The following is a 57,671-nucleotide window of genomic DNA, read 5'->3' as shown; positions in this document are numbered from 1 at the left end:
TCCACCACGGGATGCGGGCTCGGCTGCGTACCCGGCATTTGATGGTAGTGGACCACCGACCTCAGCTCCGCATTCCCAGCCAGCTCACTTGATTCCATCTCCCCATAAAAAGACGCGCTTTTTGAAACACAATCCTACTTTTTTGATGTCCTATCGAATTGCTGCCTCCCTCTACTTCCCCAAACCTACAACACAACCCCCTTTCTGAAAACACCCTCAAAATATGAAAGAAGTACGATTCGGATTCATCGGTTCAGGTAAGATCTCCCATTTCAGCGCGGAGTCCCTCCTCAAGCACGAGCACGCGCGGCTCGTCGCGACACAGGACCTCAACAAAGCCCGGGCGGACGAGCTAGCAGACAAATTTGACATCACGCACCGCTACACCGAATCGAGCGAGCTTTTCGCCCGCCCCGACATCGACGCCGTCTACATCGCGGTTCCCAACAAGTTTCACGCCGCCCTCGCCATCGACGCCATGAGGGCCGGCAAGCACGTCCTGCTCGAAAAGCCCTTCGCGATGAGCGCCGCGGAAGCGGAGGAGGTCATCCGCGTATCCAAGGAAACGGGACGGGTCTTCACGGTGGGCATGAACCAGCGATTCAACGAAGACTCGCAAAAGATCAAGGCCATCGCCAAAACCGGCGCCCTCGGCGAAATCTATTACGCCAAGGCCTATTGGTTCCGCCGCGAAGGCATTCCCAAGCTCGGAACCTGGTTTGGCAACAAGGCCCTCGCCGGAGCCGGAGCCATCAACGACATCGGCGTGCACCTGCTCGACCTTTGCCTGCACGCCATGGACAACTTCGAGCCCGTATCCGTATTTGGCACGACCTACACCAAGTTCGGCAATCGAGGGCTGGGCGAAGGAGGCTGGGGCATCTCGGACGCCACGGAATCCACCTTCGACGTCGACGACCTCGCCTCCGCCATGATCAAGATGCGCAACGGCGCCACCGTCTGCCTCGAGGTTTCCTGGGCGGCCCATATCGCCGACGCCAACCGAATGGATGTCGAGCTGTTCGGCACCGAAATGGGAGCCAGCCTGTATCCAGCGAAGCTCTACAAACGCAGCGACCCGCACAATGCCGACTACCAGGTCATCGAAAACGTCGCCGCCAAGCCTGCCTTGGAACACTGCGACCGATTCCACAATTTCGTGAACCACCTCCTCCACGACGAACCCCTTCTGGTCACCGCGCAAGAAGCGCTCGTCGTGCAGAAGATCCTCGACGCCGTGGCGGAGTCCACCCGCACCGGCAAGTCCGTAGACCTTTAAACCCGCAAAACCAAACCCAGCACCACCCGAAATGAGCATCCTAAACAACCTCGCCGTTCAGAGCTATTGCTTCCGCGAATTCAAGGACAACGCCGACGTCGCCTCCAAGGTTCGCGACATCGGCCTCGACAAGATCGAAGTCTGTGCCGTGCACGCCAACTTCGACGACGTCGCCAGCTGGAAGGAAGACATCAAGATCTACGACGACGCCGGCATCTCCATCGTATCCATCGGCGTGCAAACCTTCACCGGCAACCCCGACCAAGAGTCCTACTTCGAGTGCGCCGCAGCCGCCGGAGCCAAGCACATTTCCGCCCACTTCCAAGTCGGCACCTTCAACCAAGCCATCAGCCAAGTGAAGTCCTGGAGCGACAAGTACGGCATCAAGGTCGGCATCCACTGCCACGGCGGCTACATGTTCGGCGGCCAGCCCGACGTGCTGGAGCTGCTCATCGGCCTCGGCACTCCGCAAATCGGTCTCTGCATGGATACCGCATGGGCCATGCAAATCGGCCCCAAGGACGGAAAGCCGATCGAATGGGCCCAGAAATACGCCGGACAGCTCTACGGCATCCACTTCAAGGACTTCGTCTTCGAACGGAACGGCCAGTGGAAGGATACCGTTGTAGGCGATGGCAACCTAGACTTGAAAGGCCTGCTAGCGGAGCTCGAAAGGCAACAGTACTCCGGTGTCAGCATTCTTGAATACGAAGCCGATCCCGAAAATCCAGTTCCCGCCCTCAAGGAATGCGTCGAAAAGATGCGCTCGCTCGCATAGCTCGGACAAGCCAAAGCAATTCAAAAGTCAAAAGCCGCGATCCTAGGATTCGCGGCTTTTTAAATCGAAACCCGACTACTCGAAGTCGTAGGCAAAATCTGGAGACAGGCCGAGCCTCACGGCTAAGTCCTCATTGAGCCTGTCCCCACAATAGCAGGACACGCCCTGGTTCGAATGGGCAGCGTAGTTGGCGAAGTGCAGCAGGGACGTCGCGCAAAAATCCTTCTCGCCCACCTTCTCCGGCTGATGGTGCCAGGTCACCGCCCGCACGATCACCTCCGGCAAGCCCCACATGGCGAAGAGAAAGCCTCCCACCGCCGCATGGTCGCACTTGTACGCCTCGCGCTCCAGCTTCCAGCACGGCGTATTCGAATCCACCGACTGCCCCATCAGGTCCGCATAGTCGTTCCCCTTGGCAGCCAGCAGCACCAGCTTACCGAGATCGTGCAGGAGCGCGATGCTGCTGATCTGCTGGATCAACCGCAGGTTCTTCACGTACTGACGCATCCGCAGGCCGTACTGGCTGGTTTCGATCGAATGCTGGAGGATAGAGTTGGCAAGCTCGTGCAGGCCGGGACGCAGACGCAGCTGCTTCTTGGCCAGCTCCGTGATCGCCAGATTGCGCACGAAGTCCATGCCCAGAATCTGCAAGGCCTCCTCGATGGTCTCCACATCGCCCGGAGTGCCGTAAAATGCCGTATTCACTACCTGCAAAATAGTGGCCACCGCCGTCGGATGCTGCCTGATGATGCGAGCCAAGTCCTCCAGCTCGCACTCGGGATTGTCAGCCGTCTTGAGCAACTCCTGCATTGGCTGCGTATTGACGTGCAGCTCCTTGGTGTCGCGAACGATGCCAGCGACCTCCGGCTTGCGAATCCGCAAATGAGTCACCAGCACTTGCCGAACCGCTAGGTTCAAGGCAGCCGGTGTGACCGGCTTCTCCACGCGGCGATGCGTCAAGCCCACCGTCTTGCCCAGCAAATCCTTCTCCGCTTCGGTATAGACAAAGAAGCGCAGCGAATTCGGCGACAGCTCCTTCGACTTCTGCAAGGCCTCGATCGGGCCGCAGTCCGAGAGACCGCCACCGATCACGAAAATATCCGCTCGAGCTTCCCCAATGGCGCGCACCATCTCTTCCCGGCTCGTCGCCACTCGTACCACCCACCCCGGAAGGTTAAAGCTAGGGTCCGCACGCACAGCCTCGAGGAAAGGGCGATCGCCATCCACCACGAGTACACTCACTATCTTTTTACCGGCTGTGCTCATTAAGTTTATTTCATCCATCCCCCAAAGGCTCTTCTGGATTGCGGCTTCTACCTCGCCACCGTGCGTAATCATCGGGTCAGGAATGAATTAAATAGGGGGTTTGATAAGCAATAAGCGCCTATCGTTGAGAATTTGAAACCTTATTAACGGCCGTATCCAGCCCTCAAACACACAAACTAGCAAAATAACCTAGAACTTTAAAGCCGTCGCCTCAGTAAGGTCCGCAAAAAGCCCCCAAGCCTCTACCCGAACTCCGAGAAACGAGACTCCCTAAGCGTTATTTCAGGCCCACCCGAAACCTCGATTTCGCGCGGAAAACGCCTCTCCCGGCCGCGGCGCAATTCTTTATCAAGAGCAACAAAGGCCAAACGCCGCCTGCATTTGACTCGAATCCAAATCCCCCTCGTCTACGTATTGCCCCACGCGCGGCAGTCGCGCCCGTTACCCATGAAAAGACCCCTCGCATACGCCCTTTTCGCATTCATCGCCCAAACCTTGACCGCGTTCGAACCCGCCGAAGACGGAATATACGCGGTCTTCGACACCTCTATGGGCGAGTTCGCCGTGAAGCTCGCCTACGACGGCGTCCCGCTCACCACCGCCAACTTCGTCGGACTCGCGGAGGGACGCATCCCACAGTTCGACGAAAACGGCGAAGCCACCGAGCTAGCCCCCTACTACGACGGGACGATCTTCCACCGCGTCGTCAAAAGCGGCCTCATCCAGTCCGGCGACCCCGATCCGGACGACGACCAAGTCAACGGACCGGGCTACCGCATCCCCGACGAGATGCATCCCAACCTGACCCACAACATTCCCTACGTCATCGCCATGGCCAACAACTACTGCTTCGAGTGCGAGGAAGCGGGCCAATTCTTCGGCATCGGAGAAAATACCGGCGGATCCCAATTCTACCTCACCGTGGAGCCACCCGCGAATTCAAGCGGACTCGGGTTCCTCGACGGGCATTTCACCATTTTCGGAGTCGTCGAATCCGGCTCCGAAGTCCTGGAAGCCATCAGCTCCGTCGCTGTCGACGCCAACGAAAAGCCCCTCGAGGACGTCGTGATCCACACCGTCTCCATCGTGCGCAAAGGAGCCGCCGCCCAAGCTTGGGCCATCGAAAACTACGAGCTCCCCGTGGTAACTTCCGCCAACCAACGCATCCAGCTCGCCGACGACCAAGACGGCCCCGCCCTCCAGTTCCCCACCCAAAGCGGCGAAAAGCTCCTCCTGCGCCAAAGCGCAGACCTCGCCGCCTGGTCCGAAACGTTTATCAACGCCAGCGAAACCGGCGACCACGCAATAGACCTCGGCCCACAGGATAAGCTCTTCCTCGAACTCCTCGCCCTGAAGGCCCCCGCCACCCACGAGGAGCGGCTACCCAACGCCGTGTTCAAAGCCACCCTGCCAAACCACCCCCTCAGCGGCGAAACCTGGACCTTCAGCTTCAACGAAAACCTCGACGACATAGACGACCCCAACGGCTTCGGCGTCGTAAGCGTGCCCGACCTGCCAGACGCAGTTATCTTCGGCTACGAATACCACCGGCTGCCCAACGGAGGCCGAATCCGCGTCGTCACCCAAAGCTACCAGGTCATCACCTACTACCTGCGATACACCGACGGAAACAAGGGAAGCGTCTTCGCATGGGTCGACGACTACCTGCACGGCACCGGCTCCGCTCCCCTGCGCTTCCCCGCCACTGGCTCCTTCGAGCTCGTCCGGCCCTAGGAAGGGCAAAAACGCCTAGGACTGCCGCGTCTGCTCGAAAACCTTGGTCAAACCGGCAACCGTTCCGGATATGTCGGCCAAGTTCGAAGGGATGATCATGGTGTTGTTCTCCTTGGCCAAGTTTCCAAATTCCTTCACCCACTGCTCCGCCACCCGCAAGCTCACCGCGTCCTTGCCGCCCGGCAAGCTGATCGCCTCCGCCACCTTCTTCAGTCCTTCCGCCGTCGCGTTCGCCACCAGCTCGATCTCGCGAGCCTTACCTTCCGCCTCGTTGATGCGCTTCATCTTCTCGCCTTCCGACCAGTTGATCGCCTCCTGCTTCTCGCCCATCGATACGTTAACCTTCGCCTCGCGATCACCCTCCGACTTGGCAACCACCGCCCGACGCTCGCACTCCGCCCGCATCTGCTTCTCCAGAGCGTCCTTCACGCTCTGCGGCGGCTCGATGTTGCGGATTTCGTAGCGCGTGATCTTCAAGCCCCACGGCTCCGAGGCCTTGTCGATGGCTTCGTTCCGCAAAGCGCCAGATTTATTTGCCCAAGCCGCAAAAATCGGAATTGTCCTGCCCTAGTGATTACAGTCCAGGAAGCCGAAAAACTCATCCTCGATAGCATCGGGGAAACCGAAACAGAAAACGTGCCCCTCGAGGCTGCGCTCGGACGCTGCCTTCGCGAGCCCGTCCTCGCCGACCGGGCCCTCCCCCCCTTCGATCGGGCCACCCTTGACGGCATCGCCATCAACAGCTCCTCCTACAACACCGGACAACGAAAGTTCAAGATCGCCGGCACCGCCGCCGCCGGAGCGCCCCAGCAAGAGCTGCCCGACGTCAAAAGCGCCCTCGAGATCATGACCGGCGCCCCCCTGCCCCGCCTCGCCGACTGCGTCGTCAAAATCGAAGACATCGAGATCAAGAAAGACACCGCCCTCCTTCCAGACGGCCTGCAGCTCGACTACCACACCGCCGTCCATCCCCAAGGCAGCGACTGCAGCCAAGGCAAGGAGCTCCTCTCGCCCCAGCGACTCGTCACCGCCAAGGAAATCGCCATCGCCGCCTCCGTCGGCAAGTCGGAGATCCTCGTATCCAAGATTCCACACATCGCCATCGTCCCGACCGGCGACGAACTCGTATCCATCGACCAAATACCCGAGCCGCACCAAATCCGTCGCTCGAACGACATCACCCTAGCCGCCGCCCTCAAGTCCTCCGGCTTCACCAGCGTCGAGCTCGTCCACATCCCCGACAACCCCGAGCAAATCGAAACGCAGCTACGCGAGCTCATGACCCGCTGCGACTCCATCATCCTCGCAGGCGGCGTATCCAAAGGAAAATACGACTACATCCCCGAAACCCTCGCCAAGCTCGGCGTCTCCATCCGCTTCCAATGGGTCAGCCAACGCCCCGGCAAACCGATGTGGTACGGGCAATTCTCCCGCGACGGAAAACGCCTGCCCGTCTTCGCCCTACCCGGCAACCCCGTCTCCTGCTTCACCTGCCTGCGCCGCTACGCCATCCCCGCCCTCGAGAAGTGGATAGGCCTGCCCGTCAACCAGCCCGCCTACGCCAAGCTCGAGCACGACCTCACCTTCAAGCCCGAGCTCACCCTCTTCCTCCCCGCCATCGCCGAACACCGCCCCAGCGGCGAGCTCTGGGTCAAGCCCGCACTCTTCAACACCTCCGGCGACTTCGTCTCCGTCGCCCAAACCGACGGCTTCATCGAGCTCCCCAAATCCCGCAAAGTCTTCCCCGAAGGCGAAGCCTTCCAGTTCTACCCCTGGCCCCGCTAAGTCCAAAACCCAGACACCCAGAACCTAGAACCCAGAATCCAAAACCCAGTGAGCGCCGCGAACCCCTTCACCCACCTCGACGACCAAAACCAGCCGCACATGGTGGACGTGACCGAAAAGTCCGTCACCCGCCGCTCCGCCACCGCCCGAGCCCTCGTCAAGCTCACGCCTGAAATTATGGCCCAGTTCGACGGCCGGGAACTGCAGAGCAAGAAAGGCCCCGTCTTCCACACCGCCATCCTCGCCGGCATCCAAGCCGCCAAGAAGACCAGCGAGCTCATCCCCCTCTGCCATCCCCTTCCCCTCACCAAGTGCTCCGTCACCATCACTCCCATCGACGAACTCCGCGTCGAAGTCCGAGCCACCGCCGTGACCGACGCCAAGACCGGCGTCGAGATGGAAGCCCTCACCGCAGCCAGCGGCGCCGCCCTCACCCTCTACGACATGTGCAAAGCCCTCTCCAAAGCCATCGTCATCGAAGACATCCGCCTCCTCGAAAAGACAGGCGGCAAAAGCGGCGACTACCAAGCGACTGAAAGCTAACTCCCCACCAGCAGTGCCGAAAAAACTCACCATCCAATACTTCGCCCTCCTGCGCGAGCAGCGCGGCCTCGACCAGGAAACCGTCCAAAGCGACGCCGCCACCGCCGCGTCCCTCTACGCCGACCTCGCCCAGGAGCACGGCTTCACCCTGCCCACCACCGCCTTGAAGGTCGCCCTCAACGACGACTTCGCCGACTGGCAGTCTCCCCTCTCCGACGGCGACACCGTCGTCTTCATTCCCCCCGTCGCCGGCGGCTGAAAACCAAATCCCCCTCCCCCGCGCCACCCGCGCCACCCAACAGATGACACCTCCCTCCCAGCCGCCACCCTCCTTCGCCATTTCCGCAGAGCCCCTGCAGCCCGAAGCGCTCAAGCAGCAGCTCCTCGACGGCCACGCCGGCGCCCTCGCCACCTTCGAAGGCTGGGTACGCAACCACAACGAAGGCCAAGCCGTCGAACGCCTCGAATACTCCTCCTACCCGGCCCTCGCCAACAAGGAAGGCCAGCGCATCCTCGCCGAAGCCTTCCAAAAGTTCGCCATCGACGCCGCCATCGCCCAGCACCGCGTCGGATTGCTGGAGATTGGAGGAATCGCCGTTTGGGTAGGCGTTTCCGCGGCCCATCGTGGAGCCGCCTTCGACGCCTGCCGGTACATTATCGAAGAGATCAAGGGGCGTGTCCCTATCTGGAAGAAGGAATACTACTCAGACGGGGCAACTGATTGGGTGAATTGCCACCAAGAGACTTAATCCGCCCCCTCTAGGGACGATAGTCACTCACAGTCAGATGCGTTTCTAACACATGCACTACGTGGAAAAACTATTTCAGTCCCTTCAACCTCTCTACAACCAAGCGTGGTTTCCCTACGCTATCGGTGTACTGGGCCTGATTTTCGCGTACTCGGTTTGGCAAACCCTCAAGTCCCTGCCCAAGCTCGTCATGTACCCGATCATCGCCGCCACCGCTATGATCATCTTCATGAACTGGGTCTACTACCGCAACGAACCGGAAATCCTGACCCCCATGGTCAATATGATCGCCCAGTTCCTGCCCGCCTCCGGAGCCTAGCTCCCGCCTCGCAAACCGCGGCCGAAAAGCGACCGCCACTGCGGCAATAGACCGCATAGCGGACAGCCTTGGTCCGCGATTTTTACAAGCGGCCCAGAGAGCGGCCCGCGATTCGAAATCATTCTCATGTTTCCAGCCAGTCCGGCTCATGAGAACGCCGATTTGTTGCGATTGCCCTACACGAATCGCTTTTTAGCGCTTGCTGGCTTCATTTCGCAGAGCTTTACTTTCCGACCTTTCTAATAAGTATCACTATGTCGACAGCAACTTCAGACATCGGACTCATCGGCCTCGCCGTCATGGGTCAAAACCTGGCCCTGAACATCGCCGACCACGGCTTCAAGATCTCGGTCTACAACCGCACGACGTCCAAGACGGACGAGTTCGTCGCCAAAAACCCAGACACTCCAGGCGGCCTCTTCGGAGCCAAGACCCTCGAAGAGTTTGTCCAGTCCCTCAAGCGCCCGCGCAAGATCATCATCCTCGTGCAAGCGGGCAAGGCCACCGACGCCGTCATCAGCAGCCTCACTCCCCTCCTCGAAAAGGACGACATCATCATCGACGGAGGCAACGCCCTCTGGACCGATACCATCCGTCGCGAAAAGGAGCTCAACGACGCAGGCTTCCGCTTCATCGGCTCCGGCGTTTCCGGCGGCGAAGAAGGCGCCCGCTTCGGCCCCTCCCTCATGCCCGGCGGCAAGGAGTCCGCATGGAACGAGCTCAAGCCTATCTGGGAAGCCATCGCCGCTAAGGTCGACGCCGAAACCGGCAAGCCCATCGAAGGCGCCAAGCCAGGCAAGCCCGTCGAAGGCGGCGTGACCTGCACCACCTACATCGGCGAAAACGGAGCCGGCCACTACGTCAAGATGGTCCACAACGGCATCGAGTACGGCGACATGCAGATGATCTGCGAAGCCTACGCCATCATGTCCAAGCTGCTCGGCATGGAGCCCAAGGAAATGTCCAAGGTCTTCGGCGAGTGGAACCAGGGCGTGCTCGACTCCTTCCTCATCGAAATCACCACCGACATCCTCCAGCAGGACGACCCCGTCACCGGCAAGCCTTTCGTCGACATCGTGCTCGACTCCGCCGGCCAGAAGGGCACCGGCAAGTGGACCTCCGTCAACGCCCTCGACATGGGCGTCGCCGCTCCCTCCATCGCCGAAGCCGTATTCGCCCGCTGCATCTCCGCCGTCAAGGAAGAGCGCGTAGCCGCTTCCAAGATCATCAACCCGATCTTCGACGCTTTCGAAGGCGACAAGGAAGAGTTCATCCAAGCCATCCACGACGCCCTCTACTGCTCCAAGATCTGCTCCTACGCCCAAGGCTTCCAGCTCATGCGCGCCGCTCAGGAAGAGTACGACTGGAAACTCAACTTCGGCGAGATCTCCATGATCTTCCGCGGCGGCTGCATCATCCGCGCCGCCTTCCTCCAGAAGATCTACGAAGCCTACCAGCGCGACGAAAACCTCGCCAACCTCCTCCTCGACCCCTACTTCAAGGGCGAAGTCGAGCGCTGCGAGAAGAACTGGCGCAAGGTTGTCGCCGCTGCCGCTACCAGCGGCGTAGCGATCCCGACCTTCATGTCCGCCCTGTCCTACTACGACAGCTACCGCAGCGAGCGCCTCCCAGCGAACCTCCTGCAAGCCCAGCGCGACTACTTCGGAGCCCACACCTACGAGCGCGTAGACCAGCCACGCGGCAAGTTCTACCACATCGACTGGCCAGACAGCACCCGTCCGCAAATCGAAGCCTAAACCGCTTTCCGGACAGGTCCGAACAAAACTTCCCAAGCCCGCACAGCCTTCGCTGCTGCGGGCTTTTTCGTGGCTAAGGCGTATCCATATCGCGAACACACCCGTCCTCACCCACTTCGAGAAGCAGAACCCTCTCCCCCTCCGCTTTTAAGACCTCGCGGGCGCCCCAATCCCCCGCCAAGCTTCGCAACTGCTCGAAACAGCGGCTGGGAAAACACACCGGATGACCACGCCGCCCTAGATAAGTGGGTTGCACGACTCGCCTCCCGAGCGCTGCCTCGAAGCCCGCCACCACCTGCCGTACAAGGCCCCCATTCATCCCGGGAAGATCACCCAAGCAAACCAACACTCCATCCAACTCGCTCCCGTCCAGCGAACGAACCCCGCACGCCAAACTGCCCCCCATCCCTTCCGCGTATTCAGGATTGAATACAGAACGAGCGCCACAGTCTCTGATCAGCGGTTCGATACGCTCGCGCTCATGCCCGGTCACCACCACGAGATCGCAAAGCCCTATCCCTTCGAAAGCCCCAAGCACGCGACCTAGTAAAGGCTCTCCCCCAACCGAATGCATCAGCTTGTTCTCTCGCCCGAACCGCTTGGATTGCCCAGCGGCAAGTATGATCGCTGCCAGCTTCACGGCTTCGCGCGGTTACGCTCCTGGATCAGCTGAGCCACGATGCTCACCGCGATTTCCGCCGGCGTCCTGCTGCCGATATCGATCCCGACCGGACCGAAGATGCGAGCCAGCTCCTCCTGCGAAAAGCCGAGCTTCGACAAGCGCTTCAAGCGCGCCGCATGGCTTCGCTTGCTTCCAAGGGCTCCCAAGTAGCCGCAAGGAGTTCGCAACGCTGCCGCCAAAGCATTGTCGTCGATCTTCGGATCATGCGTGATCGCCACCAACGCATCGGCCGCTCCCAAGTTGAAACGCCCCAAGGCCGGATCCGGCCACTCCACGCAAAGCTGGTCCGGCCGCGCCTGGAAACGATCCTCCCTCGCGTAGCTTTCCCGCGGGTCGATCACCACCACCTCATACTGCAACATCTTCGCCGCCGAGGCGAGGTGCAGGGCGATATGGGAAGCGCCGATCACGAACAAGCGCTTCCGCCGCCCCAGAAAACGGTAGAGAACACGATCATCCCCCTCCATCACTTCGCAGGTATCCCGCAAGCCCGCCGCCTCAAAGTCCAGCGAATCGCCACGCCCATCCGATCTCCAAACGCAAGGTATGTGACGATCCAGCGCGTCGACGATGCGATCAACCAGCGTATCGGCTACGCCACTACGCAGATGAGGTGCCGGCTCCACCCTCACCTCTATGGATCCGCCACAGGACAGCTCGATCTCCCAAGGGAATCCCTCCCCAGGCCCAAATCTCAACCAACGGGCCGCTCCGTCCTCCAGGCAAAGCCGCGCCGCCTCGATCACCTCGTGCTCCACGCAGCCCGCGCTCACCGAGCCGATGAAGCGGACTCCATCCTCGTGAATCGCAAGCACCGATCCCACGCCCCGCGGCGAAGGCTTGCTCGCTCGTACCACCGTTGCCAACGCAAAGCGCTCGCGCCCAATAAACCATTCTCGAAGCTGGGGCCAAATATCCTGCATGACTGCCTAACGAAGCGTGGACGCCACCGAATCGTCCCTCTTTTCCGGCTCCGGATCCGCAACGGTCGCCTTCCTCCCAAACACCTGCAACAATCCAAACACCGCAAGCGGATAGAGTAGATAAAACAGCCAAGTCGGCATCCCTTGCGCCACCGAAAGATACCCCAAGATTCCGGACAAAAGAACTGTCGCGATCGCGTAATACAACTGCGTATTCACATGGGCGATATGGTCGCAGCCGGACGATATCGAAGACAGCACCGTCGTATCGCTAATCGGACTACAGTGATCCCCAAAGATGGCGCCGTCCAAAACCGCCGCCGCCGTGAGCAGGTAGATGATAAAGGAACTGGGCTCCAAAGCCCCCATCTCCGCCGCCAAAGGCATCATGATCGGGATCAAAATCCCCATCGTTCCCCAGCTTGTACCCGTCGCAAACGACATCACCGCCGCGATCATGAAAGTAAGCAGCGGCAACATCCAAAGCGGAATGCTTCCTCCCAACATCGCGATCAAGTAATCGGCCGTGCCGAGCGCCTCGCAGATTTCCCGCATCGCCCACGCCATGGCCAAGATAAAGATCGCCATCCACATGGTAGAGAGCGCTCGGCTGTAGGAACTGAGCACATCGCGAATCTTTAGCACCCCTTGGGCCAGCGGCAGCGCCACCGCCACCAGTCCCGCCAGCAAGGCGGCTGTCAACATCGCCGGCATCACGCCCGCATCGCTGCCCTTGCTCGGATCGTAAACCGCCGCCCCGAACGCGTTGCGCCAGCCTTCGAACCCAGCCAGGGAATTCGCTTCGCCCGCGCCTTCCAAGCGGCTTTGTCCCAGTATCACGATTCCCCCGACAATTCCCACCAGCAGGATCGCGATCGGTACCAAGGCATTGACCCAGCGCGGCTTCGCCGATCCCGTCGCGAAGTCCTTCTCGGAAGAGACCAGCAGCCGATGCGAATCATCGATCACCTTCCCTTCCCTAAACGCTCGCCGCTCCGCGCTGAGCATCGGTCCGAAATCCCGCCCCGAAGCAGAGCTCATGAAAACGAAGATCAAGGTGCCGATACAATAAAAGCGCAGCGGCAGCATTTCGACCAACATCCCGTATCCAGAAATCCCTAGCCCCTGCTCCGCCGCAATGTCCCCCAGCAGGTAAATTTCGAAAGCAACCCAAGTGGAAAGCAACGCCAGCCCCGCCACCGGCGCCGTCGTGGAATCGACCAGATAGGCCAGCTTCTCGCGCGAGATCTTCCAACGATCGGACAACTTCCGCATGGTGGTGCCGAGCACTACCGTATTCGAATAGTCGTCGAAAAATACCACCAAGCCACTCAAGCCGATCGCGATCTTCGCCCGCCGACGCCCCTTGGCGAAACGCTCCGTCAACCGAACCAAACCGTCCAGTCCGCCGCTCTTGGCCATCACGTGCACCATGCCCACCAAGGCCACCAAAAAAACGATGATCAGGATGCTGAACTGGGAGAGCGCCGGCTTGATCAAGAAATCGTTCACTCCGAGCACCGCGGTCGCCAGCGGGTTCAAGCCATAGGAAAGGAAGGACCCCACGGCGAAAGCCGACACCAGGGCTCCAACCATCGTGCGGAAAAACGCGGCGATCATGACCGCCAGCAAGGGCGGCAACAGCGATGTCCAGTGCCCCGTCACCTGCACCTCACGTGCCCCTTCCCGCAAGTAGTCGATAAAGGACGTGTTCGATTCCGCCACCACCTCCTTGGCCGCCGCGACAGCCTCCACCGACTCATGGCTCACCGGCACGATCGCCAGAAACGAGCATACGCCCAGCAAGGTGAGAAAAAATGCGAGCCAGCGCTTGGGACGCAACCATGTCGGGGTGTCTTTCATGAAAGCCGGATAAGAAGGGAATCAGGCCGCACTATGCGAGCCAGCGCCAAGGAAAGGAGCAATCTCCCCATCGGGCAAACCGAATGTTCCGCCCCGCATCGACATCGCTGGAACTCGCCCCTCGCTTCCCTCCACGAAAAAACCCTCGCGCCCGCAATTGGGGCGACGAGGGTTTCGAAATTTGGATACGCTCCGAACTAGATTTCGTAGGCAGGGAGGACCTTGTCGATCCGCGTTCCCTTCAAGCTTACGAAAACCGGCAGACCATTGTCCCACTGCAGGGAAACTTCGCCTTGGATCAGCGGAGTCGCGTACTTCACGAACGGGAAGTTCATGCTCACGCCGTCGTCGTTGATCCAGTCCGCAGGCAGCTGCTTCGAAGTCGCAGGAACGTCGGCCAAGTCAACCCAGCCCGTTTCGCACTTGTAGGAATCAGCCTCGGCGCGCTGCAAGGTGATCATCTTGCCGCTCTTGCCGTTCTCGACCGCTTGGATCACCGCTGCCGAACCTGCGAGGTAAGCCTCGTCGGAGTCCGTCTGGGAAGCGTTGTGCGTCGCGGCGCGGCCGGCCACGCCCAACTTGCAGGAGCGAGCGGAAACGCCCAAGCGCGTCTCGACGATGCCACGGAGGAACTCGCCGGATCCGCCCAACTGCACGTGCCCGAAAGCGTCGCTGCTGGAAGCCTTCGCGGAAACGTAGTTCCCGTCGAGGTCGACCAAACCTTCGCCAACCACCACCAAGCAGTACCTCTCGCGAGCGAGAACCTTCTGCACGTCGGCCACGAACTTCTCCGGATCGAAAGCGATCTCCGGCAAGAGGATGATGTGCGGGGGATCGTGCGGCTGGTCGCGGCGCTTGGCCAAGGTAGAGCCGGCAGCGATCCAACCGGAGTTGCGGCCCTGCACCTCGAGGATCGAAACGTAGTCGCCCGCGCCGATCGAGCCGTTATCGGCCGCCATCTCGCGAACCGTGGTCGCCACGTGCTTGATCATGCTGCCGTAGCCCGGCGTGTGGTCGGTAGCGGAAATGTCGTTGTTGATCGTCTTGGGAATGCCCATCACGCGCATCTCGTAGCCCTGCGCCTTGGCCAAGGCATCGAGCTTGTCGAGCATCGCCATGGACTCGCTGTCGCCAATGTAGAAGAAGTAGCGGATGTTGTGGGCCTTGAAAACCTCCAAGGCGCGCTCCAGGTCCTCCTCCTTCTTGAAGGCGTAGCGGCAAGTGCCGAGCGCGGAGCCGGGGGATGCCTTGAGCAAGCGGATCGCCTGCTGAGATTCCGCCGCGAGGTCGACCAAATCTTCGTTCAACACGCCCACCACGCCATTGAGGCCCCCGTAGATCTCTTCGATGCACTCGTGATTGAGCGCTTCTTCGATGACGCCTGCGAGGCTAGCGTTAATGACTGCAGTGGGTCCACCCGACTGACAAACGAGGCAATTTCCTTCTAATTCCGACATGTTGAGAAAAGGTTCTATTCTTTGGTAACTGGCAAGAGAAAGGACATGACCAACCGCTTGGCAACTCCTATTTGGAACATGCAAGCCCGCCGACCAGATTCGCCTTCCCACCTCCCCATTCCAATTCGCTCCCCACAATTCGCCATTCGCCATTCTTCACCTTGACCCGCCCCTGCGAAACGCCATTTTCACAGCCCTTATGGCCAAATCAAAAGCATCAACCAATCCTCTCATGGATGCCATCGTAGCCGTCTGCAAACGCAGAGGGTTCATATTCCAGTCTTCGGAAATATACGGCGGCTATAACGGCTTTTTCGACTTTGGCCCCCTCGGCGTCGAATTGAAGAAGAACATCAAGGACGCCTGGTGGAAGGACATGGTCCATCGCCGCGAGGATATCGAAGGCCTCGACTCCTCCATCATCATGTCCCCCAAGATCTGGGTCGCCTCCGGCCACGTGGGCGGATTCTCCGACCCCATGGTCGACTGCAAGGTCTCCAAGATGCGCTACCGCGCCGACCAGCTCTTCTTCGCCCCCGTCATCGTTGACGGCGAAAAGATCGGCTACGTCTCCATCCTCGAAGACGGCAACATGCAGGCCGACGCCGAAGCGGCAGCCGAGAAGATGAAGCGCAAGGGCGGCCACCAGGGCGAGCTCGCCCCCATCGAGCTCAAGGACTACACCGAAGCCGACGAGTCCGAGTGGGCCCTCATCCCCTCTCCCGCCACCGGCGAACCGGGCAGCCTCACCGCTCCACGCGAGTTCAACCTCATGTTCGAGACCAAGGTCGGCGCCCTGAGCGACAGCTCCGCGACCGCCTACCTCCGTCCCGAAACCGCCCAAGGTATCTTCGCCAACTATAAGAACGTCGTCGATACCGGCCGCGTAAAGATCCCCTTCGGCATCGCCCAGATCGGCAAGGCCTTCCGCAACGAGATCACTCCGAAAAACTTCATCTTCCGCTCCCGCGAGTTCGAGCAGATGGAGATCGAGTACTTCATCTCACCCGACTGCGACTGGTCCGAAATCCACCAGGAGTGGATCAAGTACTGCCACGACTGGCTCATCTCCATCGGCCTCCCCGAAGAAATGCTGGGACGCGACGTGCACGAAAAGCTGGCCCACTACGCCAAAGCCTGCACCGACATCACCTTCCAGTTCCCCTTCGGCGAACAAGAGCTCTGGGGCATCGCCGCCCGCGGCGACTTCGACCTCACCCAGCATGCCGAACACTCCGGCAAGCCTATGGAGATCTTCGACGAAGCCGCCAAGAAGAAGTACATCCCCCACGTCATCGAGCCCTCGCTCGGCGTAGACCGACTTCTCCTCGCCCTGCTCACAGCAGCCTACACCGAGGACGAAGTCGGCGGCGAAAAGCGCACCGTCATGAAGTTCCACCCGCGCATCGCCCCCTACAAGGTCGCCGTGCTCCCGCTTCTCAAGAACAAGCCCGAGCTCGTCGAACGGGCCCGCGCCATCTACGACAAGCTCGCCAAGCGCTACAACGTCTTCTGGGACACCGCCGGCGCCATCGGCAAACGCTACCGCCGCCAAGACGAAGCAGGCACCCCCTACTGCGTCACCATCGACTTCGAAACCATCGAAACCGATGGCAGCGTGACCTTACGTGATCGCGACACCACGGAGCAAAAACGCGTCAGCGAAGAAGAACTTTACAAGTTCCTCGACGAGCAGCTCTTCTAGAGGGCGATTGATCCAACCCACTAGTCATCTGAACTTTACAAGACCCACTCGCCCAGCGAGTGGGTTTCTTTTTGCAACAGAACCTGAGAAAAACGAGAACTCCTACTTAAACCCCACAGCTTCAATCCGAGAGAATTGAGTAGAATCACCAACTCTCAGCGACTTGAATCACTCCTCTTGCAATTCCCCCCAGCCTGAGGCGGACCTCGGCCCCCTTCCCGATCTTCGCAAAGGCCCAATCCTCCTCGTGGACGATGACCGCGCCACCCATGGCATCGTCAAACGGATCCTGCTCGAAGGAGACTACCAAATCTTCCACGCCTTCGACGCCAAGCAAGCCAAAGCCATGATCGCGAAAGCGCCGCCGGAGCTGATCCTCTGCGACGTCGAAATGCCCGGCGAAGGCGGCATCGCCCTCTGCCGCGAGCTCAAGAGCCACTCCTCCACAGCGGAAATTCCGCTCGTCATAATCACCAGCAGTTCCGACCTCGATACCATGAGCCAGGCCTTCGAAGCCGGAGCCAACGACTACGTCGAAAAACCCATCCGCAAAACTGAACTGCTCACCCGCTGCAAACGCCAGATCTCCGACTTCCGAAAACGCCGCGACGCCGTCGAGACCATCCACCAACTCCAGCATCAGAACACCTCCAAAACCAAATTCCTAGGCGTAGCCTCCCACGACCTCAGAAACCCCATCGCATCCATCTGCGGCGTCTCCCACTTCCTCGAAACCGAGCGCTTCGGCCGGCTCAACGAAAGCCAACGCGAGATGGTACGCTGCATCATCGACGCCAGCGAGAACATGCTAAACCTCGTGGAAGACTTGCTCGACGTCTCAAAGATAGACCTCGACCACTTCGAACTCTCCCGCGACCGCCTCCCCCCAAGCGATATCTCCAGCCAAATCGCCAAGCTCCAAGCACCCGCCGCCGAAAAGAAAGCCATCAAGCTCGCCCACGTCGACACCTCAAGCGGAGCCGTCGCCTCCATCGATAAACGGCTCATCACCCGAGCTGTCGAAAACCTCGTCACCAACGCCATCAAGTTCTCCCCCAGCCATACCCAAATCCTCCTCGAGACCCGCGCCGACGCCGGCTGGATCTACCTTTCCGTCAAGGACGGCGGACCCGGAATCCCCGAAAACGAATTCGACAAGCTCTTCAAGGAATTCAGCCGCACCTCCAACTTGCCCACCGGCGGCGAGTCGACCAGCGGCATCGGACTCTACGTCGTCAAACGCATCGTCACCAGCCACGGCGGCGAAATTTCCGTAGAGAACCGCCCCGAAGGCGGAGCCCACTTTCAGATAAAACTAAAACGTATCAGCTAATGGACTACAGTAAAACAACAGCACTGATCGCCGACGACGAAGCGCACATGCGCACCTTCCTCAAGCTCCTCTTCCAGGACATAGGCATCTCCAAAGTCTACCTCATGCAAAACGGCATGGACGCCGTGGAAGCCTACCAGGAGTACCAGCCCGACCTCATCCTGCTCGACATCAACATGAACAAGATGAACGGCGTCGAAGCCCTCAAGCGCATCCGCGCCCTCAACCCAGACGCCCGAGTCATCATGCTCACCGCCGTATCCACCCGCGACACCATCGAGGAAACCGCCAAAGCCGGAGCCACCTACTACATCCTCAAGACCCAATCGCCAGACGCCATCAAGGAGCTGATCGTAAAGGTCCTAGCCACCGTCACCCCCGCCGCTGCCAACTGAGCGCGCCCAACCACCTTACTGCCATGGCCGCACCTGAGAACGATCCTCAAGCCCAAGGGTCCATAAAGAGCCTCGACGACCTCATCGTCACCTACGACATGAAAAAGCTCCTCTCCGATGCGAAATCAGAGTTCGAGAGCGTCGTATCCACGCGCGAACTACTCGGTCAACAAGCCATCGGTTCCTTCTTCAACCTCGACCTCCGAGACGATGCGAGAAATTAGATGCGACAAGTTCGTCGACCTCGTCTCCGAATCAGAGAAGGTCGACTCCCTCACCCTCAACGCCCTCTCCAGCAAGTACAAGCGCGACCACTCGGGCATGATGCTCGAGATCATCGAAAAGGGCTACATGCGAAAAGACCCTGTCGGCGAACTCTGGGCCCGCGCCAACAACACCACCTACGTCGACCCCCTCTCCATCAACATCTCGTACCCCGAAGAGGAACGCATCCCTCTCGAGATGGCCAAGAAGATCCAGGCCATCGGCTTGTATGAGTTCGACGGATACGTCACCATGGCCATGTCCGACCCGACCAACCGAAATCTGGTCGAGTCCCTCGAACGCTTCCTGCAAAAGCGCGTCAGCCCCGTCTATGGCCACGCCGAAGACATCGCCCACGCCATCGAGATCAACTACCAGTCGAACATCTCCTTCGACGAAGCCCTCAAAACGCTCGAAGCCTACACCCAAGGCAAGAAGCTGGCCGAGGAAGGGATCGACACCCTCAAGCAACTCGTCGAAAACAATGCTCTCGTCGAACTCGCGAACCATATTATCTACAACGCCTTCAAGCAACGGGCCAGCGACATCCACCTCGAGGCCCACAAGGGCCACGCCAAAGTTCGCTACCGCGTCGACGGCCACCTGCGCGATATCGTGGAGCTCCCGCCCCAAGCCCACAACGCTCTCATGGTGCGCATGAAGTTCATCTCCGAGCTCGACATTTCCGACACCCGCCTCCCCCAAGATGGACGCTTCACCGTCGAAGTCGGCAGCTTCAGCCAAAACTTCCGCATCTCCACCTGCCCCGGCCTGCACGGCGAAAAAGCCGTGATCCGCCTCCTCGGCCAAGCCGGCAAGAAAGGCCTGCCAAACTTCGACGAGCTGCTCTTCGCCAAAAGCAACCGCAAGAGCTTCCGGGCCGCCGTCTCCAAGCCGAACGGCATATTTATCGTCACCGGACCTACTGGCTCCGGAAAGACCACCACCCTGTATTCAGCGCTCGACTACCTGAACGACCGCGATCGCAACCTCATGACCATCGAGAACCCCGTCGAGTACCAGCTGCCCGGCGTCAACCATTTCGAGGTCAAGCACAGCATCGACCTCGACTTCAGCGCCATCCTCCGCTCCGCCCTCCGCCAAGACCCGGACATCATCCTCGTCGGCGAAATCCGAGATCTCGAAACCGCCAAGATCGCCACCGAAGCCGCCCTCACCGGCCACCTCGTTCTCACCACCCTCCACACCAACAGCGCCACCCAAGCCATCCTCCGCCTCGTCGAAATGGGAGTCGACCCCTACATGGTCGCCCCCGCTCTCAACGGCGTTCTCTCCCAACGCCTAGTCGGAAAGATCTGCGAGTCCTGCAAGGAAGCCTACCAGCCCCGCGAAGAATTGCTCGCCCAATACTTCACGGCCGAAAGCATCGACTCCAACATCCCCTTCTATCGCGGCAAAGGCTGCCCCAGCTGCAACCATACCGGATTCAACGGCCGCCTCGGCGTGCACGAAATCGTCGAAGTCTCCGAGCGCATGCGCGAACTCATTTCCCAAGGATCCAGCGTATCCAAAATCCACGCCGAAGCGAAACGCCTCGGTCTCAAAAGCCTCCGCGAGGACGCCCTCAAAAAAGCCCTCCTCGGCCTGACCACCCTGGAAGAAGTAGAGCGCGTCACCGTTCCCGAATACAAAGAGTAAACCACAAATTTCGCCCGCCATCAGCGGGCCATCAAAAAGGCCGAAGCGTAAACGCTTCGGCCTTTTGTATTCTAAATTCGATTACAGCTATGTCCTAGTGGCTGGTGTCCTGCACCTTGCCCTTAGACTGGCCGATCTCCGAGAGCAACTCGTCGAACCAAGGTTCGTCCGTGTTGAACGGCTTGCCGCCCGCCACGCGCTCGAATTCGCAAGCGCGCAGGATGTCGCGGTTGTTCTCGTCGTGGCCGATCACGCCGCTCTCGCCCGCGAAAGCCGCTTCCACGGCCTTGTCGGTGCAGCTCTTGATCAAGTTGAGATCCTTCGGATTCGCCGCCGCCGCGCGAGAGTAGTAGCCGCTCTTCTGCACCAGCACCTTCTCCGCACCGATCAGTTCCTTGAACTGCTTGGCGAAGTATTGACCCGGATTGATGAAGTCCAGCTGCACGTGGCCAAAGGCATCGCGGACGATCTCCTCGCCAGCCGCTTCCTTCTGGGCAACGATGTCAGCAACGCCCGCGCCCTCCGAAAGGAAGATGTTTACCGCGTCATGCTCGTCGAGCTGCTTGCGCAGACGCGCCGCTTCCGCCTCGAGATCGATGCTGAGCTCGGGCACGTAAACCGCATGCACGTCGTGACGCTCGCGGGAAAGGCCGATCTCCGGCACCCAGTAGCGACACTTCTGGCGCTTGTGGTACTCGTAGGCCGTGTAAGCCGCGAGCCAGCCGCAATGGCGACCCATCACCTCGTGGATGATCAGCATGCGCGGGCTGGAGTTGTGCTCCGCCACCACGTTCTCGAAATAGTTGGCGCCGTGCTCCGCCGCCGTGTAGGCGCCAAGGGACTGCTTGATCGGGTAAACGTCGTTATCGATGGTCTTCGGCAAGCCGATCACGCGCAAGGCGTAGTCGTTCTTCGCCAAGTAAGCCGCCAGGTCCGCGGCCGCCGTGTTCGTGTCGTCGCCGCCAATGGTATGCAGCACGTCCACGCCGTCCTTCACCAGCTGGTCGGCAGCCACCTTCTGAGGATCTTCGCCTTCCTTCACCAGACCACGCTTCACGCAATCCTTCACGTTGGTCAGCTTCACGCGGCTGTTGCCGATCGGGCTGCCGCCGAAAAGGTGGAGATTGCCGGCGTTCTTGCGGACTTCCGGAGTCACCTCGTAGCTCAAGCCCTTGAGCAGGCCGTAGTAACCGTTCTTGTAGCAAATGATCTCTACGTCCGGATCGATTTCCGTGTAGCGCTGGATCAAGCCACCGATTGCCGAGGAAAGACAAGGGGCCAAGCCGCCTGCCGTGAGAATACCTACTTTCTTAACTTTCATTTTGCGATAATGAGTGAGAACCGGAAGCGCTAGAGTACTTTTGCCGGAATGACAAGGTAGGAACTGGCCACCCGCCACGCAACGGGCCCGACCCGAACCGTGAGCGAGATAGCCAAGGTAGAGCTGTCTGGCCCAGACAGCCGCGCTGCAAGATCATACCTTCAAAGCTTCGTTAATCCCTCCTGCGATTCTCCTCGGGCAATAGCTCGAGAAGCTCGTTGGGTCGCCCTTCCCGCTTCTTCAAGGAGAAGGCGTCGTACAAACGACCCGTCGCAGTGTAGGCCTTGTAGGAAAGCTCGTCCCCCTCGACCGAGATAATCTGATAGAGCTGCGTATCCTCCGCCACCCGCTTGGCGAAGCTTCCCTTGGTCACCGGGTACATTTTCGGACCGCTCACCGACACAACATAGACCGTGCCCACCTCCGGGTCGTAGGCCTGCTGGTAGCCCGTTGGAATGTTCTCCACGTTCACTTCGCCCAGCTTGCCGGTGCGAGCGTAAGTGTGGTCGTGCCCGTTTAGCACCAGATCCACTCGGTAAGCATCGAGAACCGGCTTCCAGAGCTCCCGCAGCTCCCTGTTGTCGCGATCGCTCGCCGGCGAAAAAATGGGATGGTGAAAAGTCAAAATCGTCCAACGGTTCGGATTGTCCTCCAACACCGACTTCAACCAAGGAACCTGCTCCTCCCGGCTCCGGTTGGAGTCGAGCGAGATGAACCGTACCCCTTGATAATCGATGTAGTAGCACGTCTCCTCCAAGCCTTCTGGCGCCCCTTGCAACGGAAAGGAAAATTGCGGCCGCCAATGAGTGCTCACCTGGGGCGTTCCCCGATCTTGCCGACGGTCGCGCAAGGGGGCCTTGTCGATTTCCGTTCCGAGAAGCTCGTCCGCGCCATAGCCAGTCAAGGCCTCCATCCCCTCTCCCACCAGGGTGATTTCGTCGTCATCGTTAAACTCCAGGTAAGCGACCTGCCTGCCAGCGCGACGAGCCGTAGCCCGGTAAAGCTCCGCTCCGTCCGCGGTTTTCGTCTCCTCAACGACCACCTCCAAATCCAGCGCCGTTCCGTCCTTGGCATTCCAGAACCGCTCATGGGCGGGGCCCTGATTCGCCCGGAAGTACTCGTGGTTTCCGGGAGTCGCGATGACCGGAATCGTTCCGTTCACCCAAGCCGGAGCCCCATGCCACTCGCCCCATTCCGCATCCCACGCGTCTTCGTTGATCAAGTCTCCTGCGTGCAAGGTAAAGGCCGCTCGCGGAGCGTCTCGAAACGCTTCGCGAAACACTCTCGACCAATGCGTCTTAAGTTCGTTCTGGGCGTCGCCGAAATAGATGAAAGTAAAAGGCTCTGCAGTAGCGCTGGCCGTACGGAAATGGAAGTACTCGCTCCAATTTTCGCCATCTCCAACGCGATACGTATAGAGCGTATCCGGCTCAAGACTACGAAACGTCACCGAGTGATAGCGAGCTTCGTTGATGTCGCTCTCGAACAGCTCGGTCGTTGCCTTCACTCGCTCGGGCCGTAGAGCCCGCCCATTTGCGTTGGCAACCGCGATTTCGGCCACCGCCTCCAACACCGATGTATCCGTCCTCCAGGTAACGGCTTGAGTCGTGGCAGGATCGTCGTTCCACGTGAGCACCACTCGCTCGGGAATCGGCGTAGGAGCGTGTTCAAGCTCGATCGAATATTTCTGCGGATGCCAATGATCCGAAGAATCATGGGCCAACAACTTGCAGGAGGCAGATAACAAAAGGAAAAGCGTCGATTTTCGAAGGTGTTTCATAGCGATAAAAAACTTAATATTGACAAACGAAAAAGAGAGGCGTCTTCGCGACGCCTCCCGTATCAGATATTCGTATACTTCCGCAAAGTTGCGTGCTCGTCTAGAAGTCGATCTCCGCGCCAAAGGTCATCTTCCTTCCGGCGAAACTAGCGTCCTCCACGAATTGCGGGTAGCCTTGGTAAGAGATTTGCCCGCGGTCCGTCAGGTTCGTAGCTGTGGCGAAGACCCGAAGCTTGTCGTTGAAGCGATAGGATACCTCCGCGTCGATTCGCTCCTCAGCCGCGTAGAACTCGTCGCTCTCGATATCGTCGCCCAATCCTTCGATGTAGTCGTCACGGAACCGGTAGTCGATGCGAGCGCTCAGGTTGCCTAGGTTGTAGTCCAAGGTCGCAGTATAGAGCAGTTCCGAAAATCCTTCCAACGGCAGTTCTCGCCCGTCAGTACGATTTGGATACTCAGCGTCGCTCTCGGTAAACGTCGTGCTGAGGGCAACGCCAAAGCCGCGCAGCGCTCCCGGCAAGAAATGCAACTGCTGGCGAGCGATGAGCTCCACTCCGTAGTTGGTGGCGCCAGCCCCATTGACCGGACGTTCGTACTCCAGATCGCCGTCTTCCGCAGGGATCGGGATTCCGTTCTCGTCAAGCTCGTTGAAGTCGTAGGTCTGCGTAAAGGTGAAGTTTTCGATATCCTTGTAGAAAAAACCAACGGAATACAGGCCGCCACGGTCCGTGTAGTACTCGAGCTGAGCATCGAAGTTGTCAGACACCGCGGGCGTTAGGCTCGGATTTCCGTCTTCGATGTTTCCGTCGTCATCCACCCAACGGCCCCGCGACAACTCGCTCAAACGAGGGCGAGCATAGCTCTTGTTGTAGCTCTCGCGCAGGATCAAGTTTTCGCTCAGTTCGTGGCGGAAGTGGATACCCGGCAGCCAGAAGGAATGCGAGTTTTCCGAGCGGACCGAGGTAACCGTCGGAACGTCGCCAAAGTAGCTGACGATCTTGTTGGCATTCTCCCACTTGCTTTCTTCGAATCGCACACCAGCGATAATGGTGTGGATACCCGTTTCATAGGTTCCCATCACATAAGCTGCGCTTACCGTTTCGTCAGCATCGTAGTCTTCAACGTTGCTGTCTTCCAGCGAGTCGTCTTCCACGAACTCGAAGCGTTCAGGATTCGATTCCAACAGCGCCAGAGCGACTTCAGGCTGGGCATTAAAGTACTTCGGCTTGAGGAAAATGACCTCATCGGTTTCCTCCAGAACGCTCGCGTAGTCGAAATCCTCGTCCATCTCATAAAGGTTCACGGTGATGTCTCGAACCTGAGAACTCTTTCGGACTTTCGCGCCCGTCTTAAAGGTAAAAGAACCGCGGTCGCTGGAGAACTCGCGCTCCCAATCGATACGAGCGCTTTGGACCTTCTCTTCCTTCATTCCCCAAACATCTTCCAGTTCGCCTTCGACAATCTGGCTGAGGTCCGTGGAGTCGACCCCGTTCACTACATCGACCGCTACATCGCCGCGAGCATCCACAACATCGTATTCAAAAATGAACCACGGATCATCCGGCTCCATCAGCATATTCAGTTCGCTGTCTTCGTTGATCGTCGCCTTGTTACGCGAAAAGTAGAAATCATACGTGAGCAACCCGTTGTCCTGTTCGTGTCGTCCTCCCATGGATACGGAATAAAGATCGTTGTCTACATCCTCAAGAGTGCCGATCCATCCGCGGGACGCTTCACTATCTTCCGATCCACGACCATAGCTAGGGCTTAGAGCGGCGTAGGTTTTGTTTCCGTCAGCGTCGTTATCAAATTCCGTATCAATATCGATATCGGTCTCGTACTTCACTCCGCCCAAAGAGTATTGGCTGATCATTGGGCGAACGTAGAAAGAGTTTCGCTCGTCGGTGCGGAAGTCGATCGAACCGCTCAAGGTCTCGGTATTGGTCTGCCGCGTATCGTGCTCGAAGTGAGTCGATTCCATAAACCAAACCGGTTCGCTATAGGCGTCCAAGCCGAGCTCGGGATTCGTCTCCGGATCGACTTGCACCCAGTCCTGGTCCGCATTCCTAGAGTAGCGATCCGTCTCGTAGCTGCTCAGGGTGAAGGCGATTCCGAGGTTCTTCTCGCCACCGCCGACGCTCAAGAGATCCGAGTAGGAAAAGGTAGCAGCATGCCCCCAATTGCCGGGCTCTTCGTTCAATACGCCAGAAAGCTTCAACTTCATCTCCTTGCCGCTACGCTCGAAGGCGCTGCGGGCCACCAAGTTAATGATGCCGCCGATCGCGTCGCCGTCTTGGTCAGGCGTCGGAGCCTTGATCACCTCAATATTCGTGACTCCATCCGCAGCCAACTGACGCGGGTTAAAACTGTTGCTTCCGCCAGAAGACGGAACGCGGTTCCCGTCGACTTGTACGGAATTGAATTCACCCGCGATTCCACGAATGTTGATGCTGCCCTGCGATCCGTCCTGACTCTCGTCAACGCTGATGCCCGGCAAACGCTGCAAGGCCTGTCCGATATTGCCATCGAGCACCGACCCGAAGTTCTCCTCGGAAACAACATTAACAATTCCAGCTGCGGTTTTCTGTTGGTTAATGGCTCGCGATTGGCCGGACATAAAGCCGCGAACCGAAAACGAGTCCAACTCCACCACGCGCGACTCCAAGTAAACCTCGAGGTTCTTCACGCCACCGGCTTCAACGCTCAATTGCTCCTGGTGCGGCAACAAACCGAGGTAACTCACCTCCACCTGATGAGTTCCCGCAGGGACCTCGAATATCGAAAAACGCCCCTGAGCATCCGTGTAATCCTTCAAGTTCGTACCCGGAACCGATACGACAGCGCCCTGAAGCGAACGGCCAGTCATGTCATCCCGCACCTGGCCCGCAATGGAGCCAGTGCCTGATTGAGCCTGAGCAAACACGAACGAGCAAAGCGCCAACAACGCGGCACCCCACGTCCGAAAGGACACTCCGGAACGGCGCGTCCGCATTCCGGAGCCGCTTCCCAGAGTTTTAGCAAATGTAGTTTGAAAGTTCATACAGCAATCAACCTGCCCGAACAAGCCTTCGGTCAATGGCCATCAAACGATAAACTCAAGATTTCACACCCCCGTGACATGAGGTTTCAAGACCGACACCAACCGCACGCAACCGTAACGCAATGTATCATCAGCGATGATACAAAAACTACCCCACCGAACAAAAAACCATCCCACCAAACATAGCTTAACCAAACGCCACCCGCCCCAAATCCCCACACCCCCAGCAAGCCCACTCCTACAACCGCCCACCCGCACACAACCGCCCACCCGCACAACCCACACGCTCCCTACAACGCGACGCCCCAACACGCTGCGCAAAAACCTCATCAACGTTGATGAACTTTTTGCGCACACCTCCCGCCGCTCCTACGCCCCCGGCCGTCCGCGCGCGTCTCGCTCGCTCCTACGAAACCACCAGCGGGTCTTGCCTCATGACCAAGGACTCCCCTTTCCCCAGGCGCACGTCCACCCGTCCCAAGCGCATTCCAGCCCAGCCCTGCTGCGTGATCCGCGTCACTCCGCCGCCCTTGCGCGGCAGCTCCACCAGCTCGTCCAAGAAGGTGTGCGAGTGCCCGCCCAATACCAAGTCCACCCCCTCCACTTCCGCCGGCAAACGATCGTCCCGCAGCTGCTCGCCCTCCGATCGGGTCGCATAGCCCAAGTGCGAAAGGCACACGATCAGGTTGCAGCCGCTCGCCTTCAGCGCCGCAACCGAACGGCGGGCCGACTCCACCGGATCCAGATACACCACCCCTCGGTGATTGTCCTCAGCCACTATTCCCTTCAATTCGCAAAGCAAGCCGAAAAGCCCTACCCGAAACGGTCCGATCTCGCGGATCGTCCAAGGCTTGACCACGGCAGCCAACTCCTTCGCGCCGCCCCAATCCAAATTGCTCGAAACCCATTCGAAATTTGCCAGCGGCATCGTCTTCTCCAATCCCGGGATCCCATTGTCGAACTCGTGATTCCCCACCGTCGCGACCTCATAGCCCATCCGGTTCATGGACTCGATCTCCACTTCGCCCCCATAAAGATTGTAATAGGGCGTCCCCTGAAAAATATCCCCGCTGTCGACCAAGAGCGTATACTCCTCCCGCTCCCGTATCCGATCGATCAATACTTTGCGTCGTGCCACTCCTCCCAAGCCTGCGTTGCGACCGCCATCCATCGGAAACGAGTCGATGCGCGAGTGCGTATCATTGGTCTGCAAAATCGTCAGCCGCGGACGCCCGTCGCCCACTCTGCCCAAAGCCCCCGACAAAACCGTCAGCCCCAAGCCCGCTGTCCCCAGAAAACGTCTTCTATCCATAACTCTATCCCCCTTCCAATTCACTTTTTAGGCGTCACCACTTCCACTCGCCCTGCTCCAGCATCGTAGATTTGCACGCCCTGCGCGTTCAATTCCGACAAACGCAGCACGATCGCATCCCGCTGTACCAGATTCTTAGATACACGCTTCTCCACAATCCACTCCTCGCGAAACAACGAATCGTAGGTCGACACCAAGTAGTCGATCGACACCACCCGATACCGCTTCCCGGCCTCCACCGGCTCGCCACCCACTCGCGCCTCCAAAACGTTTCCCTCAGCATCCAGCTTCACCGAAATCCCCGAAAGCGCCACGCCACGCGTCGCCTGCCGCGCCAGCTCCATAACAAACTCCCCCTCCACCACCAAATAGGTTAGGTAATTCTCAAACGGCGACAGTTCCGCGATCAGCCCCATTGTCAAAGGCCCCTGCGGCAAGTCTCGCCGCAAGCCGCCGAAATTCGTCACCGCCAAATCCACCTCCTCCTCGAACTCCTTGGCGCCCACCGCTCGCAGCGAATCCGCTACCAAATTGGAAAGCCCGCACTCCGGCCGACTGCGAGACAAGGGCTCCGCCGCATAGCCGATCACCTCGGAAGCGAACGCCTCCACCCCCGCTCGGTACGGAGCCAAATAAGCCTCCAGCTCCCCGTCGACCGCCACCGTCCTGTCAATTCGCACCGCCTCGAAGGCGACCTCTACCTCAGGTTCGGCCGCAGCCAGCGACCCCAGCCATCCCAAGCCAACCCACCACATTGCAAAGCTCCGCAAGCACATGCCATCCAGCATCTCTCCACCGGGCCCAACTTTCAAGCCACCAGCTGCGCCAATTCGGCGCCCTCCCCATCGATTCTCCGTTGCCCCCATCGGGCCCGACCGCCAAAAGCTATTCCCAATCCATAACCATGCCTTCGCCTGCTCCCACGCTCACCCTCTCTCCCCAAGGTCGCCTCAGCGCCGTCCTGGACACCGACGCCCCCTCCCCGCAAGCGAAACGACTCCAACAAGCCTTCGCCCGTTCCACTTCCGAAGGGCTCCTCTACCTCTGTACCCAATATTCAAGCACAAGCTCCCCCAGCCTGGACTACTGGAAGTCCATCGCCAGCCTCCTGCTCGAACACCTCTGCCGCCTCCCCGCTGCAGCTCCGCTCCCCGACGAGATTCCACCGCCTAACGAAGAACTAAAATTCCGCGCCCTCTCCGCCCCGCCCTTTCCCGGCGGCGAATACCTCAGCGCCACCCTGCTCGCCCAAGTCTGGAGCGAACTCTCCCAGCACCTCCGCCAACAAATCGCCGACTCTTCCGGCAAGGTCGGCGACTGGCTCAAAACCCACGCCCCCAAGTGGCATCAAGTCGGCCGCGTCTGCTTCCACCTTGCCGAGAACAAAAACGACCCGCAGTACCCCTTCGCCTTCATGGCCACCTACGCCCCCGGCCTCGGCGACTCCGGACAAGTCAAGTTCCTGCCCCTCGCCCACGCCCTTCAGGAATACGCCGGAGCAAAAAACAAGGCCCGCCTGCTCCAACTTCTCGAACCCGTACACCAAGCCTCCCAACAAATCCCCTTCGTCGCCCAACTCCTCGAAACCGGCGACCTCTACCACCCCATCGCCTGGACCCCCGACGAAGCCTACGCCCTCCTCCAAACCATTCCCGAGCTCGAAGCCTGCGGCCTGCTCACCCGCCTCCCCAACTGGTGGAAAGCCCGCCCGCGCCCCCAAGTCGCCATCACCCTCGGACAAAAGAAAAGCAGCTCCGTCGGACTCAACGCCCTGCTCAGCTTCAAGATGGAATTCGCCCTCGGCGAACAAAAGCTCAGCCCCGCCGAAATCGAAACCCTCCTGCAAAATGCCGAAGGCCTCGTGCGCCTCAACGGCCAATGGGTCGAAGTCGACCGCGAAAAACTCCAGCAAGCCCTCGACCACTGGAAGCGCGTGCAAGCCCACACCGCCCACGGAAACCTCACCTTCGCACAAGGCATGCGCCTGCTCGCCGGAGCCCCGCAAAATCTCGGCTCAGCTCCCCAGCCCCAAGACCTCGAAACCGTAAACGACTGGTCCAGCGTCACCGCCACCCACGAACTCGCCGACACCCTCAAACGCCTCCGCCAGCCCGAGCTCATCGAAGCCGCCAGCGACCACCCCGGACTCCAAGGACAGCTCCGACCGTATCAAGAAACTGGATTCAAGTGGCTGCGCCTCCTCACCCAACTCGGCCTCGGAGCCTGCCTCGCCGACGACATGGGCCTCGGCAAAACCATCCAAATCATCGCCCTCCTCCTAGACACCCACCGCCAGAACCCAAAACCAAAAAATCAGAACCCAGCCCCCCTAAAGAAACCACCCTCCCTCCTCGTTCTTCCCGCCTCCCTGCTCGCCAACTGGAAGAACGAGTTCGCCGCCTTCGCCCCCAGCCTGCGGCTACGCTGCATCCACCCCTCCGAAACTCCAGCTGCCGAGCTCAAAGCCTACCAGCGCCACCCCCAACGCGCCCTCGAAAACGCCGACGTGCTCCTCACCACCTACGGCATGCTCACCCGCCAGGACTGGCTCGCCCAGCAGGATTGGAACCTCGTCGTCATCGACGAAGCCCAAGCCATCAAAAATCCCAACACCCAGCAAACCCGCGCCGTCAAACGCCTCCGCGCCCACGCTCGCATCGCCCTCACCGGTACCCCCGTCGAAAACACCCTCTCCGACCTCTGGTCCCTCTTCGACTTCACCTGCCCCGGCCTGCTCGGCACCCCCACCGCCTTCCAAAAGTTCAGCGACAGCCTGCAACGCAAAGGCCACACCGACTACTCCCCCCTCCGCAAACTCGTATCCCCCTACCTGCTACGCCGTCTCAAAACCGACAAATCCATCATCTCCGACCTTCCCGACAAAACCGAAGTCAAAGCCTACTGCACCCTCGCCCCCAAACAAGCCGCCCTCTACAAACGCACCGTCGCCGAACTCGCCAAAGACCTCCGCGAAGTAGAAGGCATGCAACGCCGCGGCCTCGTCCTCACCTACCTCACCCGCTTCAAGCAAATCTGCAACCACCCCAGCCAGGCCCTCGGCGACAACGCGTTCGCCCCCGAAGCCTCCGGCAAGTTCCTCCGCCTTCGCGAGCTCTGCGAAGAGATCGCCGCCCGCCAAGAAAAAGTCCTCGTCTTCACCCAATTCCGCGAGATGACCGCCCCCATCTCCGCCTACCTCGCCACCCTCTTCGGCCGCCCCGGACTCGTCCTGCACGGCGGCACCCCCGTCGCGCAACGCCAAAGCCTCGTCGCCAGCTTCCAAGACCCCGACGGCCCGCCCCACTTCGTCCTCTCCCTCAAAGCCGGCGGCTCCGGCCTCACCCTCACCGCCGCCACCCATGTCATCCACTTCGACCGCTGGTGGAACCCCGCCGTCGAAAACCAAGCCACCGACCGCGCCTACCGCATCGGCCAAAAGAAAAACGTGCTCGTGCACAAATTCGTTTCCCGCGGCACCGTCGAAGAAAAAGTCGACCAACTCATCCGCAGCAAAAACGCCCTCTCCCAAAACCTCCTCGAAAACACCAACGAACCCGCGCTCACCGAACTCTCCGACGCCGACCTGCTCCAGCTCGTCACCCTAGACATCAATACCGCCTAGCCCCCTAGCGCTGCCGCAAAATCCCGCTCACACCACCACCTCTCACCATGGACGACTACCAACCCTACGTCACCGCCGCCGAACGCAAACGCCAAGCCCAGCTCGCCATCGAGCGACTCCAGCACGACGGCTACGAGCTCCAGCCCATCGCCCCCTTCGGCGGCGCCAAGATCGCCAGATCCTTCTGGGGACACGCCTGGTGCCGCCACCTCGAAAGCTTCAGCGACTACGAAAACCGCCTCCCCCGCGGACGCTCCTACCTGCGCCAAGGCTCCGTCGCCCACCTCGAACTCACCCCCGGCCAAGTCCAAGCCATCGTCGTCGGCAGCGAGACTTACCACCTCAACGTATCCATTGCCCAACTACCTACCGACCGCTGGGAAACGCTCAAGAAGCAATGCACCGGCAAGATCGCCTCCCTCGTCGAGCTCCTCCAAGGCAAGCTCTCCCAGGAAGTCATGCGCCAAGTCACGCACCCCGAGCACGGACTCTTCCCCCTCCCCCACGAAATCAAGCTCAGCTGCGACTGCCCCGACCACGCCGACCTCTGCAAGCACCTCGCCGCCATCCTCTACGGCATCGGCCGCCGCCTCGACGACTCCCCCGAGCTCCTCTTCACCCTCCGCGGCGTCGACCAAAGCGAGCTCATCGCAGACCGCATCGAACTCCCCGCCGCCACCAGCTCCCGCCGCCGCCTCGACGCCAGCGCCCTCGGCGACGTCTTCGGCATCGACATCGACACCACCAGCCAATCCGCATCCGAACCCGCCCCGGAGCCGCTCGCCCCCCAGCCCCCGACTCCTCCAAGACCGAAGCCAAGCCCCAAAGCCAACCCCCCCAAGAAAAAATTCACCGGTCTCGAAGTCGCCCAACTTCGCGACACCTTCGGCATGACCGCCTACGAATTCGCCATCATCGCCCAAGTCAGCCCCACCACCGTCTCCAATTGGGATTCCAAAGGCGACGCCCCCCTGCGCCTCAGCGCCAAAAACGCCGCCACCCTAGCCACCCTAGCCACCCTCACTCCCGAAGCCGCCTGGGATCGCCTCAACGAATTCATCTGACGCCTGCCTACAAGCCCATCCGAACTCGAATTGAGCCTACCGCTAGGATCCAAATACGTATCTTAAAAAGTCGAAATACGGCTCGCGGTACCGAGCGACCTCGTGATGAAGCTCGTGGTAGGCCCCTTCGAAAACCCGAAAATCAGCCCTCGATTCGAATTCGCGAAAATACCGTTTCGCCGCAGCGGGAGAAACGATTCGATCCGCGCTACCCACCGCGCCGAAAAGCTCCACCGGCACCGCCAACGGTCGACTAAAAACGTCCTTCGACGCCGCCACTAAACCCAGCGCAAGTTTGCTGTGCAGCCGCTTCAGGCTAAGCGGGTCTCGATCAAGGCGTTCCACCACACCCGCGTCGTGCGACAAAAAGGAGCGGTTAAAAGCCGAGGATAGCGGAAGCGAGACCGGCAATCGGCACAAAGCTCGGAAGACATATTGGGGAATACGATTCACCAGACTTCCCCCAAAACCGCCAATGCCCACAGGGGGCGACGCAAGAAAAACCCGCCGCGGTAAAGAAACCCTACCCGCCCCGCCCTGCAACATGCCCGCCACGACCAATGCCCCCATCGAATGCCCGAACACATCGTAACGCAGATTCGGATACAGGCAAAAAGCATGCCGTACAACATCTTCGAGATCGCAAAAGTGCTCCGCAAAGTTCCCGACATAGCCACGGCGGCCCTCGCTTCTACCGTGGCCCCGTAAATCGTAACGGAGCAGATTGTGGCGTTCCCCCAGAACGGACAGCAATCCATCCCCCCGGCCACAGTGCTCTCCAATCCCGTGAACCAAGACCAACCAGCGATCGCAACCGCGGTCCAAGACCTCGCAATAGAGCCCCGTTCCATCCCGTGCCCGCACGCGACCGATCGAACGCATAGTCGGCTTCGCCTCCATACCCAAACCGCTATACAACCAGCCCCTTCAGGCCAAGGCCGAATCCTTCGCCCCTCTACCTGGACCTACGACCGCCCGCCACTAAACCGATAACGCCCAGCAAAGCCGCTACCCCACCGCCGACGAGCAAGCCCAGAGCCTCCTCCGAAGGACGATCCGAGAAAAATTCCCGAATCTGCGAGCTGAACGTATCCATCTCCCGAAGGCCGAACGCAATCAGCACCACCCCAACCGTAAGCAACACTATCGAAATCGTTTTCACCCCTCCACAGAGCCCCGAACCACAGTCTAAGTTCCCGGAAAAACCATGCCCCTCGACGGCAAGCCCAGCACCTTTTCCGAAGATAGCTTTAACTCGTCACTTGAATCTTGAGTGTCGCATCACTCAGCGCACTCTCCTCCGATTTCACCGAGCACGAAACAACGAGTACTCAAAAAAACACACTTTCATGCACGAAAACTTCCTACCGAAGATCTCCGAAGAGCTCTCCATCCCAGAGTCTCACGTAGCCGCCACCGCCAAGCTCCTCGTCGAAGGCGGCACCGTTCCCTTCATCGCCCGCTACCGTAAGGAAGCCACCGGCGGACTCGACGAAGTCCAGATCGCCAACATCCGCGACCGCCTCGACCAGCTCAAGGCCCTCGAAGACCGCCGCTCCGCCATCCTCAAGTCCCTCGAAGACCAGAAGGTCCTCACCGACGAACTCAAGGCCAAGGTCAACGCCGCCGAAACCATGGCTCGCCTCGAGGACGTCTACCTCCCCTACAAGCCCAAGCGCCGCACCAAGGCCACCATCGCCCGCGAAAAAGGCCTCGAGCCCCTCGCCCAAAAACTCTTCGAAGGCCAAGAAAACGCCGCTCTCGATCCCGCCACCGAAGCTGCCGCCTTCGTCGACGCCGAAAAGGAAGTCGCCGACTCCGACGCAGCCCTCGCCGGCGCCCGCGACATCATCGCCGAGTGGATCAACGACGACGCCGACGCCCGCGCCGAACTCCGCGAGCTCTACACCAAGCACTCCACCCTCACCTCCAAGGTCATGATGGGCAAGGAAGAGGAAGCCGCCAAGTACCGCGACTACTTCGACTGGTCCGAGCCCGTCGCCACCGCCCCCTCCCACCGCATCCTCGCCATCCGCCGCGGCGAACAAGAGATGATGCTCTCCATGTCCGTCCGCCCCGACGAGGACCTCGCCATCGCCAAGCTCGAAGCCCGCTTCGTCAAAGGCAGCAGCCCCGCCGCCGAGCAAGTCCGCCTCGCCACCCGCGACGCCTTCAAGCGCCTGCTCTCCATCTCCATGGAAACCGCCGCACGCCTCGAGATCAAAAAACGTGCCGACGCCGAAGCCATCAACGTATTCACGTCAAACATACGCGAGCTACTCCTAGCTCCCGCCCTCGGCGAAAAGACAGTCCTCGCCATCGACCCCGGCTTCCGCACCGGCTGCAAGACCGTCGTGCTCGACGCCCAAGGCAAGCTCCTCTTCGACACCGTCATCTACCCCAGCCAATCCCAACGCCAAATCGACGAAGCCAAGACCATCGTCACCGGCCTCGTTCAACGCTTCCAAATCCAAGCCATCGCCATCGGCAACGGCACCGCCAGCCGCGAAACCGAATCCTTCGTGCGCGGCCTCGGCCTCCCCAAGGACGTCGCCATCGTCATGGTCAACGAATCCGGCGCCTCCATCTACTCCGCATCCGACGTCGCCCGCGAAGAATTCCCCGACAAGGACATCACCGTACGCGGCGCCGTATCCATCGGACGGAGACTCATGGACCCGCTCGCCGAGCTCGTTAAGATCGACCCCAAGTCCATCGGAGTCGGCCAGTACCAGCACGACGTCGACCAACGCGCCCTCAAAGCCTCCCTCGACGACTCCGTACTCTCCTGCGTAAACGCCGTCGGCGTGGAAGTGAACACCGCCTCCAAGCAGCTCCTCTCCTACGTCTCCGGCCTCAACCCCCGCCTCGCCGGGGCCATCGTGGCCCACCGCGAAGCAAACGGCCCCTTCAAGTCCCGCAAGGAAATCACCAAGGTGGCCGGCATCGGCCCCAAAGCCTTCGAGCAAGCCGCCGGCTTCCTGCGCATCCGCGGCGCCGAGAACCCGCTCGACGCCTCCGCCGTCCACCCCGAACGCTACGGCCTCGTGGAAAAGATGGCCTTCGACCTGCAAGTCTCGCTCAAAGACCTCGTCAAAGACTCCGCCGCCCGTAATCGCATCGATATCCAAAAATACACTACAGACGAAGTCGGCCTCCCCACCCTGCAAGATATCCTGCAAGAGCTCGCCAAACCCGGCCGCGACCCGCGCGCCGAATTCGAGCTCGTCCAGTTCAAGGAAGGCGTAAACGAAATCACCGACCTCACCGAAGGCATGAAGCTCACCGGCGTCGTCACCAATGTCACCGCCTTCGGCGCCTTCATCGACATCGGAGTACACCAAGACGGCCTCGCCCACATCAGCCAACTCTCCGACAACTTCGTCAAAGATCCCAACGAAGTCGTCAAGGTCGGCCAAAAGGTGCAAGCCACCGTCACCGAAGTCGACGTCGCCAGAAAGCGTATCGGCCTCAGCCTCAAGAGCGTCGTCGAAATCGACCGCCGCTCCCCCGCCGAACGCGCCGCCGACAAGGAAAACCGCAGAAACAGCGGTCCGCACAACCGCGGAGGAAACCGCCCCCACCACGGCGGCAACCGCAACAACGGACCTCGCGGCGGAAACCGCAGCGGCGGCGGAAACCGCGGCGGCCAAAACTTCGGCAACTCCCTCGGCGACGCCCTCGGCGGCCTCAAGTTCTAGCCAACTCGACAACTAAGATTGCAATTTCAGCTAGGTAAGTATTCCTAAGTGGATGCTTACCCTAACCACGGCACTCCGAAGGTCGCTACTCCTTAGTTTCCTCGTAATCACGATTTCCGCTCCTTCAGCCCAGCTCCGAGTCTCTGGAGCAAACACCTGGGGACAACTAGGGAACAAGGAGACCGCCTGGTCTAGCAATCTTCGCCTGATCGCAGAAAACGTCGAAAACGTTGAAGCCGGTGCGGATCATATCCTCTACACCGATCGAGATCAGTCCCTTTGGGGACTCGGCACGAGCGCAGCAGGCCAGCTAGGAGTCGATCTTTTTGCCGAAGGCCGGTACCATACTACCACACCGAAGCTACTGGCCAAGAGCGTAACCCAGTTCCATGCGGGCGACTACTGGAGCTTCTATTCAGACACGCAGGGTACCCTTCTTGCCGCTGGTGGGGCTCGACAGGATTCCATTGGTTATTGGGACGGCATCTCAGACCGAGATTCATTCCGAAGCGTATTCGGTTTTCAAGACATTAGCAAAGTCGCTACCTATTTCCTCCAAGGACTATTTTTAGCAGAAAGTGGAGAGTTATACGGCACCGGATACGCTTTTTCCGTCGGCTACAAAGATGGTCCCAACGCAGACGAACCACACTACATCGCGAATGAAGTCATCGACATAGGCACCGGTGGTTATAAAAGCTACTACCTAACGACCGACCTGACCCTATATGACGTTACCCGCTATCCATATCCCGCTAGCATAGCAGAAAACGTCAGTAATTTCTCACACGGAGGAGAGGCTCTCTTCACCGTAATAGAAGGGGACCTCTACGTTCAGGGAAATAGCCAAACGGGGGCACTCGGCTTGGGAATCGATGTAACAAACGTATCAAGCAACACCCTCGTCGCAGAAGGCGTTACAAGAGTCGTCGCATCCTCCCAGAACGCTTACTTCCAGAAAGCTGACGGCTCACTTTGGGGAATGGGAAGCAATCAATACGGCCAACTCGCAACAGGCGACTTCGCTCCCCGATTCTCCCCCGTTCTCATCAATCAAGACGTAATCGATTTTGCAGCAAACAACACGAACCTTTTCGCTGTAACCAGCCAAAACCAATTGCTGACCTCCGGAAAAGAGGGCTACGCGACGGGACGTGAGCCAATCTATCCGTCAATGGTACCCTTGCATGTCATGAACGATGTACGAAACAGTACGGTCGGCTTCGATACCATTTTCATCATCAAAGAAGACGATTCACTCTGGGTTATGGGAAAAAACGACCGAGGCGAACTCGGGGCTGGAACGCAGGTACATATAGCGGAACCAACAAAAACGCTGTCGAACGTCAAATCTGTATCCGCGAACATCAATCATACAGTATTCGTTCTGAACGATGGAACATTGCTCGGAAGCGGAAGCAACGAAAATGGGGCGCTGTCCTTCCAGGATTCAATAACCAGCGTGCCTCAAACCATCGACACAGACGTGACCGCTGCAATTGCTGCCACAAAAGCTACCCTTTACATAAAGAGTGACGGTACGCTATGGAGACTCGGAGATCCGAATATCAGCTCGACTGATCCCAGTAGCTACGAAACAGATACAGCAAAAGCAATTGTCGCGACCGACGTCCTATCAGTATCAGGAGATTCAAGCACGTTCTACATCACCACCGACAAAAAGTTGTATGCGACCGGAACATCCACCCTAAGCCAGTACAATAGGGCCTCATCAGAAAAGATAGCAGCCGGCCCCCTGCTGATCGATGAAAACGTGACACAAATATCGGCCAAATCCGGTGCAGTCGCCTATATAAAGGAAGACGGTAGCCTGTGGATTTTTGGGAACGCTTACTTTCTCGATCCAACCGAGAAAGGGACTACATTTCGCGACTCGCCAGAACAAATCGACACCGACGTGAGTATGGTAAAGCGGAACTCCAGTTCTTTGATTTACCTCAAAACCGACCAAACCTTCTGGAAAGTGGGATACTCAAGCCTAATCGATACTGCGAGTTCTATCGACGAGATAAAAAAGCCTCACCAAATCTGGGCGGGCGCCCCGATAGATTCGTTCGACTACTCGGGTAACAACATCGTTTACCTCACGGGCCCAATCGATGCGCCAACCGATGCAGCGATCGAACTGAGTTCGCCCCAACCAGTACCGATCGGAGAATCTATCGAAATAAGAGGAATCGCCAACGGAGACTTCCTTAACTTCAAATGGTACAAAGGCACCGCCGGCGACCGAAGTCAGCCAATCCAAACTCTTGGCAGAAACAAGTTCACTATACATCCGTATGTGGACAGCGACTACTGGCTCGAAGTTGAGAACGAAATGGGAACCGCCTCACCCCCAGAGTCGATCACTGTAAAGTCAGCGTATCCAGCATACGGTGAGTGGGCATCCAGTAATGGATTCTTCTATCCACACGGACTTATCGATTCCGACGAAGATGGAGACTCCCTGTCCAATCTCATGGAATTCGCCTTCGGCCTAGATCCCCTTAAATTCGACAGCCAACCTATTTCTCTGAGTATCGACTCAGAAACGGATTCGCTCAAAATCAATTACCCCAAAATCGCCCATCAAGATCTACGCCTCGGACTAGTCGGACTGGATGAGAGCCAGGGAGCATGGCAACCGTTCACAGATTTTTCTACTGAAACAGAAAACGATACGAGCCAGATCACCATTCCCTTCGCCTCACTCGAGGAAAGAACACTCCTCAAACTCCAAATTCAACCGCCGGAATAAGCGAACTAGTCCTTAGAGCTGGTTGCGAGCGCTGCAAAACATCCAGCGACGCCCGCTCGCCCCCGCGGCCCGTAAACGAGCCGCCCGGCTTTAGCGCAAACAAAACACAACGTTATGTTTCGTTTGCGCACGGGCCTTGCCCACGGCCAGGCGATCCGCATCGCTCGCCCCACACTCCGCCCCCAACGCCTCCCCCCGAAAATTTGAGCGCTTCACTCCATAGCCAAATTGCTAAATATTTGCTAAACTCCGCCCATGTCCTTCGAAACGGCCAAGCGGATCACCCCGGAATCCTTCCATCAGGAGTTCCAGTTCAGCCGTCGCCCCTCCGTTCGCTACCCCGTAAAGAAGGAGGCCAAGCAATCGGTTAACATCTCCAAGGAGACTCGCGAACGGGCTGCCCACAAGAACTGCCCCGTTCCCCACGTCCCCCGCCAAGCCTACGGCACCAACGGCCAATTCGATCGCGGCACCCTAGTAGGCCAATTCCTCAGCGCCCTAGCTTGAGCGATTCAAATTTCAAACGATCGCAACTGACAAAAGGCGCGCCCTCAGGGCGTGCCTTTCTCTTGTCCGACATCGTATTCCACTAGCAATTACAACTGCCATAAGCCAAGCAGAGAAGCCTGACCTTCTTTCTAAACCGGGCGCCTACAAGGCCTCCAATACTACCGTAGAGCTATCCGCATTAATCCTACGCTTGTAAAAGCGCTCCAATGCGGGGTAGTGCTCCAAGGGCACCAGCAGCGGCTCGATCCGAATCGAACGATTCACCCTCAGCAGATCCAATTCAGCATCGTATTCAAAATTCAATTCGTAGCTGCCAAATAACTCCTCAAAAGACCGATTCTCAGGCATCTCCGACACCTCGAAACCTTCTGGCAAGGATAGCTCGTAGGACTCGACCAAACACTGAGGCTTGAGATGCACCTCCTGCTTCCGAACGTCCTTTCCGAAAGGTAATACCTCCATTCTGTCGATCAAAACCGGCTTAAACATAAGAGTGCGATCACGGATATTCTTGCCGTAGCCTTTCGCGTAAAAAGTAGCTTCCAATGAAAACGCATCCCTCTCGCGGTAATCGTTCGACTCCATCTCCAATACCTGCGCGCTGTGAATGCTCCCTCCCAGCCAACGCAGTACCCGCTCGGTGTAGTTTCGGTCGTTAGTGAACGCGAAGCGGCGCTCAAAAGCCGCATTCTGCCCCTTGGAGACTTCTTTCAACTTCCCCTGCACGCCTGCCAATCCCAGATGCGCCGATACCGTTCGCCGCACCTCGCAATTCTCGAGCGGCAACCGCGGGATTGAAATAAGACCGCCCGCATCACCGGCCAGCAACAGCCCCTTCGTTCCCTGCAGATCCGTGGCAATGTCTCCGAACGTGGTATGTACATCGGTTGGATCAAAAATGAAAAGTTTTCCCACCCCTTCTTTCTGCACAATGTTAGGCGACTCGTAAGCATCCGGCACCTTGATGGCCACGATACAATGGTTGAATTGCATCGGGCTGACCCAATCCGCATCGACGTCACTCGCCTCGCTATCCCAATTAACGATCAACGGATACGCCTCGACCCCTTTGGCTCCCAATAAAGCAACCAGCAAGTTCGTCTTGTCCTTGCAATCTCCGTAGTTGCTTTGAAATACCTCCACCGGCGCTCTTGGACGATAGCCGCCTCCCGATCCCAAATCCAAAGCAATCGAAAGATAATTAATCGACTGCGCAAATTCCGCCAAAGCCCGAGCTCGCTCCAAAGGATCCGTCAACCCTGCCGTCAGCTCAGAAACCCTGCTACTCATCTCCGGAGTCAATTCCCGGTCCGAACTAAAATAGGGCCAAAAATAGCGTGCTAAATCCTCCCAACTCTCAGGCAAGAACTCTCTCTCACCGTTGGGTGCCGCCAAGGCCAAACCAAGCTCGAACTGCTTAACACGACCATACGGCTGCCGCTCGACACTAGGCAAGTCACGAGCCTCCCAACTAGAGAATGAGCCCTCATCCCCGTGGCTAAGCTTGCCATCACTCATCACGTGAGCTCGATAGCTCCACCCCTCCGGCAAAGACAAACTCACACGTGACCGCAAAACAGGATATTCGGTCTGGAAACGCCATACCAATTCGGAAGCGGAGCCTCTGTCCCTCACTACCGTTTCATAACCAAAAACAGACCCCACCATCGCATCCCCGCTCGCGTCGATGAAGCGACGCCGATGCGTAGTGATCACGCTTCCCCCCGCTCCCATCACTACAGCATCCCCCACATCCCGTTGGCGATAAGCGATCACCTTCGCCCCCTTCCTCCGTTCGGGCGGGAGTGTCCATGCCTTGATCGAGACAGGCTTTTCTGTGTCCTCTACATAATAAAGGTTCGCCACTGCCTGACCGACTCCTCGCTCCTTCCGGATCCGCATGGCAACTCGGCTTCTCGTCAGTATCGTTCCATCCGGCTCTATCTCGTGGTGCCTTTCTCGATGCAGAAATATAACATCGCCGTCATCCTCCCTCAAGCTCTCGGGCACGGGTCGTTCGCTCGCCTCTACGAGCCATGCGGGCGCCTTTCCCCGTTGCGCGACAACTGACGACGCGAAAAAGGACGCGAAAAGAACAAAAAAGATCCGGAACGATCTTGGACTACGAAGCAACGACATGAGAATTATATCCATATTACGAATCCGTATCTCCCCGCTTGAAACCCAGCGCGTATTGATCCCGGACATTGATCTCGCTATAGATCTTTTTTACCGCTGGGTAAGACTCTACAGCGAGCCCCAATACATTCCTGGAAAAGGTCCGTTCGTATTGGATGACCCCTTCTTTCGAGCTTCGAATCGAGACAGTATAATTCCCAAAGGCACCGAGATCCAGGGATTTGGGAGCTACTCCATCTTCCAGCACGAGCCCCTCCGGCATCTGGATGGAAACTTTGTCAACCGAGGTGGCAGCGTAGTTGAACTGGATCGGAGAAACTCTTTCGTTACTCACAAAAATATCCTGCGCCCCTTTTCCGAATACGTAGGGCTGAAAGTACAAGCGCCTGCGCGTCACGTCAGCGTAATCTGGAATTTCCAGATCATAGGTGACCCTAATCGGGTACTTGTGTGACGAACTATTGCTAATCGTAATATTTTCAACCTTAGCTTGGGGCATCAGGTCCTTGATCTGGTCCGCGAAGTATTCTTCCCGAGCTTCACGTCCCTCTAACTCCGCCATACGCTCCTTCGCATCCCATCCGGAGTAACCGCTCATTTCAATTTCCACGCGAGCAGTTAAACGGCCCTCCTGGTCAAGCGCCCCTGTTAAGGTACGTTTCCGCACCGAGTAGTCCGCTCCTCTCTGCTTCACGACTTTTATGGCACCGTTTTTCCGGGCAGCTTCCAGCACCCCCGAGTTGGCCGCAAACCACTCCACTTCGCCACAGTACAAGAACGGGTTTCCCGGGCGGAAGTAATGCGTTTCGCCGTCTAGATCGATTGCGATATAGCGAAGTCGCATCGCAAAACGATGCTTCAACCAGCCTTTGAACTTCATGAAGCGGTTATCGTGCATCGCTGCAATCCGGGGGGCGAAACCCGCAGCGTTTGCCAAGGCCCCGAACAAATATGTTACTTCTTCAGGGGTCCCATTCCCCCGAGCAAGCGTAGCTTGCGGCTTGTTGCTTTCCTTAATTTTCGAGCGTTCTTTATCCGTTAATATCCCTCTCGAATAGTTGATATTAAGGACCTCATTCTGGCAATAGTCATAGAGCACCGCAAGCTTTGCCCAATCACTTTGCTTACCCTCCGTCAACTCCTTCGCCAACGCTTCTATTTGATTGCTTGGGGCCAAAGCTTTTTTCCCCTCTCGGTGCAGGGTCTTCGCCCTGAAAGCCCAATAGTCCTCTCCGTCCTTGGGGCGATCTGAATCGTCAAAGTAATCTATGATTACCGTTGGGATGAGATCACTTTCCGGTAAGCTGAATGGCTCGTCGACGATGGCTTTTATATTTCGTTTCTCCGCCACGTAAAACCCCGGCTCAATGTCACTGAAGTCGTCTTCCGAAAAATTGAACCGCCTAACTTTGTATCCAATGCCCCAATCCCAAAGTGGATTGATCCGCGTGGTGATCCTACGAGCCGGCAGTCGCTCCTGGAATCGCAGCACCGGCAGCCAGTCAATCTCAGTATTTCTCGTCAAATACTGCAGTTCGACAATATCACCGGGCTCCAGATTCGGAAACGCAAATGATTTAGCCGCCAAATCCACCTTCCCTTTGCGAACCAGTTCAGTGTCGAAGATATGATCCTGAGAAAGCTCGTACACCGCCCCGCTAGGCTTCACCGTACGTCCTTCAATTTTACCGATACCGCCTCGCCTGTCCTCGTAAGGCAGCTTCCAATTAGCTAGCTGCGACACACCTAGTTCGTTGTAGACCCGAAACCGCATGTAATACCGCGCCACCTCCTTGTAGCTGGCCTCGCCCAAAAATTCTTGCCTGAACTCGAGCTCCGAAAACAAGATTTCCGCCCCAAACCCCGGATCGATCTCCGATTCCGTCAGCTCAAACTCGGCCGGATCAATCTCGCGCCACTCGACAGCCTTCAGACTAAAACAGAACACGACAACCACGAGCGCTGCGAAGAAACGCGCGGGCGAGGAAAAACAAACTTTAATGCGAAGCAAAGGATCTACAGGTTGTGGATTAACGAAAGCTGAGGTCGAAGATGATGACTTGCAGAGCGAGAGATGGAGTCAAACACCTAAGCAATCAACCGAACTACTGAGCAAGAAAATACAGCCCAAGAAATCGCAATCCCGCCAATCTCCAAAATCTACCTGAGCTATGGAAATCGACCTGCCCAACCTCGAGCCAATCGAACGCTACAAGTTCCTCACCTCCGTGGTCGTGCCGCGCCCCATCGCCTGGGTCACCAGCCTCTCTCCCTCCGGAGTCGTCAACGCCGCCCCCTTCAGCTTCTTCAACGTCTTTGGCTCCAAGCCGCCCCTCGTCGTCCTCGGCATCGGCAACCGCCCCGACACCGGCGAACCCAAGGACACGGTGCTCAACATCAAAGCCTCCGGCCAATTCGTCATCCACACCGTTTCCGAAGCGCAGGCCGCCCTGATGGTGAAAACCTCCACCTCCCTCCCCCACGAAGAAAGCGAGCTCGCCGCCTACGGCCTCGAAACCACCCCCTCCGCCAAAGTGGCGCCGCCCCGCATCGCCGGCGCCGCCGTAGCCCTCGAGTGCCAACTCCACTCCATCCAGGAGATCGGCCAAAACCGCCTGATCGTCGCCACCGTAGCCCACGCCGCCATCGACGATAGCTACTACGATTCAAAATCTGGATACATCGATACAGCCGCCATGCAGCTCGTCGGCCGCATGCACGGCCCCAGCGGCTACTGCCGCACCGATTCCCTCTTCGAAATCGAGCGCCCCAATTAACCCTACCTGTTGCGGGCCAAGCGAATCTGGTTATCGTTTCCAAACGACCCAGCCCGCCCAAGCCCACGCGCCCCACCCACGCCCCTTCCTTCCGACTCCACTCCCCGGAAGCCTTAACGCTCCTTCCCCATCCAACGACCCCATGAACATCACCTACGACCACAGCGGATTCTTCGACGAGATGTACCAAGCCGACGGCACCCCGCGTCCCCACTACGCCAAGCTCGTCGAAACCCTTTCCTCCCTCAGCGACACCGATTTCAAGACCCGCAAGGAAGCCGTCGAGCTGGCCTTCCTCCAACAGGGCATCACCTTCACCGTCTACGGAAACGAGGAAAGCACCGAGAAGATATTCCCCTTCGACCTCATTCCCCGCATCATCCCCGCCTCCGAGTGGGCCCACCTCGAGAAGGGCCTCATCCAACGGATGACCGCCCTCAACCTCTTCCTCCACGACGTCTACCACGAACAAAAGATCGTCAAGGACGGCATCGTCCCTATCGAAGTACTCCAGTCAGGAAAGCACTTCCGCAAGGAAATGGTCGGCTTCGAACCGCCCAAAGGCATCTATATCCATATTTGCGGTACGGACCTGATCCGAGACCACAAAGGCGACTACCTCGTGCTCGAAGACAACGGCCGCTGCCCTTCCGGCGTCTCTTACATGATCGAGAACCGGCGGGCCATGAAGAAAGCCTTCCCCCTCCTCTTCCCCGTTTCCGGAGCCCGCTCCATCACCGACTACCCCGACAAGCTCCATAAAGCGCTCGAGTATGTGGCGCCCTTCGACGGCGACGCCACCATCGCCGTGCTCACCCCCGGCATCTACAACTCCGCCTACTTCGAGCACTGCTTCCTCGCCCGCCAGATGGGAGCCGAGATCGTGCAAGGCCAGGACCTCGTCGTGAACGACGACGACTGCCTCTACATGAAAACCACCGTCGGCCTCAAGCGCGTCGACGTCCTGTATCGAAGAATCGACGACGACTTCATCGACCCCGAGGTCTTCCGCAAGGACTCCGTCCTCGGCGTCCCCGGACTCATGCGGGCCTACCGCGCCGGAAACCTCAGCCTCGCCAACGCTATCGGCACCGGTATCGCCGACGACAAGGTCACCTACTGCTTCGTGCCCGACATGATCAAGTACTACCTCGACCAGGACCCGATCCTGCCCAATGTCGAGACCTTCCTGCCCTACCGCGACAAGGACATGAAATACGTCCAGGAAAACATGGAAAACCTCGTCGTCAAAGCCGCCAACGAAGCGGGCGGATACGGCATGCTCATCGGTCCCCACGCCACCAAGGCCGAGATCGCGGACTTCCGCGAAAAAGTGAAGAAGCACCCGCGCGACTTCATCGCCCAGCCGCCCATCTCCCTCTCCCGCCACCCCACCTACTGCGACGGCGGACTCGACGGGCGCCACGTCGACCTCCGCCCCTACATCCTCCAGTCCGACAAGGTACGAGTCATTCCCGGAGGCCTCACCCGCGTCGCCCTGCGCAAGGGCTCCCTCGTCGTCAACTCCTCCCAAGGCGGCGGCAGCAAAGACACCTGGGTCCTAAACGCCGACCAATAGCGTCCCCTCCGAAACCAACACTTCCAACCCAGCACCCCACGCCACCATGCTTTGCCGAGTCGCAGATTCCCTCTTTTGGATGAGCCGCTATATCGAGCGCGCCGAAAACACCGTACGTCTCGTCGACGTCACCCACCAAACCCTGCTCGAAACCGAGCACTCAGGCGACGGAGCAGGCTACTCCCACTGGGAACCCACCCTCCTGACCCTCGGAGATAAAGCCGCCTACGACACCCTCTACTCGGAGCGCTCAAGCTTCAACGTCACCGAATTCCTCACCTTCAACCGCGACAACCCAAGCTCCGTCTATAGTTGCATCGCCTCCGCCCGCGAAAACGCCCGCACCATACGCGACCAAATTTCCACCGAAATGTGGGAAACGCTCAACAAGCTCTACCTTTTCGTCAAACGAGCCGACGCCCAAAAAGTCTGCTCCGAGTCCGACTTCGAATTCTTCGCCCGCATCAAGGAATTCTCCCACCTCTTCCGCGGCATCCTCGAATCCACCTTTCCCCAAGATATTGGATACGAATACGTCGTCTGCGGGCGCGAAATAGAACGCGCCGTAAAGACGTGCCAGATTCTGGATACAAAACGCCACATGCCCAGCATGGTCAAAAAGGTCGACGACGCCCTCGACGCCGTCCAGTTCGCCGCCATCCTGCGTAGCTGCACTGGCTTCGAAGCCTTCCACCACGAATACGGCTCCGACCTCGACGCCACCCCCGTACGCCAGTTCCTCCTCCTATCCCGCAAGTTCCCGCGCTCCGCCCTCTTCTGCATCAAGCGGCTCCAGAGCTCCATGCACGCCATCTCCGGCTGCCCCATCACCCACTTCTCGAACACTTCCGAACGCCTCACCGGACGCCTCCTCTCCACTCTCAACTATGCCCTAGCGGAAGACGTTCAAGGCAAGAACGGGGACAAGATGATCGACACCATCAAAGCCGAGCTCGGCGCCATCGCCATCGCCTTCAGCCGCCAATACATGGCCGCCGAAATCTACGATCCGGAACTCGAGCAAAGCCAAAGCCAGAGCTAGTCTTCAGCCACATCCGCGACGCTCGGCTCCTCTTCTTCCAACAGGAAAGGCATCAGCTCGTGAATGAACCGCAGCTTCTCTACCACCCGCGGCTGAATCACGAACGGATACGCATCCGACATGCCGAGGCTGCGGTTGAAGCTGTTGATCATGCAAGCTAGTCCTGGCCAATTCCGGATAATGGAATCGAAAGAACGCAAATCGATCTCCGCGTAGTTGAAAACTGGATCTTCCGGTTTCGCCCCCTTCATTCGGATCTTCGAATGGCACGCCGTCCCCAAGGAATCCATCATGTGCAGATAATGGGCCCAAGTCTCCGCCCAGTCCTCCCAAGGATGGGCCGCTGCGTAGGCGCTGATAAACGACTCCTGCCAATCGGCCGTCACCCCCTTCGCGTAATGCGCCTGCAGCGCTTCCGCATAGTCGGCTGACTCATCCCCAAACAAACGACGAAAAGCCTCCAGCTGCTCGCCTACCACCAGCCGATCCCAGTAGTAATGCCCCACCTCGTGACGCAGATGCCCGACCAAGGTGCGATACCGCTCGTTCATCGCCAGCCGCATGCGCTCGCGCTCCACGTCGTCGGCTTCGGCGATGTTAACCGTCACCACTCCGTCGTCGTGTCCCGTCAATACTCGAGGCTCGCCGGCCTTTTTCGAATCCGCCAGGAAGCGAAACGCCAAGCCCTCTGGGTTCTCATCGCTTTTCAAAACAGGCCTCAATCCCAAGTGGTCCAAATTGCAGACCAAACGGCGCTTCGCTTCCTCGAGCTTCCCCCACGCCTTCAAGTACTCGGGCTGGCCCACATCCGGAATCACTTCCGTCAAGCTGCACGATTGGCAGTATTCAGATTCTGAATTCGCTCGAATCGCCCAATTGCAATTCCCGTAGTCCACCCCGTTCTTGCATAGCTTGAAGTCAGCATTCGCCTTCGGTCCGGAGATGGCCACCATCTCCGCCTCCTCAAGGTCGAAAGCCAAGGAGCAATGGCAGCTCAAGCAAACGCTATTTTGGAAATACACTCGAGCCCCGCAGGCCCCGCAATAAAGGCTTTTCATTTAGGTAATAAATTTTTCGAAAAATACGAAGCTGGACTATTTCTTTTTCTTGAAGAGACCTTCCAGCAGCTTGCCCGCTGCATCCGACTCGTCTCCCTCAAGTCCCAACTTTTTGGATACTTCGTCGACCGCCTTCTTTTTCAAGGCGGCGCCAGCGATCTTCTCGAGCGCCTTCGACTCCAGCTTGATCCCCGGACGGTCCAAAGGACCGCGAATCTGCAAGGGCAAAGTGACGCCATCCAAGCTAACGGGGTTGCCCGCGATACGGGCCGTCGAACCGGCAAAGGTCACCTGCGCCACCAAGTCGTTGTCCGTCGTTCCGATGATGCCGCTCAGGTCGATATCCATCGTTCCACCAGAAAGCGGAGGATTTCCGTCCGACTTAATCTTGGCCGCCAGCGGGTCGACCGCGACCTGCTTGAGCTGCATCTTCAAGTCGTTGGTACCGGTGCCACTGGCTCCCGCCAGGCTGAGCCGCGCGTCAAACTTGTCGTTGTTCGCCACTAAACTCACGGTCGGCGCCGCGGCCGCCAAGGCCGGGTGCGTCGAAAGGTCCGCTCCGTTCAAGTCAAGCGTCGCCCCTTCGAAATAAGGAGTATTGATCCCCTTTGCCTCGATCCGGCGTATCCACAAAGTGGGGCTGCCTTCCGTCAAGAAATCCGCCTTCACGTTCGCATGCCCCAAGGCGCGAATCCGGCTGTTCAACTCTTCCTTCCAGCTCAAGGCTTCCTTAGCCTCCTCGCCGCCAGCCGTCATCTGTTCCAGCCAACGCTTCGCCTGTGCCAAGCGTTCCTTCCATTCGTCGGCATTCTCCAACACGCTGTCGAGATCGTCGAACTCCGGCAGCTCGAGCTTCTTGTCCGTCTTCGGCTTCGGTCCGATCTGTTCCCCTGGAGTCGCTCGAGCATCGCCCGACGCCGCCTTCTCGATCACCAAGTTATCGATGGAGAAACGCTTGCGCAGCAGGTCCGTCGTATTCACGTCGGCAACGATCCGCTTGGAGGAAAAAATATTGGTATCCAAATTTTGGGCATCCGCCATGGCGAGTCCCAGCACTTCCAGCTTCCCCTCCTTCAAGCTCAGATCCACTCCCTCCAGGTCGACCGTCGCCCCGTTCGCGGTCTCAAGATTAGATTTCGCCAGCGAAGTCAGTAGCGGAGCGGACAGCTTGCTGAAGCCCAGCCCCAGCAACACGCCCAGTACCACTACGATAGCCAAGCCCCAGATGCGAATCGGATTGCCCAGCTTTACGGCGAGCAACTCCTCGTAGCTCTTTTTGCCGCGACCCTTCCCTAGGAACAGAAACTTCAGGACCTTTACCCAAGTCTTCTCGTTGTACTTCTTCAAACGAGCCGAATCCTCCGACATCGCCATCATCTTCTTGCGATAGTTCGTAATCGATCGCTTCAGGAAAAACGCCAACACAAGTCCCAGAACCAGAGCCACCAGCTGCCCCCCTGCGACCACATAGTAGTCCAACCCGGAGTAGGCCGTCACCGGCGCGTTGATCAGCGCCTTGAAGAGACCCTGCGTCGGGCCTTCCAGCAAGAAGCGGCCCACCGCAAAAATTGCCGGCATCGCCACCAGCAGGACCAACTTGCTCAGAAGCAGGACGATGCCCGCCAGGAAGAGGTTCGCGTTCAATACCAGCAACAGCAGGATCCAGAAAGCCATCAGGGCCGGAGCTTGGGCGAAGCCGGGGATGAAGCCGATGAGAGCCCCTAGCAAGCAGGCCGCGTAAATTTGGAACGGCGTAGTTTTTCCGCGAATCAGTGAACCAATCTTCCGAGTGACGATCATAAGGAGCAGGATTAAGAGTTAGGCCCTCTTCGCGAAACGGTCCGCGAAAGAGCAATATGGGAGCTGACAATAGGAATGCCTAGAAGATCCTAAGTCAAAGCCGCAGCACTACCTTTTCGAAAAGACAACAAAAGCATCGCCTCCGCTAAGCCGCATTGCTCAATCCTCAACCAACCGCTGAGCTCCCGACCGACCAACTCCGTTCCCCCTACCATGAAACGCGCCCTGCAACTACTCCTCGCCACCACCTGCCTCTGCTTCCTCGGAGGCTGCGTCGCGGCCGTCCCCGTAAAAGTCGCCGCCAAGACGACCAAGCTCGGAGTCAAGACCGCCACTACCGGCGTCAAGACCACCGCCAAAGTTGCCGGGGCCGTCATTCCGGACGGAGAGCCCGAGGAGAGCGACTAGCTGCCCTCCCGCTAGGGCCGCTCCTCTGCCCCTTCCTGAATCCGCCGCAGGTTCTCCACGCGCTCCCGCAAGCTGGGATGGCTCGACAGGTAGCTTGCCACCGGCACCTCCGGCGCGTCCTTGTGCAGGAGGAGCAAGATCTCCTCCATCGCTTCCGCCCCGATGCCCGATGCCTCCAGCAACTCCGCCGCAAAGGTGTCGGACTCCATCTCGAACCGCTGCGAATACTGGGAATTCATCACCATCGCCGGAATCCCTTCCGCCAAGGAAATGGCCGAACTCGCATCTCCCACCAGGATCGAAAACACGATAAACACGCCACCGCGCTGCACCAAGCCGCGAATGCCATGCTGCTCCTCGACGTGGGCCAGCTCGTGCAAAAAGACCGCCTTGATCTGCTCGTCCGTCTCGCAAAGCTCGATAAACGCATCCGTCGCCACCACCAAGCCGGAAGGAAAAGCGAACGCGTTCGCGCCAATCGCCTCCCCGCCAAAGATACGCAACTCGTAGTCGTAGGGAGAGTCGCTCAGTCCGGCCAACTCCAAGGCTTCCCGAAAGATCCCCTGCACCCGCGCCTGCTCCTCCGCCGCCAAGGCGCTTTCCTGCAAGTAGTCGAACCGCTCCATGGACTCGATGCTCTGCTCGGTCATCGACACCCGCCACGACTGCGGCATGTCGCGAGCCACCTTCCAAGCCAAGGCCGGCAAGCCCCACTGGAAAAAGCCAAAGGTGAAGAAAGCCAACAATGCGACACTCGCCAAGGTTCCCTTCCAGCGCCCCTCCAGCCACGCGATTGCGGTCCAAACCTTTCCGGAGGAAAGCCCCTTTTCCAGCTCGCGAAATCCGGCGAGGTCGCTCGTTTCGAAGCGGCAGTCTCCGCCCGCCTCCTTGAAGAGCACTACCCGCGGCAGCGAACCCAAAGCCGGCTCCACCAAGTATTGGCCTTTCGGATACGAGCGACTCCCGCCTTGGAAGCGCAGCTCGAGCTCCTCGAACGCGTGCAGGCTCACCGTCGCCTCAACCCTGCGCGACGAACCGACCTCGAAAAACTCGCCTTCGACCTGCCCTACCATCCGATATCCATCTCGAACATATCCGCCGCGGCGTCGCCGATCGCGGACTGCTCCTCTCCCGCTCTCACCACGAAATCGCCAAATCCCGTTTCCGGATGCGACAGCTCCACCGACTCCGCCACGTAGCGCGTTTTGCGGATCGCCGCCCAGGGAGCCAAGAGTCCGAAGCTGAAAACCGTCGCCAGAATATTGGTCAAACTGATCCAATAGAACTTCCCGATCTTGAGCGAAGACTTAAAGGCCGTCTGCTGCACCAGCAAGCGATCCAGGTTGTAGTTGAAAAGCGTTACATACACGTAGATTTGAACGAAAACCATGCCCAACATAATCGGGATATACAAAGCAGTCATGATTCCCGCGACCAACACGGGCGGCATTTCGCTCCCCTCCAGCGCTCCCGAGCCAGCGCCCACGATGGCCGTGGCGAAAAAGCCCAGCAGGACCATCCCGTAGATTCCGGCTACGATCACGGCCGCCACGATGTAGGCGACATAGTATTCGCCCGCCTGAGGCGTGAAATCGAACTTCCGCCCGCCGAAGCTCAGGTTCTTGTAGAAGTACTCCTTTTGCTTCATGATCCAGTACGGGATGATCAAGCCTCCGGTGAACGGGATCAAAATCGCCAAGCCCAGATAGATGACATAGGCATCCCCCACCGTCCCGTGAAACTGGAAACGCACGTTGCGGTAGCTCGTGTTGTGCGCCTTGAAACGCATCGCCTTGTAGACCACCCAAGGACCGCCAAAGACGTACAGCAGGAAAAACGGGATCGTGAAGACCGGATTAAAAAGGCCGGCCGCATAGTAACCGCCCACCACGAAAAGCACGATCAGGTAGCCCCAGAAGATGTTGATCGGCTTCGCCAAGTAGTCGAACGCATGCCCGTCCAAATGCGTGTTCGCATGAAAATACCGCCGGGTACGCACCCGAGCCCACGGCGTATAGAATCCCAGCGTCACCAAGGTGAGCAACATATTCACAATCCAAATACGGAAGTACTCGCCCGATTGGCCAGTAAAGCTGAAGGGGTAACTAGCGTTGGCCACCGCAACATCCGAAGGTACGGGAGCGTCGCCGCCAAAAGAGCTCGAGGAATCGTTCATGAAAGCAGAGGAATATTGGGAACCATAGGCGCGGCAGCCAACCGCCGCTCCCCAAGAGCTAGCGAAGGCCTCGGATCGCACAAGCGTTTTCTACGTAAAGCCTGCAAAACCAATCGCGTTCGCCTCCAAAAAAGCGCCTGCCCGAAATCCGGACAGGCGCTGCAAAGCGTTTTCTCGAGGAGCGAGGCGAAACCGCCCTTCGCTCTCCCTTACTTAACCGTCACCGTGATTTCCTTGGAAATCACTGCCGGCTGATGCGGGATGTGCAAGTAGTCGCCCAGCACGAGCTGCAGACGGTGCTTGCCGGGCGCCAGAGTCAGTTCCACCTCGGTCTGCCCGCCGCCAAAGTGCTTGAGGCCGTCCGACATCGGCATCGGCATGTCCATCGCAGGCAACGATTCCGCGTTGATAAGCAAATGATGGTGCCCCGTATTCGCTTGATTGATACCCGCTGGAGCAACCCCCATTCCCTTCAAGCCGAACCGAACCGTAAAGGTTTTGCCCACCACCTCGCCGTCCTTGGGCGAAATGATATAAACTTCAGCCCCTTCGGGCGAAGGCTGGCGTTCGAGCGCTGCGGAAGCTCCGAGAGCGATGCTGAAGAATGCGATTATCGATACGATTAGTTTCTTTGGATTCATAGGCTTCATATAATATAGGTTCGGTTATCATTGCGGGGCAGCAAAAAGGGAATCGTCCAGCTCGAGGTTTATCTCCAGGGAATCGAAAGTCATATTGATGACCATGCCCGCATTCGTCATCTCCAACACGGCGGGGAAGGAAACGCCATCCTGCACTTGGTAGGACTTGATCGTCATGCTCGCCGGCAGCTTGCCCATCGGCCCCATGTCGACCATCATGTCCATGCGCAGCAGCAGGCCGGAGTCCTTGCTGTAGTAACAGGTTTGCTCCAAGCCCGTCTCCGCGGAAACAAGCTTCAAAACCGAAGTCGCCTGACCCGCGACTTCCGCGTCGGCCAACTTCTCGCCGGAAGCATAGACTTCGTCGTAGGCAAGCATGTCGGAAAAGTTGTCGTTTTGCTTCAGCGAAGAGATTTCCCCTTCGCTCAGGTGACGGAAGCCTTGCATCGGGTCGTTGGCCCAGCCCACTTCGCCATCGTAGGCCTGCACCATGGTTCCCATCCCCGGAATCGTCTGGGCCACGTAAAGTTTGTCGGGCGACTTCATCGCCATCTCCGTCGTGCCGGTCATCCCGATCGCCGGAATCGACATGGTCCCCTTCAGGCGAGAGGACTCGATGGAGGAAATCAGCTCGCGACCGCCGCTCGCCTCGATGTTCGCCTCCAAAACCGCAGCCACCTCGGAAGGCAGCGCCGCGCGGACGGTCGCCGCGAACGGCATCATTAAAAGGGCAATGGCAACAGCGGCCTTGGAGAGTGAGGGAAGTTTCATAGAAGCTAGTGGGTTGATTGGATCCAGCTGAGAGCTGCGGAAAGAACACTGTCCTTCCCTTGGGAAAGATCAACTGGCGAAATGGAAACGATTTCGTCGGGCATCACCCCCTTCGCTTCCAAGCTCACCCCTTGCGGGGTCTTGAAGTCGCCCAGAGCAATTTGCAGGGAGTCTCCATTGGGCAAGCCGAAGAAAACCGAGGGCAAGGCCGCGCCCGGCGTAGGCTGCCCAAAGACTCGCACCCGCCCCAACTCCTGCATGCCAATGGCAAAAACCTCGCTCGTCGAAACGCTCGTCTCGTCCACCAGGACCGCCACCTTCCCCGCAAAGGCGTTTCGTTGCGGAAAGCCCACCACATTCATATGCCCCGACCGCAAGGTCGTGCGCCCCAAGGTCGCCTGCTCCTGCAGGAGCAAGCCGGCCAAACCGCCCGCCATCACCATCATGCCGCCCGGATTGCCCCGCAGATCGATGACGAGTCCCGGCGCCTCCGCCGGCAATTCGCCGAAAAACTCCCTGATCTCGGGCATCACCGCCGGAAACCAAAGATTGAACCGCAGGTAGCCGACCCCATCCTCGCGCACGGCCGTTTCCAAGGCCAACGGCATCCTCCCCAAACGGCCCAACGGTTCCGTTGACCGACTCCGATAGCGCTCGAGCTCCACCACTACGGAACGCTTGCGACCGCCCGGCGAGCGCAGCTCCAGCTCCACCCGGTCCCCCGCTTCCGTCTGCAAGCGGGACAGCAACGCCGTTATCAAACTGTATTTCAGCACATGCTCCGGCTGGCCCGTGCGTTTGAGCATGGCCCGGAAGGCCTTCACCTTAACTCCATCGACCGCCAGCAGGACGTCCCCATTTCGCACACCAGCCCGATAGGCAGCCCCCGCCGGATCGACGCGGTAGAACACGATCCGATTCCCCGCGTAGCAAGCATCCACCCCCGCCGTGCCGCCCGACCACGGCTTGATCAGCTCCTCCGGATCGTAGTCGGAGGACACCAGCGCCAAGTGGGAGTCCCCTAGCTCGTAGATCATCTCCGATATCAAGGCCCGCACCTCGTCCATGTCCTCCGCCTGCGGAAGCCGGGCCCGATAGCGTTCGCCCACCGCATCCCAGTCCAGGCCGCCGAAGCTCCCGTCGTAGTAGCTGGCCCCCACCTGGCTCCAGGCCGCCTCGAAGGTTTCCTCCCTCAGCCTCGCAAACTCGGGCTCCACCGCCCCTGCCCAAGAGGCAAAAAGCAAACTGCTAAAAAAGAGGCCGAGGCATTGCGTAAACTTTCGCATCACTGATCAAAACGATGCCGAGAAGTGAATCCCTTGCAATACAGCGATTTAAAAGAACGTAAACAAGCACGTCACCGTCGTAACCTTATCTTTTCATTAAAAAACTTCCTTTTAGGCGCGGCGACTGCTTTAAGGCATTCAATTCATCGATGAAACGTTCTCAAACACAGCAACATTTCAATACTCAAGCGGTCCCAGCACAGGCAGCGTCAGCCTGCCGTCAATGGAACCTGGCTTGGCACGCGAAAAGGATAACGGAGCGACAGCGCTAACGCGCCCCACTATCCACCACCGCACTGCCAAGCCGAACGCCAAAAGACGTTCGGCCTTTTTTTGGCCCGAACAAAAGCATTTCAATTTTACCAACTAGGGAGAAACAAAACATGACACACGCAAGACCATCAGAGAAGCTACCCCCCTCGATCATCGAGACGGAGCGACTCATCCTCCGAACCCCGCGCCTCGAAGACGCGTTCGAGCTGCACGAACTCGCAGCAGCCGATCCCTTCTTCGCACATGCCACGGTCGGTCCTGCCAACAGCACGCTCGAGGCGGCCTGCACCGCTATTATCCGCATGCTCGAAGATCGCCGCTCCGGAGCCGGCAGCTGGTGGATCGTCATCCACAAAGACACCGGCCACGCGATCGGAGTCACCGGATTCAGCTCGCGCCACCATAGCCGCGGCCCCATCAACGCGCTGGCCTCCAGCGAGCTCGGACGCGGCTACGCCCAGGAGATCGTCGAAGCCCTGCTCAATGTCAGCTCCCCGCTTCCCAGCCACCAGCGCTCCTTCGAAGCCGAGCCCGCCCCCGCGGAAGAGCCCACGCCGCCCACCCGCTGGTACTGGCAGAGCAAGTCGACCCGGGCGCCGCGCCCCAACAAGCTGCGCTGCGCCTAGGCCCTAGCGAACTGCGACGCGACGCCGTCACAGCTGCTGGCAGAAAGCCCGCCTTTCCCAAACGCCCACCGCAATCCGCGGCGGGCGTTTTTTTTTGCGAGGAGATGCCACACAGAAGTCCCTCCTCCGGCCGCAGCCTATTGAAAAACGGGAAGGCTCACCCAAAACGAACATCCGTAATCCCAACAAAGAACTGTTCGACAAATCTCAGCGAAGCCCTTTGCTTGCCCGTTTTTCCCTATATCCAGCCAAAAGATTTATGAAAAAAGCCCTCATCACCGGCATCACAGGACAAGACGGATCCTACCTCGCAGAACTCCTCCTAGAAAAGGGTTACGAAGTCCACGGCGTTATCCGCCGGGCCTCCACCTTCAACACCTCCCGCATCGACCACCTCTACCAAGACCCGCACGTCAACGGCGTTAAGCTCTTCCTGCACTACGGCGACCTCGCCGACTCCGTACAGATGGTCAAGCTGCTCTACGATCTCCAGCCTGACGAGATCTACAACCTCGGAGCCCAGTCCCACGTCCGCGTTTCCTTCGACGTGCCCGAGTACACCGGCGACGTCGTCGGCGTCGGCTCGGTACGCATCCTCGAAGCGATCCGCGAAGCCAAGCTCGTCAACAAGACCAAATACTACCAAGCCTCCTCCTCGGAAATGTTCGGCAAGGTCCAAGAAGTTCCCCAGACCGAGACCACTCCCTTCTGGCCGCGTTCGCCTTACGGCTGCGCCAAGATGTACGCCCACTGGCTCACCGTAAACTACCGCGAGTCCTACAACCTCTTCGCCTGCTCGGGCATCCTCTTCAACCACGAGTCCCCCCGCCGCGGCGAAACCTTTGTCACCCGCAAGATCACGCGGGCCGCCACTCGCATCAAGATGGGCCTACAGGACAAGCTCTACCTCGGCAACCTAGACGCCAAGCGCGACTGGGGCTACGCCAAGGAGTACGTCGAGATGATGTGGCTCATGCTGCAGCAAGACCAGCCCGACGACTACGTCATCGCCACCAACGAGACCCACACCGTCAAGGAGTTCGTGCAAGAGACCTTTGCCCTGCTCGACCTCGACTGGGAAAAGTACGTCGACTACGACGACCGCTACGAGCGCCCCGCCGAGGTGGACCTGCTCATCGGCGACCCCGCCAAGGCCAAGAAGCAGCTCGGCTGGGAGCCCAAGGTCAAGTTCAAGGAGCTCGTCAAGATCATGGTCGACGCCGACCTCAAGCTCGCCCAAGACGAAGCCAAAATCAAAAAGGCCCTCGCTTAGGCGCGGCCTGCATGGTCAGGTTTGGCTTTCGCCAAAGTAGGTCGACTTCGTCGAGAAGGTTATTCAAATAAGAACCTCTGCCGCCCCGCGGCACCTATTTGGCCGCAGGCCAACCTGACAATCCCCAGAACCCAACTCCCTCATGATCCAAGACCCTGTTACGTCCAAAATCATAACCATCGCCCACCAAGTTCATGCCGAGCTAGGACACGGTTTCAAC

General features: G+C 58.8%; 46 protein-coding genes and 1 pseudogene (2 of these 47 cut by a window edge). 26 read left to right on the top strand and 21 right to left on the bottom strand.

Features of this window, described 5'->3' with window-relative positions; genetic code table 11:
* On the bottom strand, positions 1-98 hold the 5' end (the start) of the coding sequence (locus QEH57_RS09385) for an AraC family transcriptional regulator (RefSeq protein WP_309006468.1). The gene continues 688 nt to the left of window position 1, outside the view; the window shows 98 of its 786 coding nt (coding positions 1-98); the start codon lies at positions 96-98; the stop codon falls past the left edge of the window.
* 125 nt (positions 99-223) lie between these two features.
* On the opposite strand from QEH57_RS09385, the gene QEH57_RS09380 reads away from it, so the two are divergent.
* Complete coding sequence (locus QEH57_RS09380; protein ID WP_309006467.1) at positions 224-1,279, top strand: Gfo/Idh/MocA family oxidoreductase; 1,056 nt, start codon at positions 224-226, stop codon at positions 1,277-1,279.
* Positions 1,280-1,310: 31 nt separating this feature from the next.
* Positions 1,311-2,057: a sugar phosphate isomerase/epimerase gene (locus tag QEH57_RS09375; protein WP_309006466.1), complete on the top strand. Its 747-nt coding sequence runs from the start codon at positions 1,311-1,313 to the stop codon at positions 2,055-2,057.
* A gap of 75 nt (positions 2,058-2,132) precedes the next feature.
* On the opposite strand, the gene QEH57_RS09370 is transcribed toward QEH57_RS09375, so the two are convergent.
* Entirely contained in the window at positions 2,133-3,323 is a 1,191-nt protein-coding gene (locus QEH57_RS09370; RefSeq protein ID WP_309006465.1) for an HDOD domain-containing protein, read from the bottom strand.
* 447 nt (positions 3,324-3,770) lie between these two features.
* Here QEH57_RS09370 and QEH57_RS09365 point away from each other — a divergent pair, with 447 nt between their 5' ends.
* Entirely contained in the window at positions 3,771-5,057 is a 1,287-nt protein-coding gene (locus QEH57_RS09365; RefSeq protein ID WP_309006464.1) for a peptidylprolyl isomerase, read from the top strand.
* Positions 5,058-5,072: 15 nt separating this feature from the next.
* Here QEH57_RS09365 and QEH57_RS09360 read toward each other — a convergent pair.
* Positions 5,073-5,564 (bottom strand): annotated as a pseudogene (locus QEH57_RS09360) (band-7 C-terminal domain-containing protein); the annotation flags it as partial.
* Between the two features lie 63 nt (positions 5,565-5,627).
* Here QEH57_RS09360 and QEH57_RS09355 point away from each other — a divergent pair.
* The 6 genes from QEH57_RS09355 (at position 5,628) to gndA (ending at position 10,210) form a co-directional block, all read left to right on the top strand.
* Positions 5,628-6,842 carry a molybdopterin molybdotransferase MoeA gene (locus QEH57_RS09355; RefSeq protein ID WP_309006462.1) on the top strand — a complete coding sequence of 405 codons (1,215 nt, stop codon included), beginning with the start codon at positions 5,628-5,630 and terminating at the stop codon, positions 6,840-6,842.
* A gap of 48 nt (positions 6,843-6,890) precedes the next feature.
* Entirely contained in the window at positions 6,891-7,385 is a 495-nt protein-coding gene (moaC, locus tag QEH57_RS09350; protein WP_309006461.1) for a cyclic pyranopterin monophosphate synthase MoaC, read from the top strand.
* 13 nt (positions 7,386-7,398) lie between these two features.
* Positions 7,399-7,644, top strand: a complete 246-nt coding sequence (locus QEH57_RS09345; RefSeq protein WP_309006460.1) for a MoaD/ThiS family protein — start codon at positions 7,399-7,401, stop codon at positions 7,642-7,644.
* A gap of 43 nt (positions 7,645-7,687) precedes the next feature.
* Complete coding sequence (locus tag QEH57_RS09340; RefSeq protein WP_309006459.1) at positions 7,688-8,134, top strand: molybdenum cofactor biosynthesis protein MoaE; 447 nt, start codon at positions 7,688-7,690, stop codon at positions 8,132-8,134.
* A gap of 61 nt (positions 8,135-8,195) precedes the next feature.
* Positions 8,196-8,453 (top strand): hypothetical protein, encoded by a 258-nt coding sequence (locus tag QEH57_RS09335; RefSeq protein ID WP_309006458.1) that lies wholly within the window; start codon positions 8,196-8,198, stop codon positions 8,451-8,453.
* Between the two features lie 254 nt (positions 8,454-8,707).
* Positions 8,708-10,210, top strand: coding sequence for an NADP-dependent phosphogluconate dehydrogenase (gene gndA, locus QEH57_RS09330; RefSeq protein ID WP_309006457.1), 1,503 nt, complete (start codon positions 8,708-8,710; stop codon positions 10,208-10,210).
* 636 nt (positions 10,211-10,846) lie between these two features.
* On the opposite strand, the gene QEH57_RS09325 is transcribed toward gndA, so the two are convergent.
* The 3 genes from QEH57_RS09325 to QEH57_RS09315 form a co-directional block, all read right to left on the bottom strand.
* Positions 10,847-11,815, bottom strand: a complete 969-nt coding sequence (locus tag QEH57_RS09325; RefSeq protein ID WP_309006456.1) for an XdhC family protein — start codon at positions 11,813-11,815, stop codon at positions 10,847-10,849.
* A gap of 6 nt (positions 11,816-11,821) precedes the next feature.
* Complete coding sequence (locus QEH57_RS09320; protein ID WP_309006455.1) at positions 11,822-13,678, bottom strand: Na+/H+ antiporter NhaC family protein; 1,857 nt, start codon at positions 13,676-13,678, stop codon at positions 11,822-11,824.
* A gap of 197 nt (positions 13,679-13,875) precedes the next feature.
* On the bottom strand, positions 13,876-15,135 hold the full coding sequence (locus tag QEH57_RS09315; RefSeq protein WP_309006454.1) for a 6-phosphofructokinase: 1,260 nt from the start codon (positions 15,133-15,135) through the stop codon (positions 13,876-13,878).
* 199 nt (positions 15,136-15,334) lie between these two features.
* Here QEH57_RS09315 and QEH57_RS09310 point away from each other — a divergent pair, with 199 nt between their 5' ends.
* The 5 genes from QEH57_RS09310 (at position 15,335) to QEH57_RS09290 (ending at position 20,491) form a co-directional block, all read left to right on the top strand.
* A complete protein-coding gene (locus QEH57_RS09310; RefSeq protein ID WP_309006453.1) occupies positions 15,335-16,840 on the top strand; it encodes a glycine--tRNA ligase in 1,506 nt (501 codons plus the stop codon).
* Positions 16,841-17,003: 163 nt separating this feature from the next.
* The gene (locus QEH57_RS09305; RefSeq protein ID WP_309006452.1) at positions 17,004-18,173 is read left to right on the top strand and encodes a hybrid sensor histidine kinase/response regulator; all 1,170 of its coding nucleotides are present in this window, start codon (positions 17,004-17,006) and stop codon (positions 18,171-18,173) included.
* A complete protein-coding gene (locus tag QEH57_RS09300; protein ID WP_309006451.1) occupies positions 18,173-18,568 on the top strand; it encodes a response regulator in 396 nt (131 codons plus the stop codon). The genes QEH57_RS09305 and QEH57_RS09300 overlap by 1 nt, the downstream gene beginning before the upstream one ends.
* A 23-nt stretch (positions 18,569-18,591) precedes the next feature.
* Entirely contained in the window at positions 18,592-18,792 is a 201-nt protein-coding gene (locus QEH57_RS09295; RefSeq protein WP_309006450.1) for a hypothetical protein, read from the top strand.
* Positions 18,779-20,491 (top strand): GspE/PulE family protein, encoded by a 1,713-nt coding sequence (locus tag QEH57_RS09290; RefSeq protein ID WP_309006449.1) that lies wholly within the window; start codon positions 18,779-18,781, stop codon positions 20,489-20,491. The genes QEH57_RS09295 and QEH57_RS09290 overlap by 14 nt, the downstream gene beginning before the upstream one ends.
* Positions 20,492-20,585: 94 nt before the next feature.
* Here the strand turns inward: QEH57_RS09290 and QEH57_RS09285 are convergent, their stop codons facing one another.
* The 5 genes from QEH57_RS09285 to QEH57_RS09265 form a co-directional block, all read right to left on the bottom strand.
* Positions 20,586-21,812: a pyrophosphate--fructose-6-phosphate 1-phosphotransferase gene (locus QEH57_RS09285; RefSeq protein WP_309006448.1), complete on the bottom strand. Its 1,227-nt coding sequence runs from the start codon at positions 21,810-21,812 to the stop codon at positions 20,586-20,588.
* 172 nt (positions 21,813-21,984) lie between these two features.
* Positions 21,985-23,592: a fibronectin type III domain-containing protein gene (locus QEH57_RS09280; RefSeq protein ID WP_309006447.1), complete on the bottom strand. Its 1,608-nt coding sequence runs from the start codon at positions 23,590-23,592 to the stop codon at positions 21,985-21,987.
* A 100-nt stretch (positions 23,593-23,692) separates the two neighbouring features.
* A complete protein-coding gene (locus tag QEH57_RS09275; RefSeq protein ID WP_309006446.1) occupies positions 23,693-26,584 on the bottom strand; it encodes a TonB-dependent receptor in 2,892 nt (963 codons plus the stop codon).
* Between the two features lie 454 nt (positions 26,585-27,038).
* Positions 27,039-27,944, bottom strand: a complete 906-nt coding sequence (locus QEH57_RS09270) for a metallophosphatase (RefSeq protein ID WP_309006445.1) — start codon at positions 27,942-27,944, stop codon at positions 27,039-27,041.
* Positions 27,945-27,964: 20 nt separating this feature from the next.
* Positions 27,965-28,756, bottom strand: a complete 792-nt coding sequence (locus tag QEH57_RS09265) for a 5'-nucleotidase (protein WP_309006444.1) — start codon at positions 28,754-28,756, stop codon at positions 27,965-27,967.
* A gap of 92 nt (positions 28,757-28,848) precedes the next feature.
* Here QEH57_RS09265 and QEH57_RS09260 point away from each other — a divergent pair, with 92 nt between their 5' ends.
* Together QEH57_RS09260 and QEH57_RS09255 are read left to right on the top strand one after the other, a co-directional pair.
* The gene (locus QEH57_RS09260; protein ID WP_309006443.1) at positions 28,849-31,566 is read left to right on the top strand and encodes a DEAD/DEAH box helicase; all 2,718 of its coding nucleotides are present in this window, start codon (positions 28,849-28,851) and stop codon (positions 31,564-31,566) included.
* 47 nt (positions 31,567-31,613) lie between these two features.
* Positions 31,614-32,630, top strand: coding sequence for a hypothetical protein (locus QEH57_RS09255; protein ID WP_309006442.1), 1,017 nt, complete (start codon positions 31,614-31,616; stop codon positions 32,628-32,630).
* Positions 32,631-32,672: 42 nt separating this feature from the next.
* On the opposite strand, the gene QEH57_RS09250 is transcribed toward QEH57_RS09255, so the two are convergent.
* A complete protein-coding gene (locus QEH57_RS09250) occupies positions 32,673-33,530 on the bottom strand; it encodes an alpha/beta fold hydrolase (RefSeq protein ID WP_309006441.1) in 858 nt (285 codons plus the stop codon).
* Positions 33,531-33,979: 449 nt separating this feature from the next.
* Between QEH57_RS09250 and QEH57_RS09245 the strand changes: the two genes are divergently transcribed.
* The 3 genes from QEH57_RS09245 to QEH57_RS09235 all read left to right on the top strand — a co-directional run bounded on the left by QEH57_RS09245 (position 33,980) and on the right by QEH57_RS09235 (position 39,599).
* Complete coding sequence (locus tag QEH57_RS09245; RefSeq protein WP_309006440.1) at positions 33,980-36,331, top strand: Tex family protein; 2,352 nt, start codon at positions 33,980-33,982, stop codon at positions 36,329-36,331.
* 52 nt (positions 36,332-36,383) lie between these two features.
* Positions 36,384-39,092 (top strand): hypothetical protein, encoded by a 2,709-nt coding sequence (locus QEH57_RS09240; protein WP_309006439.1) that lies wholly within the window; start codon positions 36,384-36,386, stop codon positions 39,090-39,092.
* A 255-nt stretch (positions 39,093-39,347) separates the two neighbouring features.
* Positions 39,348-39,599: a hypothetical protein gene (locus tag QEH57_RS09235; protein ID WP_309006438.1), complete on the top strand. Its 252-nt coding sequence runs from the start codon at positions 39,348-39,350 to the stop codon at positions 39,597-39,599.
* A gap of 144 nt (positions 39,600-39,743) precedes the next feature.
* On the opposite strand, the gene QEH57_RS09230 is transcribed toward QEH57_RS09235, so the two are convergent.
* Entirely contained in the window at positions 39,744-41,318 is a 1,575-nt protein-coding gene (locus QEH57_RS09230) for a transglutaminase domain-containing protein (RefSeq protein WP_309006437.1), read from the bottom strand.
* A 439-nt stretch (positions 41,319-41,757) separates the two neighbouring features.
* Positions 41,758-43,752 (bottom strand): DUF3857 domain-containing protein, encoded by a 1,995-nt coding sequence (locus tag QEH57_RS09225; protein ID WP_309006435.1) that lies wholly within the window; start codon positions 43,750-43,752, stop codon positions 41,758-41,760.
* A gap of 160 nt (positions 43,753-43,912) precedes the next feature.
* On the opposite strand from QEH57_RS09225, the gene QEH57_RS09220 reads away from it, so the two are divergent.
* From QEH57_RS09220 to QEH57_RS09210, 3 genes are all read left to right on the top strand, one after another.
* Positions 43,913-44,518 carry a flavin reductase family protein gene (locus QEH57_RS09220; protein WP_309006434.1) on the top strand — a complete coding sequence of 202 codons (606 nt, stop codon included), beginning with the start codon at positions 43,913-43,915 and terminating at the stop codon, positions 44,516-44,518.
* A 142-nt stretch (positions 44,519-44,660) separates the two neighbouring features.
* Positions 44,661-46,097: a circularly permuted type 2 ATP-grasp protein gene (locus tag QEH57_RS09215; RefSeq protein WP_309006433.1), complete on the top strand. Its 1,437-nt coding sequence runs from the start codon at positions 44,661-44,663 to the stop codon at positions 46,095-46,097.
* Positions 46,098-46,143: 46 nt separating this feature from the next.
* On the top strand, positions 46,144-47,139 hold the full coding sequence (locus tag QEH57_RS09210) for an alpha-E domain-containing protein (protein ID WP_309006432.1): 996 nt from the start codon (positions 46,144-46,146) through the stop codon (positions 47,137-47,139).
* Here QEH57_RS09210 and QEH57_RS09205 read toward each other — a convergent pair.
* The gene (locus tag QEH57_RS09205) at positions 47,136-48,197 is read right to left on the bottom strand and encodes a putative zinc-binding metallopeptidase (RefSeq protein ID WP_309006431.1); all 1,062 of its coding nucleotides are present in this window, start codon (positions 48,195-48,197) and stop codon (positions 47,136-47,138) included. The genes QEH57_RS09210 and QEH57_RS09205 overlap by 4 nt on opposite strands.
* Before the next feature lie 36 nt (positions 48,198-48,233).
* On the bottom strand, positions 48,234-49,997 hold the full coding sequence (locus QEH57_RS09200) for a hypothetical protein (RefSeq protein ID WP_309006430.1): 1,764 nt from the start codon (positions 49,995-49,997) through the stop codon (positions 48,234-48,236).
* A 213-nt stretch (positions 49,998-50,210) separates the two neighbouring features.
* Between QEH57_RS09200 and QEH57_RS09195 the strand changes: the two genes are divergently transcribed.
* The gene (locus QEH57_RS09195; RefSeq protein ID WP_309006429.1) at positions 50,211-50,405 is read left to right on the top strand and encodes a hypothetical protein; all 195 of its coding nucleotides are present in this window, start codon (positions 50,211-50,213) and stop codon (positions 50,403-50,405) included.
* Positions 50,406-50,416: 11 nt separating this feature from the next.
* Here QEH57_RS09195 and QEH57_RS09190 read toward each other — a convergent pair whose 3' ends face one another.
* The 5 genes from QEH57_RS09190 to QEH57_RS09170 form a co-directional block, all read right to left on the bottom strand.
* The gene (locus tag QEH57_RS09190) at positions 50,417-51,478 is read right to left on the bottom strand and encodes a M48 family metallopeptidase (protein ID WP_309006428.1); all 1,062 of its coding nucleotides are present in this window, start codon (positions 51,476-51,478) and stop codon (positions 50,417-50,419) included.
* On the bottom strand, positions 51,472-52,581 hold the full coding sequence (locus tag QEH57_RS09185) for a YjgN family protein (protein WP_309006427.1): 1,110 nt from the start codon (positions 52,579-52,581) through the stop codon (positions 51,472-51,474). The genes QEH57_RS09190 and QEH57_RS09185 overlap by 7 nt, the downstream gene beginning before the upstream one ends.
* A 209-nt stretch (positions 52,582-52,790) precedes the next feature.
* Positions 52,791-53,231: a DUF4399 domain-containing protein gene (locus QEH57_RS09180; RefSeq protein WP_343224767.1), complete on the bottom strand. Its 441-nt coding sequence runs from the start codon at positions 53,229-53,231 to the stop codon at positions 52,791-52,793.
* Positions 53,232-53,249: 18 nt separating this feature from the next.
* Complete coding sequence (locus QEH57_RS09175; protein WP_309006425.1) at positions 53,250-53,993, bottom strand: hypothetical protein; 744 nt, start codon at positions 53,991-53,993, stop codon at positions 53,250-53,252.
* Positions 53,994-53,998: 5 nt separating this feature from the next.
* The gene (locus QEH57_RS09170; RefSeq protein ID WP_309006424.1) at positions 53,999-55,279 is read right to left on the bottom strand and encodes a S41 family peptidase; all 1,281 of its coding nucleotides are present in this window, start codon (positions 55,277-55,279) and stop codon (positions 53,999-54,001) included.
* 383 nt (positions 55,280-55,662) lie between these two features.
* Here QEH57_RS09170 and QEH57_RS09165 point away from each other — a divergent pair, with 383 nt between their 5' ends.
* The 3 genes from QEH57_RS09165 to QEH57_RS09155 form a co-directional block, all read left to right on the top strand.
* On the top strand, positions 55,663-56,178 hold the full coding sequence (locus QEH57_RS09165) for a GNAT family N-acetyltransferase (protein WP_309006423.1): 516 nt from the start codon (positions 55,663-55,665) through the stop codon (positions 56,176-56,178).
* 259 nt (positions 56,179-56,437) lie between these two features.
* Positions 56,438-57,451, top strand: coding sequence for a GDP-mannose 4,6-dehydratase (gene gmd / locus QEH57_RS09160; protein WP_309006422.1), 1,014 nt, complete (start codon positions 56,438-56,440; stop codon positions 57,449-57,451).
* 142 nt (positions 57,452-57,593) lie between these two features.
* On the top strand, positions 57,594-57,671 hold the 5' end (the start) of the coding sequence (locus tag QEH57_RS09155; RefSeq protein WP_309006421.1) for a GxxExxY protein. It continues 312 nt past the right edge of the window; only the first 78 of its 390 coding nucleotides appear in the window; the start codon lies at positions 57,594-57,596; its stop codon lies beyond the right edge, outside the window.

The organism is Pelagicoccus sp. SDUM812005 (assembly GCF_031127875.1).
Lineage (GTDB): Bacteria > Verrucomicrobiota > Verrucomicrobiia > Opitutales > Opitutaceae > Pelagicoccus.
This window is presented reverse-complemented; position numbering and strand designations above follow the sequence as displayed.

What these genes read in the sequence shown, in the direction of transcription:
- QEH57_RS09165 (WP_309006423.1), top strand. Translation starts at nt 55,663, where the DNA reads ATGACACACGCAAGACCATCAGAGAAGCTACCCCCCTCGATCATCGAG.
- QEH57_RS09375 (WP_309006466.1), top strand. Translation starts at nt 1,311, where the DNA reads ATGAGCATCCTAAACAACCTCGCCGTTCAGAGCTATTGCTTCCGCGAA.
- QEH57_RS09235 (WP_309006438.1), top strand. Translation starts at nt 39,348, where the DNA reads ATGTCCTTCGAAACGGCCAAGCGGATCACCCCGGAATCCTTCCATCAG.
- QEH57_RS09285 (WP_309006448.1), bottom strand. Translation starts at nt 21,812, where the DNA reads ATGAAAGTTAAGAAAGTAGGTATTCTCACGGCAGGCGGCTTGGCCCCT.
- QEH57_RS09270 (WP_309006445.1), bottom strand. Translation starts at nt 27,944, where the DNA reads ATGGATAGAAGACGTTTTCTGGGGACAGCGGGCTTGGGGCTGACGGTT.
- QEH57_RS09275 (WP_309006446.1), bottom strand. Translation starts at nt 26,584, where the DNA reads ATGCGGACGCGCCGTTCCGGAGTGTCCTTTCGGACGTGGGGTGCCGCG.
- QEH57_RS09365 (WP_309006464.1), top strand. Translation starts at nt 3,771, where the DNA reads ATGAAAAGACCCCTCGCATACGCCCTTTTCGCATTCATCGCCCAAACC.
- QEH57_RS09210 (WP_309006432.1), top strand. Translation starts at nt 46,144, where the DNA reads ATGCTTTGCCGAGTCGCAGATTCCCTCTTTTGGATGAGCCGCTATATC.
- QEH57_RS09315 (WP_309006454.1), bottom strand. Translation starts at nt 15,135, where the DNA reads ATGTCGGAATTAGAAGGAAATTGCCTCGTTTGTCAGTCGGGTGGACCC.
- QEH57_RS09340 (WP_309006459.1), top strand. Translation starts at nt 7,688, where the DNA reads ATGACACCTCCCTCCCAGCCGCCACCCTCCTTCGCCATTTCCGCAGAG.
- QEH57_RS09295 (WP_309006450.1), top strand. Translation starts at nt 18,592, where the DNA reads ATGGCCGCACCTGAGAACGATCCTCAAGCCCAAGGGTCCATAAAGAGC.
- QEH57_RS09245 (WP_309006440.1), top strand. Translation starts at nt 33,980, where the DNA reads ATGCACGAAAACTTCCTACCGAAGATCTCCGAAGAGCTCTCCATCCCA.
- QEH57_RS09250 (WP_309006441.1), bottom strand. Translation starts at nt 33,530, where the DNA reads ATGGAGGCGAAGCCGACTATGCGTTCGATCGGTCGCGTGCGGGCACGG.
- QEH57_RS09380 (WP_309006467.1), top strand. Translation starts at nt 224, where the DNA reads ATGAAAGAAGTACGATTCGGATTCATCGGTTCAGGTAAGATCTCCCAT.
- QEH57_RS09260 (WP_309006443.1), top strand. Translation starts at nt 28,849, where the DNA reads ATGCCTTCGCCTGCTCCCACGCTCACCCTCTCTCCCCAAGGTCGCCTC.
- QEH57_RS09240 (WP_309006439.1), top strand. Translation starts at nt 36,384, where the DNA reads ATGCTTACCCTAACCACGGCACTCCGAAGGTCGCTACTCCTTAGTTTC.
- gmd (WP_309006422.1), top strand. Translation starts at nt 56,438, where the DNA reads ATGAAAAAAGCCCTCATCACCGGCATCACAGGACAAGACGGATCCTAC.
- QEH57_RS09310 (WP_309006453.1), top strand. Translation starts at nt 15,335, where the DNA reads ATGGCCAAATCAAAAGCATCAACCAATCCTCTCATGGATGCCATCGTA.
- QEH57_RS09215 (WP_309006433.1), top strand. Translation starts at nt 44,661, where the DNA reads ATGAACATCACCTACGACCACAGCGGATTCTTCGACGAGATGTACCAA.
- QEH57_RS09170 (WP_309006424.1), bottom strand. Translation starts at nt 55,279, where the DNA reads ATGCGAAAGTTTACGCAATGCCTCGGCCTCTTTTTTAGCAGTTTGCTT.
- gndA (WP_309006457.1), top strand. Translation starts at nt 8,708, where the DNA reads ATGTCGACAGCAACTTCAGACATCGGACTCATCGGCCTCGCCGTCATG.
- QEH57_RS09320 (WP_309006455.1), bottom strand. Translation starts at nt 13,678, where the DNA reads ATGAAAGACACCCCGACATGGTTGCGTCCCAAGCGCTGGCTCGCATTT.
- QEH57_RS09180 (WP_343224767.1), bottom strand. Translation starts at nt 53,231, where the DNA reads ATGAAGCCTATGAATCCAAAGAAACTAATCGTATCGATAATCGCATTC.
- QEH57_RS09255 (WP_309006442.1), top strand. Translation starts at nt 31,614, where the DNA reads ATGGACGACTACCAACCCTACGTCACCGCCGCCGAACGCAAACGCCAA.
- QEH57_RS09185 (WP_309006427.1), bottom strand. Translation starts at nt 52,581, where the DNA reads ATGAACGATTCCTCGAGCTCTTTTGGCGGCGACGCTCCCGTACCTTCG.
- QEH57_RS09325 (WP_309006456.1), bottom strand. Translation starts at nt 11,815, where the DNA reads ATGCAGGATATTTGGCCCCAGCTTCGAGAATGGTTTATTGGGCGCGAG.
- QEH57_RS09175 (WP_309006425.1), bottom strand. Translation starts at nt 53,993, where the DNA reads ATGAAACTTCCCTCACTCTCCAAGGCCGCTGTTGCCATTGCCCTTTTA.
- QEH57_RS09190 (WP_309006428.1), bottom strand. Translation starts at nt 51,478, where the DNA reads ATGGTAGGGCAGGTCGAAGGCGAGTTTTTCGAGGTCGGTTCGTCGCGC.
- QEH57_RS09370 (WP_309006465.1), bottom strand. Translation starts at nt 3,323, where the DNA reads ATGAGCACAGCCGGTAAAAAGATAGTGAGTGTACTCGTGGTGGATGGC.
- QEH57_RS09280 (WP_309006447.1), bottom strand. Translation starts at nt 23,592, where the DNA reads ATGAAACACCTTCGAAAATCGACGCTTTTCCTTTTGTTATCTGCCTCC.
- QEH57_RS09300 (WP_309006451.1), top strand. Translation starts at nt 18,173, where the DNA reads ATGGACTACAGTAAAACAACAGCACTGATCGCCGACGACGAAGCGCAC.
- QEH57_RS09220 (WP_309006434.1), top strand. Translation starts at nt 43,913, where the DNA reads ATGGAAATCGACCTGCCCAACCTCGAGCCAATCGAACGCTACAAGTTC.
- QEH57_RS09195 (WP_309006429.1), top strand. Translation starts at nt 50,211, where the DNA reads ATGAAACGCGCCCTGCAACTACTCCTCGCCACCACCTGCCTCTGCTTC.
- QEH57_RS09200 (WP_309006430.1), bottom strand. Translation starts at nt 49,997, where the DNA reads ATGATCGTCACTCGGAAGATTGGTTCACTGATTCGCGGAAAAACTACG.
- QEH57_RS09290 (WP_309006449.1), top strand. Translation starts at nt 18,779, where the DNA reads ATGCGAGAAATTAGATGCGACAAGTTCGTCGACCTCGTCTCCGAATCA.
- QEH57_RS09205 (WP_309006431.1), bottom strand. Translation starts at nt 48,197, where the DNA reads ATGAAAAGCCTTTATTGCGGGGCCTGCGGGGCTCGAGTGTATTTCCAA.